Annotated in this window: 55 protein-coding genes and 1 pseudogene (2 of these 56 cut by a window edge); 37 read left to right on the plus strand and 19 right to left on the minus strand. The window is 34.4% G+C overall.

Annotation, left to right across the window (positions count from 1 at the left end; genetic code table 11):
* The 21 genes from OA85_RS17130 to OA85_RS17800 form a co-directional block, all read left to right on the plus strand.
* Positions 1–58: the end of an AraC family transcriptional regulator gene (locus OA85_RS17130; RefSeq protein WP_156129482.1), read on the plus strand. The gene continues 803 nt to the left of window position 1, outside the view; the window shows 58 of its 861 coding nt (coding positions 804–861); the start codon falls outside the window, past its left edge; its stop codon occupies positions 56–58.
* A gap of 110 nt (positions 59–168) precedes the next feature.
* Positions 169–1374, plus strand: a complete 1206-nt coding sequence (locus OA85_RS16345) for a hypothetical protein (RefSeq protein WP_039110910.1) — start codon at positions 169–171, stop codon at positions 1372–1374.
* Positions 1375–1510: 136 nt separating this feature from the next.
* The gene (locus OA85_RS17435) at positions 1511–1681 is read left to right on the plus strand and encodes a hypothetical protein (RefSeq protein ID WP_156129484.1); all 171 of its coding nucleotides are present in this window, start codon (positions 1511–1513) and stop codon (positions 1679–1681) included.
* Positions 1682–1744: 63 nt separating this feature from the next.
* Positions 1745–2185, plus strand: a complete 441-nt coding sequence (locus OA85_RS16350) for a hypothetical protein (protein ID WP_231557121.1) — start codon at positions 1745–1747, stop codon at positions 2183–2185.
* 176 nt (positions 2186–2361) lie between these two features.
* Positions 2362–2655, plus strand: a complete 294-nt coding sequence (locus OA85_RS16355; RefSeq protein WP_231557123.1) for a DUF4134 domain-containing protein — start codon at positions 2362–2364, stop codon at positions 2653–2655.
* A gap of 13 nt (positions 2656–2668) precedes the next feature.
* Positions 2669–2986 (plus strand): DUF4133 domain-containing protein, encoded by a 318-nt coding sequence (locus OA85_RS16360; protein WP_039110913.1) that lies wholly within the window; start codon positions 2669–2671, stop codon positions 2984–2986.
* 39 nt (positions 2987–3025) lie between these two features.
* Positions 3026–5494, plus strand: a complete 2469-nt coding sequence (locus tag OA85_RS16365) for a TraG family conjugative transposon ATPase (RefSeq protein WP_039110914.1) — start codon at positions 3026–3028, stop codon at positions 5492–5494.
* 59 nt (positions 5495–5553) lie between these two features.
* Complete coding sequence (locus OA85_RS16370; RefSeq protein WP_039110915.1) at positions 5554–6246, plus strand: conjugal transfer protein TraI; 693 nt, start codon at positions 5554–5556, stop codon at positions 6244–6246.
* A 12-nt stretch (positions 6247–6258) separates the two neighbouring features.
* Positions 6259–6888, plus strand: a complete 630-nt coding sequence (locus OA85_RS16375) for a hypothetical protein (protein ID WP_039110916.1) — start codon at positions 6259–6261, stop codon at positions 6886–6888.
* Positions 6885–7520, plus strand: coding sequence for a hypothetical protein (locus OA85_RS16380; protein WP_039110917.1), 636 nt, complete (start codon positions 6885–6887; stop codon positions 7518–7520). Before OA85_RS16375 ends, OA85_RS16380 begins: the two co-directional genes overlap by 4 nt.
* Positions 7521–7532: 12 nt before the next feature.
* Positions 7533–8729 (plus strand): conjugative transposon protein TraJ, encoded by a 1197-nt coding sequence (traJ, locus tag OA85_RS16385; RefSeq protein ID WP_039110918.1) that lies wholly within the window; start codon positions 7533–7535, stop codon positions 8727–8729.
* A 31-nt stretch (positions 8730–8760) separates the two neighbouring features.
* The gene (traK, locus tag OA85_RS16390; RefSeq protein WP_255350544.1) at positions 8761–9369 is read left to right on the plus strand and encodes a conjugative transposon protein TraK; all 609 of its coding nucleotides are present in this window, start codon (positions 8761–8763) and stop codon (positions 9367–9369) included.
* Positions 9370–9383: 14 nt separating this feature from the next.
* Positions 9384–9881: a hypothetical protein gene (locus tag OA85_RS16395; protein ID WP_039110920.1), complete on the plus strand. Its 498-nt coding sequence runs from the start codon at positions 9384–9386 to the stop codon at positions 9879–9881.
* A 31-nt stretch (positions 9882–9912) separates the two neighbouring features.
* Entirely contained in the window at positions 9913–11181 is a 1269-nt protein-coding gene (gene traM / locus OA85_RS16400) for a conjugative transposon protein TraM (protein WP_369699891.1), read from the plus strand.
* An 18-nt stretch (positions 11182–11199) separates the two neighbouring features.
* Positions 11200–12045, plus strand: coding sequence for a conjugative transposon protein TraN (gene traN / locus OA85_RS16405; protein WP_039110922.1), 846 nt, complete (start codon positions 11200–11202; stop codon positions 12043–12045).
* 27 nt (positions 12046–12072) lie between these two features.
* On the plus strand, positions 12073–12876 hold the full coding sequence (locus OA85_RS16410) for a hypothetical protein (RefSeq protein WP_039110923.1): 804 nt from the start codon (positions 12073–12075) through the stop codon (positions 12874–12876).
* 51 nt (positions 12877–12927) lie between these two features.
* Positions 12928–13212: a hypothetical protein gene (locus OA85_RS17670; protein WP_082014185.1), complete on the plus strand. Its 285-nt coding sequence runs from the start codon at positions 12928–12930 to the stop codon at positions 13210–13212.
* 147 nt (positions 13213–13359) lie between these two features.
* Positions 13360–13527, plus strand: coding sequence for a hypothetical protein (locus OA85_RS16415; protein WP_156129486.1), 168 nt, complete (start codon positions 13360–13362; stop codon positions 13525–13527).
* Positions 13528–13929: 402 nt separating this feature from the next.
* Positions 13930–14190 (plus strand): relaxase/mobilization nuclease domain-containing protein, encoded by a 261-nt coding sequence (locus tag OA85_RS17790; protein ID WP_369699892.1) that lies wholly within the window; start codon positions 13930–13932, stop codon positions 14188–14190.
* A gap of 121 nt (positions 14191–14311) precedes the next feature.
* Positions 14312–14491, plus strand: a complete 180-nt coding sequence (locus OA85_RS17795; RefSeq protein ID WP_369699893.1) for a hypothetical protein — start codon at positions 14312–14314, stop codon at positions 14489–14491.
* Positions 14491–14733, plus strand: a complete 243-nt coding sequence (locus OA85_RS17800) for a hypothetical protein (protein ID WP_369699894.1) — start codon at positions 14491–14493, stop codon at positions 14731–14733. Before OA85_RS17795 ends, OA85_RS17800 begins: the two co-directional genes overlap by 1 nt.
* A gap of 283 nt (positions 14734–15016) precedes the next feature.
* Here the strand turns inward: OA85_RS17800 and OA85_RS17255 are convergent, their stop codons facing one another.
* From OA85_RS17255 to OA85_RS16430, 3 genes are all read right to left on the minus strand, one after another.
* The gene (locus tag OA85_RS17255) at positions 15017–15238 is read right to left on the minus strand and encodes an RHS repeat domain-containing protein (RefSeq protein ID WP_231557122.1); all 222 of its coding nucleotides are present in this window, start codon (positions 15236–15238) and stop codon (positions 15017–15019) included.
* A gap of 300 nt (positions 15239–15538) precedes the next feature.
* On the minus strand, positions 15539–16222 hold the full coding sequence (locus OA85_RS16425) for a DUF4276 family protein (RefSeq protein ID WP_039110925.1): 684 nt from the start codon (positions 16220–16222) through the stop codon (positions 15539–15541).
* Between the two features lies 1 nt (position 16223).
* Complete coding sequence (locus tag OA85_RS16430) at positions 16224–17453, minus strand: AAA family ATPase (protein WP_369699895.1); 1230 nt, start codon at positions 17451–17453, stop codon at positions 16224–16226.
* A gap of 110 nt (positions 17454–17563) precedes the next feature.
* On the opposite strand from OA85_RS16430, the gene OA85_RS16435 reads away from it, so the two are divergent.
* Positions 17564–18004 carry a hypothetical protein gene (locus OA85_RS16435; RefSeq protein WP_039110926.1) on the plus strand — a complete coding sequence of 147 codons (441 nt, stop codon included), beginning with the start codon at positions 17564–17566 and terminating at the stop codon, positions 18002–18004.
* A 55-nt stretch (positions 18005–18059) separates the two neighbouring features.
* On the opposite strand, the gene OA85_RS16440 is transcribed toward OA85_RS16435, so the two are convergent.
* The 11 genes and pseudogenes from OA85_RS16440 to OA85_RS16485 all read right to left on the minus strand — a co-directional run bounded on the left by OA85_RS16440 (position 18060) and on the right by OA85_RS16485 (position 33436).
* A complete protein-coding gene (locus OA85_RS16440) occupies positions 18060–18920 on the minus strand; it encodes a hypothetical protein (protein ID WP_039110927.1) in 861 nt (286 codons plus the stop codon).
* Positions 18921–19190: 270 nt separating this feature from the next.
* Positions 19191–19838, minus strand: coding sequence for a hypothetical protein (locus OA85_RS16445; RefSeq protein ID WP_156129488.1), 648 nt, complete (start codon positions 19836–19838; stop codon positions 19191–19193).
* 10 nt (positions 19839–19848) lie between these two features.
* Positions 19849–20685 (minus strand): annotated as a pseudogene (locus tag OA85_RS16450) (RHS repeat-associated core domain-containing protein); the annotation flags it as partial.
* 208 nt (positions 20686–20893) lie between these two features.
* The gene (locus tag OA85_RS17725; RefSeq protein WP_255350543.1) at positions 20894–21025 is read right to left on the minus strand and encodes a hypothetical protein; all 132 of its coding nucleotides are present in this window, start codon (positions 21023–21025) and stop codon (positions 20894–20896) included.
* Between the two features lie 46 nt (positions 21026–21071).
* Positions 21072–21938 carry a tyrosine-type recombinase/integrase gene (locus tag OA85_RS16455; RefSeq protein WP_039110930.1) on the minus strand — a complete coding sequence of 289 codons (867 nt, stop codon included), beginning with the start codon at positions 21936–21938 and terminating at the stop codon, positions 21072–21074.
* Between the two features lie 8 nt (positions 21939–21946).
* Positions 21947–22735 (minus strand): tyrosine-type recombinase/integrase, encoded by a 789-nt coding sequence (locus OA85_RS16460; RefSeq protein ID WP_156129490.1) that lies wholly within the window; start codon positions 22733–22735, stop codon positions 21947–21949.
* 151 nt (positions 22736–22886) lie between these two features.
* Positions 22887–23531 carry a hypothetical protein gene (locus tag OA85_RS16465; protein ID WP_039110931.1) on the minus strand — a complete coding sequence of 215 codons (645 nt, stop codon included), beginning with the start codon at positions 23529–23531 and terminating at the stop codon, positions 22887–22889.
* A gap of 557 nt (positions 23532–24088) precedes the next feature.
* Positions 24089–24703, minus strand: coding sequence for a hypothetical protein (locus OA85_RS16470; protein ID WP_039110932.1), 615 nt, complete (start codon positions 24701–24703; stop codon positions 24089–24091).
* 2 nt (positions 24704–24705) lie between these two features.
* Positions 24706–28233 carry a DUF6443 domain-containing protein gene (locus tag OA85_RS16475; RefSeq protein WP_082014188.1) on the minus strand — a complete coding sequence of 1176 codons (3528 nt, stop codon included), beginning with the start codon at positions 28231–28233 and terminating at the stop codon, positions 24706–24708.
* A 12-nt stretch (positions 28234–28245) separates the two neighbouring features.
* Complete coding sequence (locus OA85_RS16480; protein ID WP_039110933.1) at positions 28246–31785, minus strand: RHS repeat protein; 3540 nt, start codon at positions 31783–31785, stop codon at positions 28246–28248.
* A 13-nt stretch (positions 31786–31798) separates the two neighbouring features.
* A complete protein-coding gene (locus tag OA85_RS16485; protein WP_039110934.1) occupies positions 31799–33436 on the minus strand; it encodes a T9SS type A sorting domain-containing protein in 1638 nt (545 codons plus the stop codon).
* A gap of 695 nt (positions 33437–34131) precedes the next feature.
* Between OA85_RS16485 and OA85_RS16490 the strand changes: the two genes are divergently transcribed.
* Complete coding sequence (locus OA85_RS16490; RefSeq protein WP_039110935.1) at positions 34132–35994, plus strand: ABC-F family ATP-binding cassette domain-containing protein; 1863 nt, start codon at positions 34132–34134, stop codon at positions 35992–35994.
* 212 nt (positions 35995–36206) lie between these two features.
* Here OA85_RS16490 and OA85_RS16495 read toward each other — a convergent pair whose 3' ends face one another.
* Positions 36207–36512, minus strand: a complete 306-nt coding sequence (locus OA85_RS16495; RefSeq protein ID WP_039110936.1) for a hypothetical protein — start codon at positions 36510–36512, stop codon at positions 36207–36209.
* A gap of 293 nt (positions 36513–36805) precedes the next feature.
* Positions 36806–38356 (minus strand): SDR family NAD(P)-dependent oxidoreductase, encoded by a 1551-nt coding sequence (locus OA85_RS16500; RefSeq protein ID WP_039110937.1) that lies wholly within the window; start codon positions 38354–38356, stop codon positions 36806–36808.
* A 447-nt stretch (positions 38357–38803) separates the two neighbouring features.
* Between OA85_RS16500 and OA85_RS16505 the strand changes: the two genes are divergently transcribed.
* Together OA85_RS16505 and OA85_RS16510 are read left to right on the plus strand one after the other, a co-directional pair.
* Entirely contained in the window at positions 38804–39610 is an 807-nt protein-coding gene (locus OA85_RS16505) for an O-methyltransferase (RefSeq protein ID WP_039110938.1), read from the plus strand.
* Positions 39611–39643: 33 nt separating this feature from the next.
* Positions 39644–40273 (plus strand): carbonic anhydrase, encoded by a 630-nt coding sequence (locus OA85_RS16510; protein ID WP_039110939.1) that lies wholly within the window; start codon positions 39644–39646, stop codon positions 40271–40273.
* Between the two features lie 141 nt (positions 40274–40414).
* Here the strand turns inward: OA85_RS16510 and OA85_RS16515 are convergent, their stop codons facing one another.
* A complete protein-coding gene (locus OA85_RS16515) occupies positions 40415–41089 on the minus strand; it encodes a hypothetical protein (RefSeq protein WP_039110940.1) in 675 nt (224 codons plus the stop codon).
* A gap of 372 nt (positions 41090–41461) precedes the next feature.
* On the opposite strand from OA85_RS16515, the gene OA85_RS16520 reads away from it, so the two are divergent.
* The 7 genes from OA85_RS16520 to OA85_RS16550 all read left to right on the plus strand — a co-directional run bounded on the left by OA85_RS16520 (position 41462) and on the right by OA85_RS16550 (position 49526).
* Positions 41462–42148, plus strand: a complete 687-nt coding sequence (locus tag OA85_RS16520) for an ABC transporter ATP-binding protein (RefSeq protein ID WP_039110941.1) — start codon at positions 41462–41464, stop codon at positions 42146–42148.
* Between the two features lie 152 nt (positions 42149–42300).
* A complete protein-coding gene (locus OA85_RS16525) occupies positions 42301–43158 on the plus strand; it encodes a RimK family alpha-L-glutamate ligase (protein WP_039110942.1) in 858 nt (285 codons plus the stop codon).
* A gap of 31 nt (positions 43159–43189) precedes the next feature.
* Positions 43190–43759, plus strand: a complete 570-nt coding sequence (locus OA85_RS16530; RefSeq protein WP_039110943.1) for a cob(I)yrinic acid a,c-diamide adenosyltransferase — start codon at positions 43190–43192, stop codon at positions 43757–43759.
* Positions 43760–44006: 247 nt separating this feature from the next.
* A complete protein-coding gene (locus tag OA85_RS16535) occupies positions 44007–44228 on the plus strand; it encodes a DUF2795 domain-containing protein (RefSeq protein ID WP_007138072.1) in 222 nt (73 codons plus the stop codon).
* An 84-nt stretch (positions 44229–44312) separates the two neighbouring features.
* Entirely contained in the window at positions 44313–47654 is a 3342-nt protein-coding gene (secA, locus tag OA85_RS16540) for a preprotein translocase subunit SecA (protein WP_039110944.1), read from the plus strand.
* Between the two features lie 488 nt (positions 47655–48142).
* Positions 48143–48910, plus strand: coding sequence for a DUF1444 family protein (locus tag OA85_RS16545; RefSeq protein WP_039110945.1), 768 nt, complete (start codon positions 48143–48145; stop codon positions 48908–48910).
* 187 nt (positions 48911–49097) lie between these two features.
* The gene (locus tag OA85_RS16550; RefSeq protein ID WP_039110946.1) at positions 49098–49526 is read left to right on the plus strand and encodes a hypothetical protein; all 429 of its coding nucleotides are present in this window, start codon (positions 49098–49100) and stop codon (positions 49524–49526) included.
* 207 nt (positions 49527–49733) lie between these two features.
* Here OA85_RS16550 and OA85_RS16555 read toward each other — a convergent pair whose 3' ends face one another.
* Positions 49734–50396 (minus strand): RNA methyltransferase, encoded by a 663-nt coding sequence (locus OA85_RS16555; protein WP_039110947.1) that lies wholly within the window; start codon positions 50394–50396, stop codon positions 49734–49736.
* Between the two features lie 65 nt (positions 50397–50461).
* Between OA85_RS16555 and OA85_RS16560 the strand changes: the two genes are divergently transcribed.
* The 4 genes from OA85_RS16560 to OA85_RS16575 all read left to right on the plus strand — a co-directional run bounded on the left by OA85_RS16560 (position 50462) and on the right by OA85_RS16575 (position 55835).
* The gene (locus OA85_RS16560; RefSeq protein WP_039110948.1) at positions 50462–51154 is read left to right on the plus strand and encodes an NAD-dependent deacylase; all 693 of its coding nucleotides are present in this window, start codon (positions 50462–50464) and stop codon (positions 51152–51154) included.
* A gap of 67 nt (positions 51155–51221) precedes the next feature.
* On the plus strand, positions 51222–52568 hold the full coding sequence (gene purB / locus OA85_RS16565) for an adenylosuccinate lyase (RefSeq protein ID WP_039110949.1): 1347 nt from the start codon (positions 51222–51224) through the stop codon (positions 52566–52568).
* Positions 52569–52585: 17 nt separating this feature from the next.
* Positions 52586–53371, plus strand: coding sequence for a polysaccharide deacetylase family protein (locus OA85_RS16570; RefSeq protein ID WP_052257293.1), 786 nt, complete (start codon positions 52586–52588; stop codon positions 53369–53371).
* Between the two features lie 223 nt (positions 53372–53594).
* Positions 53595–55835, plus strand: coding sequence for a cation:proton antiporter (locus OA85_RS16575; protein ID WP_039110950.1), 2241 nt, complete (start codon positions 53595–53597; stop codon positions 55833–55835).
* A gap of 62 nt (positions 55836–55897) precedes the next feature.
* Here OA85_RS16575 and guaB read toward each other — a convergent pair whose 3' ends face one another.
* The gene (gene guaB, locus OA85_RS16580) at positions 55898–57370 is read right to left on the minus strand and encodes an IMP dehydrogenase (RefSeq protein WP_039110951.1); all 1473 of its coding nucleotides are present in this window, start codon (positions 57368–57370) and stop codon (positions 55898–55900) included.
* A 162-nt stretch (positions 57371–57532) separates the two neighbouring features.
* Here guaB and OA85_RS16585 point away from each other — a divergent pair, with 162 nt between their 5' ends.
* Positions 57533–57671: the beginning of a cation-translocating P-type ATPase gene (locus OA85_RS16585; protein ID WP_039110952.1), read on the plus strand. The gene runs 2363 nt beyond the window's last position; 139 of the gene's 2502 nt are visible here — the first part of the coding sequence; the start codon lies at positions 57533–57535; the stop codon falls past the right edge of the window.

Genomic DNA, 57671 nt, shown 5'->3' on the forward strand with positions numbered 1-57671 from the left:
TAAAAGGCATACTTCCCTATCCCCTTCTGAATATCGTTTAAGATTAAATTTCCATTGAATACTATGTAATACATGTTTTGATCGGGTTAGAAATGTTCTATAAGCATTGATTTAGAGTACTGTCGATCTACGATCGAGAGAAAGATTTACTAAGTAAAAGTAAAAAACATGACTCAAACCTATCTTTTAGAGTGGCTGGATTCGGTGGTGACATCGACCCTTAATCCAAGAAAAAACGATGTTAATCAAATTACGTCAGTTCAGTCAAAAACGATTATTGAAAAAGCCACCCAAGAAACACAATTGATCCAGTCACAAATTACAATTCAGATTTTCTCTCTGACCAAAGAAAAGCAAATTAAGGTACTTGTTGGTAATTATCATTCGGCCTTAATAATCCTTTTGGATAATTTAATAGCAAATAATAATGCTATTAATCTTGAAACTGATGACCTCAAAGAGGTTACAGACACTTTACTTTCATGTCTGGACGAACTACTCACATTCGTTGAATCGAGATTCGACAACTTTTTAAGTCTGGATTCCAGAATGCCTGTTACCTACCTTGCCATTTCAAAAAAGAAAATAAAACAAAAGTTAGACAAACTAAAAAACAGTTTGATTTCTAATGCTCATGATGAAAAAGTTATTGATATTGTTTTTGATAACCTCTATTCTTTCGCCAACTCTAAAAAGAATAAAAAGGTCACTTTCCGGCAAGTGATGTACAGAAAGCAATTAATAAAAGAATTAGAATCTTTGAAAACACTAAAGAAAGAAGAAAATACCCCTTCTACATTAGAAGCCCTTTTGATTTATATGAACTTTAATAGCCGAACTTTTATCGGTTATTTTACACAGTCTATAACTGACAAAATCAGCACTTATGAAACTCCCATTGAAAAGATGGAGAACTTGTTGTTTTATATCAAAGAATTCAATCAGATCCACAGCAAAGATGGAGTGAACTTAAATCCACATCACCAAGATTTGAAAAAAGTTTTAAGCGATTGGTTCAAACAAGAAATTATTTTTCTTGAAAAACAACAGCATCTTTCCCTTACTCCATTGCAGAGTCTGAGCAAAAAACCATATAAAAGTACTTTGGTCAATAGAACCGAGGATAAAATTTTATGCAGATTATCAACCGATCAGACCGCACTTATCCTACGCGCTTCGAATGAGTTAAAAATTCTCATCTCGAAATCCATGAACCAGGTCTTCAAAACAATAGTCCCCTATTTGTCTACACCTAATAAAAGTATCCTTTCTTACGATTCCATGCGCAGCAAATCGTATGTGGCTGAAGAGCGGGATAAGGAATTGGCTATTGAAGCACTACAGCACATCATAAAAAAAATACAGTCGTATTAATGCCTTTCTAAATTAATGCACGATTCATTTATTTCCTATCAAATTCAAACTTGTTTGAAGAAACTAAATTGGCTATTCTCGTTGTTAAATAGAAGTTCTAAAATTTTATTTTGCTCTTTTTCAAAAAAAACACCCCTTGCTAGGTACCGATTTTTCTGAGAGTCCAAGGGGTCCAGCTTGGGGTTCAACAAAAAGTTGGACTTGTGACGATTTGTTGTCTATCGTTTCTTTGCCCTGTAATGATGAACATCCGGATTTGGAAAATTTTCCATTAAACGGATTTCAAAGAACTAATGTGGAACGATAAAATGAAGAAAGTATGTTTACAAACATTTCATGGGGCAATTATATAGTTGTAGTTGTCCTGCTGTTGGCAAGTTGGTATTTATTTGTTGGATTACGATTTTATTTTGATGACATCAAAGAAATCGTGACAGGAAAGCGGAAACTTCAATTCCGCACATTAGGAAACACAAATTACCAAGAACCTCAATCCGAATTAAATTATCTGGATTTTGAAATTACTACATCGGAATCGGAATCGGAACCTTCCGGATCGGATACTATTTTCCAGGAAGTAGATGCGCTGGTGAAACGATTAAAAAAGGTAATTACCGATGCGACTCAAAGAAAGCTGGTAAAACAGGAATTCGAGAATCATATGCGATTAGCTCTCACAGCATATCCTTTGTTAAGGGATTCTCCTTACCGCTCCTCGGTCGATGAATTGATTGTTTCTGAATGCCAAAAACAGGGATCTATCCTTTTGAGTCAGCAGGAGGTGGAAGCCTTATGGGATGAAAAAAGCTAATACAAGATTGCGGAGGAAATGCCCCTGTCCGTCTCATGCGGTATGGTTTTAGGTGACAGGAAAGAGGTATTGAGACAGTGGCGAAACCTCCGCTTTTTTATTTAATTATTTGAATTTTAAAATAATGTGTTATGAAAAAGTGTTCCTTGAATTTTAGAAAATTTACCCAACAAAAAATGGGTGCTGTCACTACCGTTTTGGTAGTGCTAAGCATTAGTTATCATGCCTATGCCCAAGACGGCGTTGCAGGAATTAATGAGGCCAATCAACTGGTGCGAAGCTACTTTGATGCAGGGACCGAACTAATGTATGCTGTTGGTGCCATATTGGGATTAATCGGTGCCGTCAAGGTATATCAAAAATGGAATGCGGGTGATCCTGATACCGGGAAAGTGGCTGCCGCCTGGTTTGGAAGTTGCGTTTTTCTGGTTGTTGTGGCCACGGTAATACAATCCTTCTTTGGTATTTAAACTCATAACAATCATGTCAAATAGTGTATATCAGATCAACAAAGGAATTAACCAAAGTATCGAATTTAAAGGGTTAAAAGCACAATACATATGGTATTTTGGTGGAGGTGTCATTGTTCTTATGATTCTGTTTGCTGCCATGTACATTGCAGGTTTGCCCTCAATAGTCTGCTTAGGAATTATTGGCGTTTCAGGGGCACTATGGGTTTTAAAAATATACAAGATGAGCCAGAAATACGGAGAACATGGTATGATGAAAGCTTTGGCAAAACGACAGGTTCCTAAAGCGATCAAGTTCCAAAGCAGGAAAATTTTCAAAATGCAAAAATAACATTTTGTTAAAATTACTAACAGGTAAATAAAAATGTAGATGGAAAAGATGATAGATGATATTTTACCGATTATGGATGTTGAGCATGATTGCATACTGTCCAAACAGGGTGACGTAACCGTAGTATTCAAGGCAGAGTTGCCTGAGATATTTACCTTGTCGGATCAGGAGTATGAAGCATTCCACCAAACTTGGCTGAAGGCAATAAAATTACTTCCTAAGTTCAGTGTATTCCATAAACAGGATTGGTTTATCGACAGCAAGTTTCAACCGGACTTTACCAATGAGGACAATAGTTTCCTGACCCGTAGTAGTGAGCGTTTTTTTAATGAACGTCCCTTTCTGGATCATTCGTGCTACATTTTCCTGACCAAAAAACCGGCAGGAAGAAAATCATCCAGTTCCTTATTTTCTAATTTACTCAGGAGTTCAATAGTTCCGGAAGAAACATTAAAAGCGCAACTACGTCAGGAATTTACTGACAGTACCGGACAATTTGCAAGAATCTTAGAAGACAGTGGTTTTGTAAAATTGAAACGCCTTGGAAATGATGAACTCCGAAGCCACAGCAGAAAGATTGGGATTATAGAACGGTACTGCTTTCTTTCTGAAAAAGAAAATTCGTTTGTTTTTAAGGATATCGCTTTCAATGATGGCCTACAGGTTGGCGACAAACATTGCCAAATTTATACACTGGGTGATGCAGCTGACTTGCCTGCACTTTGCGGTTCCAGAATTAACTATGACCGATATTCCACGGATAAGACCAAGTTTAGTATCGGTTTTGCCTCAACGCTGGGTCAATTGCTTTCCTGTAACCACATTTACAACCAGTATATTTTTATAGAGGATTTCCAAAAAACATTGCAGAAACTGGAAAGCAAAAGATTGCGATTACAGTCCTTGTCCGCTTATAGCAGAGAAAATCTGATTGCACGTGATGCCACTAATGATTTTCTTAATGAGGCTATTAGCCAGCAACGGTTACCTGTCAAGGCACATTTTAATGTATTGGTCTGGACTGACGATAAAGAAGAATTAAAAGACCTGAAGAATAAAGTTTCTTCCGCACTGGCGCAGATGGATGCGACCGCTAAACAGGAAACTGCAGGTGCTGCACAAATTTTTTGGGCGGGCATTCCAGGAAACTCGGCAGACTTTCCAATGAATGACACCTTTGATACGTTCGCAGAACAAGCCACCTGCTTTCTGAATTTAGAAACGGGTTACCGTTCTTCCCTTAGTCCAATTGGAATCCGACTAGGAGACCGTTTGACGGGAAAACCAGTTCATGTGGATATCAGTGATGAACCAGTTAAGATGGGGATTTGTACCAATCGAAACAAATTTATTCTGGGACCTTCGGGTAGCGGAAAATCCTTTTTCACCAATCATATGGTCAGAAGCTACTATGAGCAGGGAACACATATTGTTCTTGTTGATGTCGGCCACAGCTATAAAGGATTGTGCGATATGGTGGGTGGTTATTATTTCACTTATGATGAAAAAAATCCGATCCGGTTCAACCCATTCTATATCAGTGAGGGCGACACACTGGATACAGAGAAAAAAGAAAGTATCAAAACATTGCTACTGGCTTTATGGAAAAAGGACAATGAAACATTCAATAGAAGTGAATATGTGGCATTATCCAATGCGTTACAACTCTATTATGAAAAGCTCGACGCCAATCCCGATTTGTTTCCCTGCTTCAATACTTTTTACGATTTTCTGAAAGGCGATTTTGTGGAAATATTGGAAGGAGACAAGGTTAAGGAAAAGGATTTTGATGTGAACAATTTTCTTTATGTACTTCGCCCCTATTATCAGGGAGGTGAATTTGATTACCTGCTCAATGCTACCGAAAATCTGGAACTATTGAAAGAACGATTTATTGTATTTGAACTGGATAACATTAAAGATCATCCGATACTTTTTCCAGTCGTAACTATCATCATTATGGAGGTTTTCATCAGTAAGATGCGCAAGCTTAAAGGTGTCCGTAAAATGATTCTTATTGAAGAAGCCTGGAAAGCTATTGCTAAGGAAGGTATGGCAGAGTATATAAAATATTTATTTAAGACAGTACGAAAGTTCTTTGGCGAGGCAATAGTGGTTACACAAGAAGTGGAAGATATTATTTCTTCACCGGTAGTAAAACAGGCCATTATCAATAACAGCGACTGCAAGATACTGTTAGATCAAAGTAAGTATCAAAATAAATTCGAACAGATTCAGGAATTGTTAGGACTTACGGAAAAAGAAAAAGCATTGGTGCTTTCGGTAAACAAAGCCAATGATCCTGATAAAAAATACAAGGAAGTATTTATTTCCTTGGGTGGAATACAATCTAAAGTATATCGCACCGAAGTATCCCTTGAAGAATACCTCGCCTACACCACCGAAGAAACTGAAAAAGTAAAAGTGCAAGCTTACGCTAAAAAATTTGATGGCGACATCAAAAAAGGGATAGCGGCACTGGCTAATGATTTGCGGGCGCAAGCTTGAGTATGAAAGTTGAATAACATCGTAGAATAAATAAGAAACGCACACTAAAATACAGAATTATGAAAGCAAAGAAAAAAATGATGATTTGCCTGCTGTGCCTGTTACTCCTAAGCGCTCCTGCAAGACCGGCGGCAACCGTTGCGGCTTTTCCAATAATTGGATTGATTAAAGAGGCATTAACGAAAGTCATATTAGCAATTGATCTGCGAATCCAGAGGCTGCAAAACAAAACGATATGGTTGCAGAATGCCCAGAAGAAATTAGAGAATACGCTCTCCAAATTAAAACTGGATGAGATATCAAATTGGACCCAGAAGCAAAAAGACTTATACAAAAATTACTATGATGAACTGATGAAGGTCAAATCCATCATTACCTACTACCAGCGCATCAGGGACATCACCCAAAAGCAGGTACGTCTTGTGCATGAGTACGAAAGGACTTGGAGCCTATTTCAGCAAGACAATCATTTTAATATGGACGAATTGGTCTATATGAAAAAAGTATACTCAGGCATATTGAATGAAAGCATAAAAAACATTGATCAGATCTTTTTAATCCTTGATTCATTTAGCACACAGATGAGCGATGCCAAAAGACTTGAAATCATCAATGTCGCAGCGGATCATATTGATGCCAACTACGATGATCTTATGTTGTTCAATAGGCAAAATGTACTCTTAAGCCTGCAGAGAGCGAAAACGAAAAACGATGTGAATGCTGTAAAGAAGTTCTACGGAATTACCAATTAAAAATCTAAAGTCATGAAAAAAATAGTGCTGTTGCTGCTCTTTGCAGGATTCTTAAATGGAAATAGTTACGCACAGGCAAAACAAAGAGAAGCACTCCTGAAACAAATTGCCGCCCTGAAAATCTACATTGACTATGCTCAAAAAGGGTACTCCGTTGCTAAAAAAGGACTCAATACCATAGGAGATTTCAAACATGGCGAATTTAATCTTCACACCGATTATTTCAATTCGCTCAAAACAGTTAACCCGAAAATAAAAAAGTATGCAAGGGTAGCTGAAATTATTTTCCTTCAGGCAAAAATTATAAAAAGTTACGGTAGTATTTATCGGCAAGTTCAAGAGGATGATTTATTCCACGGGGATGAAGTGGATTATATCAAACGGGTATTCGATCGTCTAATTGAAAATTGTAACGACAATTTAGAGGAACTCATCACAATTGTAACAGACGGGCAGCTCGAAATGAAAGATGATGAGCGAATGAAACGAATCGATGCAATCTATGAGAACATGCTGGAAAACCACACTTTTTGTGAGAGTTTCAGTAATCAAACCAGATTGATGTCCCTCTCAAGGACTACCGATACTAAAGAGGTAAAAACTAGCCGTGCCTTGCGTGGCATTAACACTGATTTACCATGAAAAAAATACTAATTATAGGAATTGTGCTTGTTGGTTTGTTGTTACCGTTGAAAGTAACAGCCCAAGCACAGGAAATGCAGCAATTGATTTTAAACATAGAAAAGCTTGCCCAATTCAGGCAGATTCTCAAGGATATGAAAAAGGGCTATGAAATTCTTAATGGCGGTTATAATACAGTTAAAAAAATATCTCAGGGAAACTTTAGCCTTCATGAAACATTCCTTGATGCGCTCATTCAGGTAAGTCCAACGATTCGAAATTACAGACGTGTTGGTGATATCGCCAACTATCAGGTGCTTTTGGTAAAGGAATACAAGGCTGCATTTGATCGTTTCAGAAACAGTGGGAATTTCAATCCCGATGAGATTGCCTATCTCGAAAGGGTGTACAATAATCTTTTTAAGCAGAGCCTTAGAAATATTGACGAGCTCACCTCTGTCATTACCGCTAACAAAATGCGAATGTCCGATGATGAACGACTGGCATCCATTGACAAAATTTATGCTGATATGCAGGATAAGCTTTTGTTTCTGCGAAGCTTCAATAACAACACTTCAGTACTGGCGATACAGCGTGCAAAAGAGCGTAATGATGTGAATGCGATGCGTAGCATCTACAAGGTAAATAACTAAATACTCACTAACATGGTAAAGATAAATAAGGGGGCATTATTTGCTATCCTAGGAATCGCATTGCCTTTTACGAGCCAAGCACAAGGGATGGCAGATGATATGAATAGTCTGCATAGTGTATTGGAACAATTGTATGACGAGATGATGCCTTTATGTAACAACCTTTTGGGAGTTGGACAGGGAATCGCTGGCTTTGCGGCCATCTGGTATATTGCCTCCAGGGTTTGGAGGCATATCGCCAGTGCGGAACCGATAGACTTTTATCCCCTTTTCCGTCCTTTTGTTATCGGATTCTGCATTATGATTTTTCCTTCGGTTTTGTACATGATTAATGGCGTGATGAAACCTACCGTTATAGCAACTGCCGCAATGGTAGAGGGATCGAACAAAGCTATTGAAGTACTACTTCGACAAAAAGAAGATGCACTCAAGAGTACCGATCCCTGGAAGATGTATGTTGGTGCAGATGGAAGCGGTGACCGTGATAAATGGGATAAATACACGCATGACGATGCGAATCCTAGCACTGAAGGAGTATTTGCCAGCATTGGGAACGACATCAAATTTGCCATGTCCAAGGCTTCCTATAATTTTCGCAATTCAGTCAAGGAATGGATGAGTGAAGTATTACGGGTTCTTTTTGAAGCCGCCTCGCTTTGTATCGATACACTTCGGACTTTTCAATTGGTGGTGCTATCTATTTTAGGTCCACTCGTTTTTGGCATATCGGTTTTCGATGGTTTCCAACATACGCTGACCGTCTGGCTGGCACGCTATATTAATATTTACCTATGGCTGCCAGTGGCCAATATTTTTGGCAGTATCATCGGTAAGATTCAGGAGAAGATGCTAAAGATTGACATAGCACAGGCCAATGATTATGGGGATACCTTCTTTAGCAGGACGGATATCGCGTATCTGGTATTTATGATTATCGGTATCGTGGGCTATTTTACTGTTCCCTCAGTTGCTAATTACATTGTTCACGCAGGCGGCGGCGGAGCTTTAGGCCAAAAAGTGACCAGTATTTTCAGTAACTCCACAAATTCAGCGGTTAACACCGCATCTGCTGGTGCAGGAATGGTAGTGGATGCGATGGGCAATGCCGCTGGCCGCATGTCCCAAAGTATGTCTGGTTTAGGTACTTCGGCTCCTTACTTCAAGGATAAGGACAGCTACATGGGCGATAAGTTAAAAGGCAATTCATAATCCTTAAAAAGAGAATATCATGTTTAGCAAAATGAAAAATATTGACACCGCCTTTCGGTATGTTCGCGGCTTTACTATGTTAGTGATAGCTGGTTGTATCGTAATCTGCTGCTTCGCCCTTTACAAGAGTTTCAGTTTAGTATCACAAATGCAGAATAAGATCTATATACTGGCTAATGGAAAAGCGCTGGAAGCCTATGCTTCGGACAGGAAAGATAATATACCCGTTGAAGCACGAGATCATGTAAAGACCTTTCATAAGTTATTCTTTACCCTTGACCCGGACGATAAAGTAATCAAAAGTAACGTAACAAAGGCACTTTATCTTGCTGATGACAGTGCCAAACGGATATATGATGATTTAAAAGAAAATGGGTATTACGCTGGTATCATATCAGGTAATATCAGCCAGACCATACAGGTGGACAGCGTGACAATTGACATTAATACCTATCCCTATCAATTCCGGTGTTATGCTATCCAAAATATCACCAGAACGACCAGCATTGCATACCGAAACTTGATAACGGAAGGGAATCTTCGCAATGTATCTCGTAGTGATAACAATCCACATGGATTTTTGATCGAACGGTGGAACACAATCGAAAATCGTGATTTAAGTACCGAAAACAGAAAATAATAAAACTACAAATCATGAAATTCACCTTTAAAAAAAACAGTAAAAATTGTCCTGCTGAGGCAGATAGTTTCAGGAGTAGTTTATTACAAAGATTTGATGAAGCGAATCTTCGGTTACAATATAAGTGCGCCCACTGGTTAGAGCGTAAAACAGCATATTTATCACGTAAAAGTTGGATTACTATCCTATTCTGTTTTACAGTGTTTACCGGCGGTTATAGCATTTACCTGATTGTGAATAGCCTTTCAGGGAATACAACTAAAAACATAACTATAACTCCGATTACCAAACCAACCAATGCGGTACCATTTGAAGAAAAATCCATCCAGTTAAATACTGCCATTAGTAAAACCGAATTTGAAAAAATTGTGTGCTTTCGTAGGTACATAGATAGCCTCGGTCGCAGTCCTACAGGAAAAAAACTGTATGACAGTATTCTGCACTATCGCCCCAGACTTCTGGACAGTATCACCATAGTAGAACATTATTATTACTCACAATTTAAAAATTAATATCATGGAACAAAAAACAAAATCATTAAAAATGTTAAGACAACGCAAGCTGTTAGTTGTATTACCGCTACTAGTTCTCCCATTTATAACCGTTATGTTTTGGGCATTGGGTGGTGGAAAAATGGAGGCTGCAAATACACAAGCAGTAGAAAAAAAGGGTTTCAATATAAAGCTCCCCGACGCGAATCTGAAGGAAGGACTCCCATTGGATAAGATGAATTATTATGATCAGGCAACCCTTGACTCTATAAAGCTTGATGAACTCATCAAAAAAGACCCCAATTATTTGAGTCAATCTTTTCAGATAGATTCAACTGAAGATAGTAATGAGGTTACTTTTAGAAAAGGAAGTACGGGTTTAAATACATCGGTGTATCGTGATCCGAACGAAGAAAAAGTGCATCAAAAATTGGAAGCATTACAGAAGGTGATAAATACGCCAGTAGTATCTCCAGTACAAAATCGGGATTATACTAAATATACAAAATCAAATGAGACCTCAATGCATTCCAATGATGTTGACAAACTGGAACAAATGATGCAATCCATGAACGGTCAAAGTGGTGATCAGGATCCCGAATTACAACAGCTCAGCGGAATGCTCGAAAACATCCTTGATATTCAACATCCAGACAGGGTACAGGAAAAATTAAGAAAAGCCTCGGAACAGCAACGAGGACAGGTATTTGCCATCACTACTAAAACCAAGGAAGATAATATTTTTTCATTGCAAAGTACTTCGGTAAATACTACTGCCTTTGCTAGACAATCCGGACACAATGGATTTTATTCTTTGGATGAACTGGCAAGTCCTGACTACACACAAAATGCGGTGGAAGCTGTCATCCTTGAAACCCAGACTATTGTAAATGGTTCAACAGTTAAGTTGCGACTTTCTAATGATATTTTTATAAATGGAATAAAAATTCCAAAGGACAATTTTCTTTTTGGTACAGCTTCTCTAAAAGGAGAAAGACTGGCAATTAAGATAAACAGTCTAAGATACAACAACTCCCTATTTCCTGTTGACTTGTCCGTATATGATATAGATGGACTCAGTGGTATCTATATTCCAGGCGCAATCAACCGTGATGTGGCCAAAGTATCTGCTGACCGTTCTATGCAAACGCTCGGTGTTGCAAGCCTTGATGATTCTTGGGGAGCGCAGGCGGCGGGAGCTGGAATTGAGGCCGCTAAAAGTCTTCTGAGTAAAAAAGTAAAACTAGTCAAAGTGGTTGTAAAGGCCGGCTATATGGTACTGCTTCGTGATGAAAATCAGAAACAAAAAGATTCCAATTAAAAACTAAAAATTATAAATATGAAAAATTTTAATCTATTGGCGATGGGGTATCTATTACTTCTTACCATCAGTGCATTTGCACAACAAACAGACAAAAACCGTCTATCTAAAATTGACCCTGATTCTTTAACAATAGCCTATTCAAAAACGACCAATATCGTATTTCCTTATGCTATTAAAAGTGTTGACAGGGGAAGTCAGGATATACTAGTGCAGAAAGCGAAAGGTCTTGAAAATATGCTGATGATTAAGGCAGCCCAGAAAGGATTTTTTCAGACCAACCTTACTGTGGTCACCGCCGATGGTAAATTATATTCTTTCGTCCTAAACTATGATGAGAAATCGCCACAATTGAATCTCACCGTGAATAAGATCAAATCGGAAGGTCAGGAAATTCATTTTTCGTCTGAAACTGGAAACGAAGAGGATGTTCAAGAGTATTCCAAATTGGCTTTTTATGACAAGAAAAAGATACGAGGTGAAAAGGAAAATAACTATGATATTGATTTTCAACTTAACGGAATTTATATACGTGATGATGTTATGTATTACAGGATAAAAGTGACGAACAATTCTAAAATCAATTATGATGTTGACCAACTTCGCTTTTTTATTCGTGATACTAAAAAAGTGAAACGAACTGCTTCACAGGAAATCGAAATTACACCAATCTACATTCTAAATAATGTAGTTAAAATTGACGGGGAAGCGGAAAACACATTTGTATTTGCGCTTCCAAAATTTACGATTCCAGAGAAAAAATACCTTGCCATACAGCTAATGGAAAAAAATGGTGGCAGACATGTGGAATTGCATGTTAAAAATAAAAAGCTGATAAAGGTCACCGTATTGCCGAAACTATAAATTATTAATCATTTAAAGAATTTAGTCATGAACGAGAAAAATTTTGAATACTTAAAAGACCAGGTTAAGTACACCGGTTTCGGTGAAGGACTGGAAAGTGAATTAAAAGCAAAAATGCAAAAAGAGGAACCAAATTTCACTTTGAACCATAATGCACAATACGGTAATGATACCACTATGGCAACATTGAATTTTAAAAAATCAGATCAAAGCGATATGTATTTTTTTAATTCCTACAAGGTGGAATTGCAAAAGGAGAATTCCAAGGAAGCTCTGGAACAAACCTTTTATATCAATAAAGGCAGTAACATTACCATGAAAGAAGCTTTTAATCTTATGGAGGGAAGATCCGTAAACAAAGACCTTACCAATAAAGAAGGAGAAATATACAACGCTTGGGTGCAGATGGATTTTAAACAAGCCGATACTAACGGAAACTTTAAGTTAAACCAATACCATCAGAATTATGGTTATGATCTTGAGGCAACATTGGCTAAACATCCAATCAAGGAACTGGAAAATCCTAAGTATAAAGAGGATCTGATTGATTCCATGAAAAAAGGAAACCTGCAATCTGCTACTTTCTTAAAAGAAGGCAATGAGTTGAAACAATATATTGAAGCTAGTCCACAATTCAAAACTATCAATGTGTATGACGGTAATATGCAACGAATTGACAATCGTCATTCCAAAGAGGAAAAGCAGTCCGAAGTCGAAAAAGCTTCGGTTAAACAGGACAGCAAAAAGCAAAACCAGATTGCTGACGACGACGGCTCAGAAGTACCAAAGGAAGCTAAGAAAAGAAGGAAAAGCCAGTCTAATTCCATGTAGCAGAAAGGGTAATAAACAAAGTATGGGTATAAGTTGATAAACTAACATTTAATGGAAACACTAAAACCTTTATCCGATTTCTTTAAGGCGATAAAAAAAGATTATCGTATCAGCGTCACGCATATTGGTATCTATGCTTCGTTGCTTCAATTCAGGCTGGATAAGGGCTTTATTAATCCAATTCAAGTGTACAGTTATGAAATTATGGAGATAGCAATGATTTCTTCACCAAAAACATATCATAAATGTATGAATGAACTAAATGAGTATGGCTACATCAAGTATTTGCCAACCCGAAACAGAAACCAGAGGAGCACGATTTATTTCCATATATAAGCAATTGAATCAATCAAAGTAAAAATTAGTAAAGCCCGTTCGCGGGTATTTACTATACATAGCTTGAAAAAATCTAGACTAACCTCATCGATTTTGATATAACAAATGCAAAGACAATAAAGTTTAATGCATTTAAAAAATAAAAGTATGGAACAATATGTAAATACTAGAGAAGCAATGGTGATCTTAGGAATAAGAAGTCAAACCACAATCGGGAAATATGAAACAGATGGAAAGATTAAAGTATACAGACCCTTTAGTAATAGAAAAAGATATAAGGTCAGTGAATTATTAAAAATTCAATGTAAAAAATAGCGTAAACCCTATCGTCTGCACACAAATATTTTTGATAGTGGCGAAATGAGCATTACCCATGTAGAAAATAGAACAAGGGCAAAACAAGTTTTCGAAAATTTCTACTATTATTTTTTTTATTCTTCATGCAGGAAGAAAGTAGAACAATGTCAATCAGGTTGTAAAAAAGATGCACACACTGCAACAAATTCCTGAATTAAGGGAATGGATTATACGTTATGAAATAGAGAAACAAATCTTTAAAAATAAGATAGATTTGATTGAAAGACAACTTCTAGAATCACAGACAAATGGTTTCAATCATAAAAACAAGCCATTCAATCCGCAGTATTTTAAACTACAATGAGAACAAAGAGAAAGCTGGTATAGCGGAGTGTATACTACCCTGTTGATGTAGACAAGATGAGTGATGCCATAAAACTAAATCGCTTTGTCAAGCGACTGGAATTAAACGAAAATGCAAAGCGTAATAGCATCTATATTTCCCTCAATTTTGACCCATCAGAAAACCATTCGAAAGAAAAAATGATGGCTATTACCAATACCTATATGGAAAAAATCGGCTTCGGAAAACAACCCTATTTGGTGTATCAGCATTACGCCGCTGGACACCCACACCTGCACGTAGTCTCAATATATATATTGAGTCGGCAAACGAATTGACCTACACCATTTGGGCATAAGAAGATCAGAGCCCGCAAGAAAGGAAATTGAAGAATTATTTGGGCTAATGAAAGGATAAGGACGAAAAAATAAAGAGGAAATTAATTTACAGCCTATTTCAATGGGCAAAGTTTGCTATGGAAGGATTAAATCTAAGAAAGCGTTAACCAATGTTTCAAATAAAGTGCCGAATGAATACAAGTATTCGAGTCTTGCAGAACTTAATGTGGTGCTAAAACAGTGTAATGTTTTGGCTGACCGTGGCAGTGAAAATTCAAAAATATTTTTGGCAAAGGATTAATGTATCGAATATTAGACGAACAAGGTAAACCAATTGGTGTTCCAATCAAAGCGAGTGATTTTTACTTTAAGCCGACTTTGAAATTTTTAGAGAAAAAATTTATAGGCAATCAAATTAGAAGACCTCTTGACAAAACACGAGTAAAAAATGCCATTGATACGGCACTGTTAAGAGAGCAAGCCATGCCAATAACCGAACTAGCAAGACGATTGGAAAAGAGAAGGCATTCATACTGTGTTTAGAAGAAGCACTGAAGGGCAGCTTTATGGCAAAACATATATTGACCATCTAACAAGAAATGTTTATAATGGTAGCAGCTTGGGAAAAGCATACAGTGCAAAATCGATTGAAGAACGTTGCGGACTAAAGGTTGCTGGTGAAGAAAAAAGAAATCAGATACATGAAAAACTCCCTTCCAAAGAATCATTGATTGATGACCTTCAACTTCAAAAAGATACACTTACTATTCCTGATTTGGTGAAAGCATTGGATATACTTATGCAAGCTGAATATTCTCCCAACTATTTATCGAATCAATTGAAAACAAAAGAAATAAGAAAAAGAGAAGAAGGCTTTAACAAACCAATCTGGTGGTGCTGCCATCATTCCATCAGGGTCAATAAAATAAACTGGATTATTAAGAGCAAACGTATATGGATTAAATCTTCTTGATTTCTCCGCCAACGGGTCAATATTCATCCAACGCCACAAAGCAGGGTCATAATTACGTGCTCCATAGTTATACAACCCAAGCCCCAGATCGTCTTGCAGCTCTTTTCTGTTGTACTTATACTTATAGGGTTCTGTAAACCTTTTCTATAGTAGACAACCCCTTTATAAAAAATCTAAATTATAAGAAAGTCCGCTTACATTTTTCAATAATACGAAAGTAGATTTAGTTTAATTATTTTCCTAATAAAATAATCAGCTTATTTATCCCAAAAAAAAGCCCTCATTTCTGAGAGCTTATATTTATTTTGGATTAATGATCTATAATGAAAAAGGTTTTTACCCTTAAAATCTTCAGGTTTTCAATGTAGTTTATGTTTACGCAAGTATTTTTAATATGAGCGTTTCAACCCATACTCTGAATCTTGGACACTTTTCCATCATAGCTTCAATGCCAACCATAATTGAAATAGCATCTCCATCGATAACTTTTTCATACTTTTCACCTTGCTTGTCTAAAATTGCAATTATCCTTTTAGATGGTGCAGTAACAGGACTGTCATTAATATCTTCCGGAGTTTCATACCTAAGAGCAATTTCTTTTAACTCTCTAAGCACTCTTGAATTATCATATTGAAATTCAAAACCTTCATTAGAAGAGAAAAGTAATGCCTCAAATTCATGTAACTGAATATAAGGAATAAAATTTCTCGTATTAATTCCCTTAAGGGCTAAATCCTCTTTGAGTGCGTCCTCCAATATTACTACACCAACCTTTGAATTCGGCTGGTCTATTTTTGCCTCTTTATATTTTGGATAACTATGTCCCTCCACAATACCATAATAGTCAAAGAATGTAGTAACAATTTTTTCTTTATCAGCAAGATGGTTTCTAAGCTCCGGAAGTAATTTCGAATATTTGACAATACCGCCCCCAGAATGCTTGATAGGTGTAATCTCAATATATACATTCTCAACTTTAGATTGTATGTATGGCACTAAGATCGAATAAAAGACTCTAACTTCCGTTTGTCCTTCAACTATAATGTGTACTCTTTTCATCTTAATATGGCTGTCCTTTAATTATGTTTTTCAGCCAAAGATCTCCCAATGTAAAATCGGACAACCAGCCTTCTAAATTTTCTTTTTCCAGTCTGTTAAAAACAGATTGCCCGTCCACTCTGTCAACAGTAATTATATTGTCAGGTTCAAAATTCCCTACCAGATTCACTGACTGGGTTGATATAATAATTTGACTTTTTGCAGATGCTTTTTTTATTAATCCTGCAAGAGTATTTATTGCAACAGGATGTAAACCGAGTTCAGGTTCATCAATAATTATTACTTCTGGCATATTAGGTTGCATTAAAAGAGTAGCTAAGGCAATAAATCGCAAAGTTCCGTCAGAAAAATGTGATGCATTGAACAGAATATCAGGATGATTAATTTCAGTCCACTCTAAATTAATTCTACTCTCATTCAACCTATCAGGCTGTAATTGAAACCTTTCAAAGTATGGAGCAACAGATTTAACTATATATTCTATTCTTCTAAAATGTTTTTCATGTACTTCCTGTAAAAAATATAAAAATGATGCCAAATTTCCTCCATCTTCTCTTAAGGCAATATTATCATTTAGATCAGCAGGCGTCCTAAGAGATGAAGAATCACTCGTATCGTGAAAATGATATATTTTGAAACTAGATAAATATCTACTTATATAAGTAGACATACTGCCCTTAGTGGTTCTTAATTTACTTTCCTTAGAATTTCTGCTAATATTTTTAGGAAACCAAGTATTAATATATGAAAATTGAGAACCTTTCTCACTATTAAAAGATCCTGTCTCATCTGCCAATATTAAACTGTTACTTTCTGTCGGCTGTAAAGTGAAGCTGTAAGCATTTATGTTATCAAATTCAAGTCTTCCTTTTATTTCATTAGTATTTTTACTTCCAAAATGCAAAAGAGTTTCTGCCCCCTTTCTTATTGAATAATTTTCAAGTCTCTCCTCATAAATATTATTTACCATCTTAAAAAAAGATATGAAATTTGATTTCCCTACCCCATTCGAACCTATTAAAACATTAATAGGATCTAACGAAAAACTGGCTTCCTTTATGGATTTGTAACCGTCTATATGAATATAATTTATCATTTTTTTTCTGATTATTATTCTAGTACTACTTTCTTTATCCTTAAATTGAATATAACAAAAATTAGACTTATTGGATTTTCGTACTAAAACAAATGGAATTTTAAGCGAATGTAGCTTAAAAGTGTTAATTTTCAAAAAAACTTAATAATACTTTAGCACTACTATAATCACAAACTGGGAAAATAACGATTAATCATTTCCCGTTGCTGGGAACTATTCTGTATCCTGAATTTAATGAGATCAGTATGGCTTCAGAAAATTATAGTAGATTGGTACTTCTAGTTGACCATATTAACGATTTAAGATTACTTGATAAAATTAAATTGAAAGAATTAGATCAGAAAAGGGTACAGCAACACTTTGAAAAAGTCAATTTAGAATTACAACAATCTTTTCAAAATATATTGGATTCATTAGTAATGTGGATGAATATGTTCCCATTCGATGAAACAACTTACATTAATAATGAAGAAGAGCAAGAGTATTTTAAAGCTATGATGAATATAAAAGATAATATATTCCCAGAACCTAAAGGAGAGGAAGAGGATTATCAAGTTTTAATCAATTTAGAGATGATATCTAAATGGGTGGAAAGACTAAAAACATGTACCGAAAGCTGGGGGATTTTATTAATCTTATTGCATGGCAAGTATATTAATAAATATAAAAACATTTCCTTAAATTGATTATGAACTACATCAGAAATCATTACAATGCCTTGATATTTGACATATTATCCATTTAGTTAATAAAAGCTGGCTTTTTGGAATCAGCTATAGAATCTTTTACAAAAGCATCTCTAATCCTTTTATTACCATTACATGCAGTATCATCGAATAATTCTTCGAATTTAAAAATTCTAATTTCACTTTGTGTTGGTTTTCCTCTCCAATCTTTTGAGAATTTATGACATTCAGCAAAAATATATTTATCATTGGCATATAGTATTTCAAACTCGTTTGTATCGTAAACTTTTTCAACCTTACAGATTAAATTGTCTACATTCTTCAATTCACTTGGCATCATGAAAACATCATGAAATTTAACTAAAAGAAATATCAACATTGTAGCTTGTACAGTCATAAAGGCATACCAAGCATTTGAAATAATTGGCTTAAAATATTTTACGGATATAATTTGTATACAATGTGTTACAGATTCTTTTAAAAAGCCATATGCTAACAAGGAAATTATAATATTTATTGGAAGATAAATAAGTAAATTAAAAATATTCTCAATATTATTGGCAATGAATATATTAAAATAAATTACTGCTATGCTACACGCAAAAAATAGCATTAGAAATAAGATTGCGTGGTAAATATTACCTTCCTTTACATTTGATTCATCATCAACTTCATCACCCTTGTTATATTTTTCTAATACCCAGATTAAAAAAAGAAGGGAAAAAACAAATATTAGTAGAAATAACAATATCAATAAACCATCGGGTATAATTTGGGTTACAGAAAAAAATCTTATAAAAGAAAATGATATTCTTGACAGCTCAATTATTTGCCATAAACCGCCCAATATAGCTGGAAGAATAATAATTAAGCTTAAATATTTATTAACAATGTCTAATAATTTTTTTACATCCATTTTTTCATAAAACTATACCTGTTCAACTTTATAATCTTTGTCAACAAATCTAATAAAAATACCTAAACCAGATTATTCATCTGATATTAGGTTTTACTTTAACTCAACTAGATTTATACTTTATTGGTTCGTTGCTGAATTTTGAAACACTTTTATTATAATAAAACCATGTCTTTATGGTTTTCATATCCCATCTGATACATTACCAAATAAGTTTGATGTAATAAAAAAACCACTTCGATTTGAAATGGTTTTTTTGTTGTTTTCTATTTACAAACTAATCTTATTATTAGGTTTCCTATAATATTTTGGAAACAATTTAGCAACAGTATATCTAGCAAAAAATGTAGTGTCATTTATAAGCTGATTTGTAACTTCTTTTATTTTTAAAGATTTAATATTCGTAGAATCGCAAAGTATATATCTATCAGTATTAAAATTGTAATAACATATAAAACCCGTACCTTCTAAATAATAACTATCAAAAGAAGTTTCCGAATTACTCATTTCCGAATAATGAAAAACCTTATATTGTCTTTCTTTTCCTATGTATGTTTTTGTATTTATCAATATAACTTCTTTATTCGAAAAAGGCATATAATAAGAGCCTTCCTTGATTTTTATAGCTAATGTGTCTAAAGAATGCGTGAGCTTTTTTTTTCCTAAAAAGTATCTATAAATACCTTTGCTATCAAACTCTTTTTGATTAAAATTAAACACGGACTTATTATTAACAAAAACATTTATAGAGTCATATGCTTTTAATTTTGTAGATATTAAAACATAAGCATTATTCTTAATATTACTGTTTTTGCTGTTGTAAAGATTAAAATAAAATGTTTCTACATTTTTTGTTTTAAGATTATCACAACTAAACATAAAAAGAACAATTGTAAAAATTGATAAAATCCTTTTCATTTTTTTTCTTTTAATTTTTTCCTCCGTTATAATTCCACATCATTTGGTTAAGTTGCCCTGTAGTATAAAATCGACCAAAAGTTGAATTTGCTTCTTGAATACCTTTAGAAGCATCAGTCGGCCAACTTGTATTGTTACCATTATTGTATAAAACTTGACTATGTTGCCAATGAGATTTATATCCACTAGGCTTGTAAAGTATATTACTATTATCAAATTTTCTATTATCCATAAAGTCTTTAGCAGATAAATCAGCGTGCAGTAATGTTTCGTGAAATGCCGTTATTGTTCTACTAAATATCCATCTAGACATATTATTTGCAGAAGTTACTGCATTAGGACTTCGATAATCATAAACTTTATTGTCTTGAGCATCGACTCTTTCAAATGTATTCAGAGCAACAGTTATAGTGTTTTTACCATCATCAGATGTTTCTCCATTAGCTGGAGTACCATTTTCATCATCTTCGCGCATTGTGGTAAATTCTAGATTCAACCCAGCTTTATCGTATTTCCCATCTTTATCGAAAGTTTGTCCAAAAACAGTTTGTCCTTTACTTGCAAATTGAGATAAAAATTTTCTTCCAGCTTTTGTTCCTGCAAAAAGGGTCATTGTTTTATTAAGAGCCCAATTTTGTGTAATAGATCTATCAATACTGATTGAATCTCCTTTTATATCAATAAACCTGATAGGATTGTTAACACAATATTGATACGGATTAACATCATAGTACTTCTCACTAAATCTATCCATATTAAAAAATCTGCCCAAAGCTGAATCGTAATTTCTCATACCGTAATCATAGACATTAAGCCCCAGCTCGTCCTGCAGCTCCTTCCCGTTGTACTTATACTTATAGGCTTTTACAAAATTTTGCTAATCCTAATTTGCATGATTGCCAATGATTCTATAATTCAAAGAACTTTCTTCGTTACTAAAATAGAGGTAATCTTGTAATAATCCTAACGAATAGAAAACAAAAAAACCTATCAAATTAATGATAGGTTCATGATGCTAACGTTTTAAAAGTCCTTCGATTCAAATAGTCGAAATTTTACTTTTTAGTAGAACTTTTAGAAGGTTTCAAAGAGGGTGTATTCCCAGGTGTACTTTTGTTGTCACGCTGACGTTGGTCAGGTTTTCCTGTTGAATCTGCTATTCTTTTTGGTCCTGTTTTAAGTGCCATAATTCAAATTTTTTGGTTAATTACATATCTCAAATATAGTGAATTTTCAAATAGGAAAATAACGATTTATCAACTCCCGTTGTTGAAAACTATCCACTTTGAAATATTTCTCAGTAGTCCCAGGCCATTTGTGTCCTGCTAGTTTCTGAACCTGCTCCAAAGGGATTTTCTTTTCGTTGAGCCAATTGCAAATAACACTCATGCGGATGGTTCTTGGGTTGAGGTTTCTATCTGGAAACAATGATTTCAATGGCTCAATAATTGCGTGGATTCCATCAACTGACATGGGTGTTCCTAGTTTACTCAGTAGCAATTTATCCGTATCGCATCGTAGTAATTCAGGTCTTACATCGTTTATATACTTAGAGAAAACTATCATTTGTTTATTGAGTAACTCTAAGGTTCTGCGGTTCTGGTTAGTTGAAGCTTTGATGTAAATAGTTCCTGCATCCAAATCGATATCTTTGACTTTCAGTTCTGCAAGTTCCTCGCTGGTTAATCCTTGATAGATGAGTAATGATAGTAACACGCTGTTTCTAGAATCTAAGTACTGATAGCGGTTTTCACGGGTCAATATCAGTTTCAGTTCTTCACTGCTAAACAAATCCTGCACCTGCACACTTTGATTTTGTTTGTTTTTAATGGTTAGCTGTTTACAGGGGTGTTCGTTTCTAAGTCCTACCATCACTAAAAAATCATAATATTTCTTGATTGCTGATAGGATTCTGACTCTGCACTGGATGTTGCTGTTTTTTCGACTGACCTCTTCCATGTAGCTCACAATATTTTGAAACGTGTATCGCTTAGCTTTGGGATCGGTCACCAAAAAATGATTGATAGTGTAGAGATAACTTTCTGCTGTTTTGTTGGAGAGGTTTTCTTTGAGATATAATTCTAAGGATAATTTTGTCATAGATACTTTTAAAATGAGACTACTGGTTTTCTTTTCTTGTTTTTGATAGCGTATAAGTAGGTGGTGTTTATCTGTGAATGTCCTAGAAAACCTCTGATAAACTCAATCCCTGCGTTATTCTCTCCTAAGTGGAACGCAATGCTATGACGTAAACAATGGAGCGTTATTTCCTTTTGAATGAGTTCGTATTTGTGGGTTTGCGCTATCATTCTTTTGAGAATTTCATTTAGTTGTTCTCCACTGGTTCGCTTTCCTTTGGCATTCACAAACAAAGCATCTTCAAGAACTGTTTTTCCTACTAGCAATTGATACCGCTCTTCAATGATGTATTTTTTCAGATATTCAATGACTTTATCACTCATGGGAACTTCACGTCTTTTGTTTCCTTTTCCTTTACGGTCAATGAGCATTCCTGAGCTGAGTTGAATATCCTTTACATCCAAAGCTTCTATTTCGGAGCGTCTGAGACCACAACCGTACGCCACCGATAACAAAGCTCGTTCCTGTTCGCTCTGACAATGCTCATACACCGTTTTGATTTCTTCAACACTTAAAATATTTCTTGATTTTTGATTTGCATTGCTATAACTTGGAATAAAAAAGCCTTTGTCAATGGATTTGTTTTCTAGTAAATTCAGAACAAACAATCCCAAAGCAAACAGATGAAATTTGATAGTTTTTTCAGCTAGTGTCCCAGTTCCTCGGTGTTTGGGTCTAGCAATTAAATACTCAAAATAGCTTACGGATTCTTTACTGGTAACGGTTCTTATTTTGGTAATTTGGAGAATTTTGGACACAAAAAAACGAGGGGTTTAGCCTCGTTCTTTGGATTGCAATAATTTTTGAAACTCTGAAAATTCAACATCGGTCAAATCTTCCATTTTAAAACTGATAGGGTATTTTAGCGGTTCGGATAGTAGTATCCGTTTCAACTGAGAAAGTTTAAGTCTAATTCTCATTACTTGCGGTACTAGAACTATTATTGATAAAATCCCAATCTTCTCCACTTAGTCCATCTTTGGACATGTAGAACAATCCTGCTTTGTATTTGTCATAACTACTTACATCGGTTCTATCGTAGTTGAAGTATTCTTGAATATAGGTTACAATTTGCTCATGTAACCTTTTATCTTCAATATGGATAACAAAATGATTGTGATAACCTTTTCTATTGGTGAACGGTTCAGTAGTGAAAAATAGTCTTAACTCTGTTGAAGTACCATGTTTTTCATTCAGATAATCATAAAGTCCGTGCATCTGTTTAAAACAGCTGGTCTTGTTGCGTTCCAATTTGTAGGCTACCGTAAAGAAAAAACTCCAGTCCATCTGCCAGAAAGTATGCTGTAAACTCTCTTTATCTGCCAGACAATCGATAAGGTTTCTCATGGACTGGTTTTCTTGTCTTAGGATTTTGTTCTCATCGAACATAATTTCGCTGTCAAAATATCTGGCGTGGTCAGTAGGAAAAAATCGTTTTCCATTTGTAAACTTTGTTTCAGCAAATAAATCTTCATTCTTCTTATAGAATCGGTAAATAGTGCTTTTGCTTGATTTTGTACTTTTTATAAATTCTTTTATTTTTTCATATTTCATTTTCTAGATTCGTTAATATCATGTTATTGGTTAGATACAAGAACTCCATACAAGGGAGTTAATCAAGCATCTTTACAATAAATACTATCAAACTTTCAAAAGTGTAGCCTTTTGGCACTTTTTTTTGAAAATATTTTTTTTACTGGGAAAATAAGTGTTCCAAAATGAGACAGTGAAATTATGAATCCTGAGAATTGGGATATTTTCACTTATCACACCGTAGGCGTGGACGGAATATGTGTACAATCTGTATGGTCGGGGAAGTAACTTGAATGACTAAATCGAGGAATTTAGCATTGAAATAGCCTATACGGGGAGGAGGTAGGGTCTTGAAGCCTAGTCTGTAATTCTTTCCAGGTTTACCAGCGATTGCAGGCTAATCTGGGTACGCATTTTAGTCTTTTGGTACGTTTTAGATAGCTATAATTGGTATTATAGAAAGCCAAAAGCCACTCCGTTATCGAAGTGGCTCTTTGTTTTAATCACGTTACAAACACTACCTTTTGTATTCTAAAATTAAAAAATACTCTTTAAAACGAGACCTATATGAATTATTTCTAAATAGACAAAAATAAACCACACCGTAAAGAATAAATTACTTTGTAAATCGAATGTTCTCCTCTTACATTAAAAACACATTTCATCCCTTCTTTTGAAATAATTAAATCATCAAAATTCCATATAGATATTTCTTTTTTCTTAATATTAATTATCACAATAGCTCTTCTTTGGGCAGAATTATCAGCATGTGGAAAATAAAATTCACCTATATAACACTCTCCATAATTTTTAATTACTCTCTTTTTTAATAAAAATTGAAAATTCCCTTTATAAAAATCACTTTCTTCAAATTCTAAAAAATGTGTATTATTTAAAAAATTTCGGTAATACTTTTCTTTTGAAAGTTGCTTTTTATCAATACTATCAATATATAAATACTGTACATTGGTATTTAAAAAATCGTTATCATCTATATTAACGCTTTTTAAAGTGCATCTTTTAATTGTTTTTAGCTTTACTATACTATTATTTATAACAAAAACTGAATCCTGTTGCTCTAAAACATTATCTTTTTCTAAATCAATCTTTTGAGAATAAACACAATGATTATTCTCAATAAAAAGACTCAATAACATAAAAGACAATATAACTATTTTATTTCTTTTCCCCATGTTTAATAATTTGAAGGTGTTGGTTTTATAGAAGCATCTCTCATTTTTAATACGTTTCCATAATTAGCAGCTCCGCCACCATTATATCTCTTACTTGCATTATCCCAAGTACTCCCTCCATTCCATATTGTATTCCCTTTTGTTGTTAAAAGGCCTTTTTGGTACATTAACCCAATGCCTGCTTTTATACTTTGTTCAGGAGTTGCACCTCCTCCTTTCGTTAATCCAAATTGCAGTTTATGATTTCCCCAATCATTTGATTTTTCACTATAATATACATTTGCTTGCATAATATCAGATTTAGAATCATTTCTATCTTTAGGATTCCTATCAGATGTCCCCATAGTACTTTCTTGCATAATTGTCGATTTTACTAATGTCGGATTTAAATCTGGAACCGAACAAGCATCATCAATAGACTTACCATTTGAATGGAGAGGAGTTATACCATTATCTTTATTGATATTAAAAATAGCAGTTTCAGCAGCTATATTATAATCATATTCTTGATACTTAGCACCAGTTGTGTTCGTACCACTTTTACTAACAATAACATTTGGCATTTGAGCTTCTACTTTCGAACCATCATCTTTTTGAATATAAGTTTTAAAAACGGTCTTAGATTCAACTCTTGCTATTTCTTTCCCTTCCATATTAAACGTTACTATATCATCTGGTGTCATCCCATCTGGGTCAGTAAAACGCATTGGATTATTAAAAGCATAGTTGTAAGGACTATGTCTTCTCATTTTTTCTGCCATTGGGTCAATATTAATCCAACGTCCCAAAGCAGGGTCATAATTCCTAGCTCCGTAGTCGTACATGTTAAGCCCCAACTCGTCCTGCAGTTCTTTCCCGTTGTACTTATACTTATATGTGCTTGGTAAACCATCATTATACCCTTTATGCTTGAACCCAAAAGGATAATAATTGTTTTCTTCCACTATTCGAAGCTTGGCTGGAGTGACCGGATTCTGCTCGTAGCTCAATCGTATGTTCCCCAAATGGTCGGTGTAATTGTAAACATAACTATAAACTCCCGCTGTATTTTTTACATACCCCTCGGCTGTTGGGATAAACAATAATAACCCCGTATAACCTCTACTGGGTCTGCCGCAAAAATCTTGTTTAGTTTCATATTGAAATCCTCCTATATATTCTGTAATTAAAGCGCCACAACTACCAGCAGTAAACGATTTACTAATTTTCACTCCATTTGCATTATAAATATATACAATTTTTTGTCCTGTACCAAATGTTATTTTTAAAGGTAAATTCAAATGATTATAAGTTATTCCTGTGATGTTCTTGTTTTTATCGATGAACAAGTTACCGTTAGTATCATAGCCATAATCGTCCCCTACTTTGTTAACGTCATTAAGACCGCTAGTGTTGTTAGAATTGTCCAAAACATTCAATAACTTATTAGTATTTGTTTCGTAAGTATAAGCCAAATTATCAATGCCATTTGCTGGCAATGCTCCGTCAATATCTCCATTTCTTAACAATGTTTTTATGTTCCCATTTTTATCATAGGTCAAATTCTCATCATATGATTTAGGTAAAGGGTCTATATTACCAGGCTTTTGATAAGTAGCATCTTTTAGTCGGTTTAGATTATCGTATTTATAACCGTAAGCACGAACAAAACCACCGTCTGAACCTGAACTCCAAAAGGTTTCAGTAATATTACCATTGTAAAGTGAATTGGCAACTGTTGCATCTCCTTCCACTTTATTGTAATTTATCTTAAAAGCAAATAAATCTCTAGGATCAGTATCTTGCTGTAGAGCTGCTGTTTTGTTAATTTCGGTAAGCCAGCCACGGATGTTATAGGCATAATCTATTTTTTGCAAAAAAGATGCTTCTGTATTTCCTACTTTTTTAGCAACAAGCTGTCCTAAATCATCATACGTATTTGAAGCTAAAAGCTGAGGAATTCCAGTTGTACCAATCTGGTGTGTATGACTAAGTAATCTGTCTTGTGCAGAATACGTAAAAGAGTCTTTTATATATAATTCTGTATTACCTATGAGTCGTTTGTGTTTAGTTTCTGTAAATTGAAGCTGCCCTGAAAAAGCATCTAGGTTACTATCAATTTGCGTGTAACCACCTAAAAAGTTGGTAGTGAAATTTCGAATAGGTCTGGCCTTGGTATCATACAAAATATAACTACTTTCTCCTGTTGTTGTTGCTAAAATAGTTAAAGTACGGACCCAAGAGCCTGTTGGTAATCCTTTTGGTTTTATCGTGTTGTTATAATAAACTGGAGCCGCATAGGATATTGCTGGCGTAAAAGCCTGAAAATTATAATCGTCGTAATAGTTTATGGTTAATAATTTGAAAGTTATTGGCACAACTGCATTGGTATAATACGCTGTAATGGCATCTATTGTGTTTGCTGTTGTTTGCTTGGTTTCACTTATGGTTGTTAAACCATTCATTATATTTTGTTTCGAAAATCTATCCGCACTTGTAACAGTTAAAGATTGCTCCCAACCTGTGTAAACAGGTCTATTAAAAACATCATACTTGGTAATCAACCATCCTACAGTCTCAATTGGAGAATCACTAAAGGGAGAAAATACAGGTCCAATAGCGACAGGCCTGTCTAATTTATCATAAACTATAAACTCCCATTGTTTACCCGGTAGTTTTTTTGCTGCAAGACGATTGCGATAATCGTATTTGTACTGGTAGCATAAATTGTCTAAAACAGCTGCTGTAATTGCAGCATCTGCTTTGGGAGGAATTACATAAGTCAAATTTCCATAAATATCATATACATAATAGGTGTCATGGTTTACACCCGATTCATAGGCTCTCTTTAAAACTACTTGCCCTTCTTTATTTTTGAATTCAACCGTTGAGCCTTTAGATTCAATAGGAGTCGCTTCTGTGTTTTCATCATAAGTAATTGTTTTATACAATTGGTTGATATCATAAAAAACGGTGCCTGTATCGTTTAGCAATATTACATCATACAACCCTGTCATAGCATTCCATGTAGTGCTTGCTCCAAAACGTTTCACTTCAGTTGCCGAAGTATTAGTTTGATAATCCAGTTTTATTTCATGTCCTGTACCTAAAGCCCAGTCTGTTCCTGGAGCTGCCTGCTTCATCACTCTGCTAAACGGCGAAGCTTCAAGAAGTTTTTGACTAAAGGGGTTTTGACCAACATATGAAGGATAATTCATAACATCTATCAAAGCATTGGTTTCATAGTCCAACCCAATAGTGCTTTGGGTTGTATAAGGCAAATAATCTTTAGATTGACGGCCAAACCCATCATATTCTATAGGAGTAACGATATTCCTCCCACTTCCTGATTGCTTACTGGCAATTTGTTGTTTTGGTCTACCGAGTCCATCGAAATAAGTGATATTCTGAATCGCCTCACTAATAGTTGGTGCAGCAATACTAGTAGCTGTTGCAATTTTATAAGTGGTAGTCTTTATGTAATTTTCAGTTTGTGTTTGACCAATAACCATCATTGGGAACAAAACTAAAAGGAATAGAATCTTTTTCATAGAGTTTTAGTTTTACGGTTTATAATGGTATTCGTTTTCAGTTAATACATTACCGTTTTTATCTTTTACATTTTGCAACCTACCATATCCATCATAGCTATATATTATTTTATCTCCTTTAGCATCGGTTATGGTACTAACACCAACAAGAGGTTTGTAAGTATAGGTCGTTACAATGGCACTTGTCATTTCTGAAGCATTTCTTAAATTATCTAAAGCAAGGAGTAAATTAGCCTCTGTATCTGTGTTCGAAAGCATTTGTAGATTGGCAACATACGCAGTTACTTGGCTATAAGTAGTATTCTCAATCTTTGCAATAGGCAGGGTTTTATTATAGCCCCAAATAATAACAGTTGACATGCCTCCCTCGGAAGTGTATTGCAATAGTGTACCATTGGTATCATATTGATCATAAGTGATTTTTTTCTCTAATTGGTCTGGAACTACACTCCCTTTCTTCCCATAGATAAATTGGGGCAATAATAACGTTTGACCCGAGACCGTCGATGGAAAAACGTTATATTTTGTTGTTTGTTCAGATAGTTTTTCTGCACCCTTAAATGTTTCAGTCTTCAAAGGTAAACCAATCATATTTCTAACAATAAACTCATTTCTAAATGGTTCATTTACCATCTCTGTATCTTGAGGGTAGAAATATTTCGTTTCGATTAAATCACTATTCAATGATGTAGAATTTTTAATGGAGGTTAATTCAATGTTACTTGGTGTATTATTATATAGATATTCTTCTTTCTGTTCTACAACATTACCTTGAAAATAATTCTTTGTGATCTTTGATTTTAATTTATCAAATCCAGTATAAATTTTAAAATAAGGTATTTTTAACTCAATAGGTTGATTCAGATTAATAGGATTAGTTGAATAAAAACTAGAATTTTCGTATGTATATTTATTTAAATTATATGAAATAGCAGAAACATTGTCATAAGCATTTGGATATATAACTCCATTTGGATACATATGTTTTGAAAGACCTGCCTCAGGTGCACATAATTCATTTTTATCCATGAGTTCATAATTTATTTCGTCTACAAATCCCATATTCTGCTCTACGTAATCGCCATAATATTTATAAATCTCCTCTTTTACTACAGTATTTGCACTAAAAGATGCTTTTTTAATTAATTTACCTCTTTGCCATTCTTTTGGTTCAAATTCTCGTAAATAGTCAAATTCAGGCATATCAGAAAGTAGAGGCTCAAAAAAACTAAAATAATTATCTTCTTTAATTTGATCTCCATTTGAATTATCATAATCTATTTGACTAACTTTTGAATAACCTACATTTGAGCCACTTGTTTTATACAAGGGAAGAATTGAGGATGAGGAAAACTTAACCACAAGTTTAGAATTATAAACAGTATAAGATCCCTGACCAGAATTAATAACAACAGCACTTTTTTCGCTAGCATTTTCACCATATGAAGGTGCATTTACTGCTCTACCCGAAGTCAAATTATTATCATCTAAATAAAAAAATTTTGTGATATATTTTACGTCATTTAAGTTACTACTATTATAGGTTTTGATATCTTTAATTCTTAAGCCTCCAACAAAAATTTCATCTCTTACTTTACGTCTGTATTTAATTTTAAAACTGGTACTGTGTGGATAATTATAACTACTTGGATCTGAAAGTAAATAATTTTGGACAATAACTGTCTTCAATCTATATATTCCAATTGGAAATTTAACTTTACTATTAATTATACCTGTTGCATTCTGACTTTTAGATATTGTTCCCAAATAACTAAAAATTGTATAGGTTCCGTTATCTTGTTTCTTTTCTATATAAAATGATATATTATTATACTCTACATTAATATTTGAATAATTGGGGACCTGAAAAGGTAAATTTGATTTTATCAGTAAATTTAATTCACCGGGTCTCATATCAGTATCATTAGCATTAACTTCAAAAAGCGAACTGTAAAAAACTTTATTAAAAGTATTTACTTCATTGGGTAAAGGATAGAAGTAATTTAAATTATAACCAGAAATATTTAAAGAATATTCTTTTATATCGAATTGATCATTTAATATGTTTTTATAAAAGTAATTTGTCATTGTACCCGGTAGAACCTTATGATTTTCATAATTATAATATTTAACTCCTCCCTCAGGAAACCTAACACTTTTTAATGAAAATGTTTTTGTATAAAGGGTATCTATATCTCTATTAAATCCTACTCCACTTTCTACATTAAAACTAGGTATCAAATTTTTTGGTAATAAAGTTACATTTGCGTCCTTCCCATTAAAATATCCCCAATGATCTTGAGCTTTAGAATATTTAGATGGAATTTTATCGAATTGATAGTAATCAAAATTATAATTCTCAACAATAGTATTGTTTGTGTCATAAAATTTTACAGCGTCAAGCTTTAATCTTTTATTAACGGCATCATTAGTCCCAAAGAGATTAATGTTGGCATTAAAATAACTTTGAACTAACTCAATTTTTTTTATTAAATTATTTGAATTGTCGAGAATTCTAATTTCCTGTAATCTTTTAGAGCCTGTCTGCAAATCAACTCTGTCGCCATATATAAACGATATCTTTCCATTTGAAAAACTAATTTCAGAAACTAATTTTTCTTTATTATTGGTTTTGTTACTCTCAGTACTGGATACTAATTCATTATATACCGACGAACCTGGTATATGGGTGACAGTAGAAGATAAATTTGTAAATAAATTGTAATTAGCAGAAATATAATTGTAAACAATTTCTTTGCCTTTAGGAGAAGTTATTTTCTTCAATTGCCATGATTGATCAAACGGAAAACCCAAAAATTCACTAATTGCGGATCTACCATCTTTTCCTAAAATTAAAGAAAATCCATTAGGAAGTTTAATATTAAAATTATCAAAGAAATTTATTCCTTGTGATACACCAAGCTCATAATTAATACTTATATCATCTAATGGAAATGTAATGAATTTAGTAAATTGTTGGCTGTACATAAATTTACCACTATGTCCAAATAAACTATAATAAAACTCATCTGGACGACTATCAGCAGGAGTGTAATTTGTAGTTATATTATTTCCACATCTAAATGCCTTATCATAGAAAGCTACTCTGTTTGTATAAGGAGCTGCACATGCAACATAATTGCCTTGATTATTTGGAACCAATGTTTCTTTTAATGAACCGATCCCCAATTCAGCATTGTAAGGTTTACTAATAAAATAACGCTCATCTGGCAATCCATGATTGTTTCTAGATATTTGTCCACCAATATTTAAACTCCATCCCAATCCAACAGAAGTTGCTTCTTCTTCAACTTTAATTCCTCCTGTACTATATGAAATAGAAATGGGTACCTCCATCCCATCCAAATTAATTACATATAAAGGAACATCTATAGATGGTTGTCCTGTGTATAGAGAGACATTATTCTGTAACCTTTTTTTAAACTGGTAAGCTTCGGGCGGTAAAGGTATATTGTTATCATATTCAGTCGATTTTTGTGCATGTAAGCAAAAATTTATTAATATAACTATTATTACAAATTTAATTTTCATCTTTTACAAATTGTTATTTTTTCTTAATTACCTTAATCCCATCGCTCTGTACATTCGTTTTAATGTTTACTACATAAACCCCATCAGGATAACGGCTTAAATCAATGGGTATGGTTCTACTTGTAATACTAAACTGTTGTAGAATACGACCTGCCATATCAACTAAGGTTGCCGTACCACTCTCAAATTCATAACCTACAATAATATTAGTAAAAGTGACCGCAGGGTTGGGGATGGCTTCAACTGTTGCTCTCTCTTCTATTGTTTTTTTCTTGTCTTTGAGTTTTACTACCCAAAAATCATTACTCCCAATTGCCGAATTTTTATCTCCTGAAGATTTAGCGTTAGAAGTACCTGTTAACAAATAGCCTCCATCACGAGTTTCTATTAATTTCCTCAAAATATCTTCCCCTGAACTTCCGACAGTTTTACTCCACAAAATTTCCCCTTTCTCATTAATTTTTAGTGCGATATAATCGTTGATGCCTTCTTTATCTGTTTTGACAAATTTTGTTTGAAAATTAGTATTTTCGCTTTGCGCATAACCTCCTATCAAGAATGTATGGTCTTTGTTTTCTACCAAAGATGTCAATATATCCACTTTCCCAAAATCATAGGTCTCACTCCAAACAATAGCTCCTTTATCATCCATTTTCAAGACCCAATAATCTGTACCACTACTTACCATTCCTCCCATTGCCGTTAGTGGGCTTGTACTATTAGAATTTCCACCCGCTAGATAACCTCCGTCTTCCGTTTGATGGATTACATACAATTCGTTATCTCCGTCCCCCCCATAAGTTCTTTGCCATTCTATGGCACCTTTATCGTCAATTTTTACAATCCAATAGTCTCCAATTCCGATATTAGCATCTGTTTTATCTCCTGATTGCGGGGAATTAGAATAACCACCTAAAATATACCCTCCGTCTTTAGTTTGCTCCATGCTACGAAGGAGGTCCGTATATTCTCCTCCATAGGTTTTTTGCCATTGAACAACTCCTTCTTTATCTAATTTCACAATCCAATAATCCATATTACCACAGCTTTTTTCAGACTTGCCATACAAATCGGGTTTAGCATCTAATGAACTTTTATCATTAGGATTATTCTTTTTAATTGAAGGATTAGAACTAGACGATCCGCCTAATATATAGCCCCCATCACTAGTTTGAAAAGCAGTCATTAGCTCATCTTGTCCACTGCCCCCAATTGTCTTTTGCCATTGCTCTTCTCCTTTAGCATCTAGTTTGACGATCCAAAAATCAGTAACGCCTTTACAACTATCTTTTTTTTGAAAATCATTGGGTGAATTGGAAGTTCCAGCTAAAATAAAACCACCGTCTTTTGTGTTTTTAATACTTTGGAGTAAGTCAAACCCACTTCCTCCTAAACTTTTTTGCCAATCGAGATCCCCTTTTTCATTCATTTTCCACACCCAATAATCTAAATCTCCATGATTTTCCTCCGTTTTATTTCCGGTTTTATTAGACAAGGAACTTCCTGCTAATATGAATCCATAGTCAGCTGTAGGTTGGGCATCAAAAAGATAATCGGCATGTTTGCCGCCATATGATTTTTCCCAAAGAATATCTTGGGATTGGGCGAGCAATGAATAAAGGAATAATAGTAGAAGTAATTTTATTCTCATATACAAGTAATTTTATTTTAATCTCTTATTTATAATCAACCCTATATCATCGTTTATTTTTAATATTAACATCACAACGAAAACTTCGCAATATTAAAGATGTTTTCTTCTTTCCACAATACCCACTTTTAATGATTTTTAAGAAAAATATGATAAATTTAAATTGCTCAAAATTTGATTTATTAATATGGGCTATTCCCGCTATTCTGCTAAATATGGAAAACATAGGCACAAGTTAGATAGTAGAAGAAAAGTTGTATTAATATGTTTTAAGAACAATAGTCTATAATATAATGCTTGATAAACATTTTACATTAAAATTATGCTTGGAGGCTACCCTGTGGACACGGATTTTTATACAATTAGAATTGAATACAGATTTGACGGATTATCACAGGTTCTTTTCATTATAACATGAAAAAGCAAAATTATTATGGTACTTCGGGACACGATTTTTTTAATTAGAATAAAAAAAAGAACAAATTTAAATCTGTGTTAATTTGTTCAATCCATGTTATCCATGTTCTATTTTCAGATGAGTTCAAAAGGTAGGTTTAAGGCTATCTTTTTTTGTTTGTTGCAAATAAACTATCTTTGCAAAAGTATAATTGACCTCTATTTTAAATTAGAGACCAAATTAGAGACCAATCCTTTTTACAATACATTAAAAGCTTGATTTTAAGCACTATTACATCATGAATTACCTATCCGTAGAAAATATATCCAAATCATTTGGCGAAAGAACCTTATTTGACAACATCTCATTTGGAATCAATAAAGACCAAAAAATTGCCTTCATAGCCAAAAACGGCTCTGGAAAAACGACTATTATGAGTATTATTAATGGTCTTGACGAACCAGATACCGGACAAGTGGTTTTGAGAAAAGGCATAAAAATGGCTTTCCTTTCGCAAAACAACAACTTGCAAGACGAATTGACGATTGAAGAAAGTATTTTCGCTTCGGATAATGAGACTTTGAAAGTCATTGAAGCCTATGAAAAAGCATTAGAAAATCCTGAGGATGAAGAAGCATACCAAAAAGCTTTTGACGGAATGGATCAGCACAATGCGTGGGATTTTGAAACGCAGTACAAGCAAATTTTGTTCAAACTGAAGTTAGAAGATTTTAAACTAAAAGTGAAGAATCTTTCTGGTGGACAGAAAAAAAGACTTTCACTGGCTATCATTTTGATTAATCGTCCAGATTTATTGATTTTGGATGAACCTACGAATCACTTGGATTTAGAGATGATTGAATGGCTGGAAAGTTATTTTGCCAAAGAAAACATTACGTTGTTTATGGTGACGCACGACCGTTTCTTTTTGGAACGCGTTTGTAACGAAATCATCGAATTAGACAACGGTAAATTATACCAATACAAAGGAAATTACTCTTATTATTTAGAGAAAAAAGAGGAACGCATCGCATCCGAAAATTCGAGCGTGGATAAAGCGCAAAACCTTTTTGTAAAAGAATTGGAATGGATGCGTCGTCAGCCAAAAGCGAGAACGACAAAATCGAAATCGCGTCAGGATGATTTTTATGACATTAAGGAAAAAGCGCAAAGCCGTCGTCGTGAAAATAAAGTAGAGCTGGAAATCAACATGGAACGTATGGGAAGCAAGATTATTGAGCTTCACAAAATTTCCAAAAAATTCAAGGATCATGTGATCATGGATAATTTCAGTTTTGATTTTCAACGTGGGGAACGCATTGGAATCATTGGAAAAAATGGAACCGGAAAATCAACTTTCTTGAATTTATTAACTGGAACTTTACCGCTTGATGGTGGAAAAGTAGTAATTGGTGAAACGATAAAAGTAGGTTACTATACGCAAAGCGGAATTAACCCAAAACCGGGTCAACGTGTGATTGACGTGATTAAGGAATACGGAGAATTTATTCCGTTGATGAAAGGGAAATTGATTTCGGCTTCCCAATTACTGGAGCGTTTCTTGTTTGATTCTAAAAAACAATATGATTTTGTCGATAGATTGAGTGGAGGAGAGTTGAAACGTTTGTACTTGTGTACGGTTTTGATTCAGAATCCAAACTTCTTGATTCTGGATGAACCAACAAATGATTTGGATATCGTAACGCTGAATGTTCTGGAAAGCTTCCTTTTGGATTATCCGGGTTGTCTTTTAGTGGTTTCTCACGACAGGTATTTCATGGATAAAATTGTAGATCACTTATTCATTTTTAGAGGTGATGGTGTGGTGGAAGATTTCCCTGGAAATTATTCTGATTTCAGAGCCTATGAAGACAGTGCTGATGTCGCTCAAAAAGAGGAAAACAAAGCCGATAAGAAAGACTGGAAACAAAACAATCCAACCGGAAACCTGACGTTCAACGAGCAAAAAGAATTTCAAAAAACAGAACGAGAAATAAAAGATTTAGAAATTCAGAAAACAACTATCGAGCAATTATTCTCCGATGGAAAAATTGCCGAAGGCGATATTGAAAAGAAAGCCAACGAATTGAAAAACATCATTAATAAAATTGAAGAGAGAGAAGAACGATGGTTTGAGCTAAGTGCTAAGATAGAGGGATAAACCTCTAACCCTTAAGGGGAATAAAGAACTACGCATTTTATATTTTTACAACCCAGCTCTGCTAAGTATACAATAGTTCTTGATTACGCTGCGCAAACGTCTCTGACTTTGCGCCCATAACAATGAGCAAAAAAATAACAATAAAAAAACCACAACAAAATCAAATTCTGTTGTGGTTTTTTATTTATAAACTTATACCCTTTATAAATGGTTTATGCCATAAACAAGGTCTTCTTGTGGTAGTTGTATAAAATCGAATTGTAAAGGGTTCCTTTAGGCGCTACTGTTTCTGAAGAAGCATCAAACTTGATACCGTTGTGTTTACGGAACAAGTAAATTTCTTTTAGACAATTAGACAAACTCTTATGAATGAATGTCCTAAAAGTTGGCAATTGCTTGTCCCCTACCAATAAATCAATTTGGTAATTCGAACTTGTTTTCGATATATTGTTTCCGATGATTTTTATAGTAAATTTTGTCGGAATTCCGTTTTGTTCCCCTTTATACTCTATTACCATAGTATTTAAAATTAAAATGTGGTTAAATTAGATAATGTTTTAAACTTTTATATTTATTGAATTCTATATTAAAGATACTAATATAAAGAAAACTGCATAATAACAGCCCCTAAATTATTAATTTACAACAAAACTAATTAATAAAACGGTTTTGAACCTAATTTAAAACTCTAAAAATTTCATAAATTATTGAGTAGTCCTGATTTACAATCCGTGTCGGTAAAGCAAGCAAACAAAAAACCACAACAGAATTAGATTTTGTTGTGGTTTTTAATTTTATAAATGAATAATTTCTACCAAGGAATAGGATTGTAATCTTTCAAAAATTTCCCACACCAATGTTTTCCTGTATTAATACCGTCAAACAAAGGATCCATAACCCTTGCAGCACCATCCACAATGTCTAATGGCGGTTGAAAATCTTCTTCTTCCTGTTTTCTTTTGGCTAATTCTGCTGGATCTTCGTCGGTTACCCAACCCGTATCTACGGCATTCATAAAAATTCCGTCTTTTGCCAAAGTTCCTGATGAGGTATGCGTCAGCATATTCAAAGCTGCTTTGGCCATATTGGTATGCGGATGGCGGTCTTCTTTAAAAAAGCGATGAAACTTTCCTTCCATAGCCGATACATTAATAATGTGCTTTTGTCCCGTGTTGTTTTTCTTCATTACTTCCGAAAGGCGGTTACACAGTACAAATGGAGCCACCGAATTCACCAACTGCACTTCAATCATTTCCGTCGTTTCTATTTGTCCCAATCGCAAACGCCAGCTGTTGGTTTTTCTTAAATCTACTTGCTGCAAATCGGCATCGAGTTCTCCTTCCGGGAAAACTTCATTCGCCACCAGCGCATTATCAAACGAATACGGAATCTGGGATAATTTGGCGGAAGCCCGCAACCCAATTCCCGGTTCTGGTCCATGCCAAGTCACCGGCATATTTTGATTTGAAGAAACTCCTGAGGTCAACACTTTTAATTCATCCAAACAATTGGTATGATCCAGTAATAATTCTTGTGCTTGTTGGGGTAAAGAAGCTATAGGAAGTTCCTCGTTTTCCATTAAATGGGTATAGAATCCGGCGGGACGTCTCACAGTTTGTGCCGCATTATTGATTAAGATATCCAATCGTTCGTATTTTTGCTCAATGAAATTGCAAAAAATTTCCACACTGGGAATGTGTCGTAAATCCAAACCGTGAATTTTTAAGCGATGTCCCCAATCCATGAAATCATCCTCCTTAGAAAAACGCAATGCTGAATCCACCGGAAAACGAGTAGTAGCAATAACTGTTGCTCCGCCACGCAACAGCATCAACGTAATGTGATAGCCTATTTTTAGACGAGAACCTGTAATAACCGCTACTTGTCCATTTACGTCTGCAGTTTGAAAACGTTTCGCGTAATTAAAATCGCCACAATCGGTACACATTGTGTCATAAAAATGGTGCATTTTAGTAAACTCCGTTTTACATACGTAACAATTTCTTGGCGTTTCCAATTCTAATTGTTCTTTGAGAGCGAGATGGTTCATTGCCAATAATTTTGGCGCCACAAAAATACTCGCTTCACGAGCATGACGAATTCCGGTTTCCTTACGGGCAGTTCGGTCGCGCTTTTCCATTTTCCTTTTGACAGCTAACTTTCCGTCTTTTTTTCTACGGGAAAGTTCGTCACGATCCGGTCTGGAAAACATTCCAGCCGCTTTGATTAAGGCCGTTCGTTGTTCTTTTGGGATATCAAATATTTGGTCTGTATCGGTATTCAATTGTGCCAAAATAGCGATGCATCGGTCAATTTCTTCCGAGCTTATGGCAATCTTATTTTCTATTGCTGATGTTATCATTATATAAAACAGGCATTTTTATTAGCAAAAATACCAAGGGTGCAAATATACTATTTAAAGTGAATAGTATTTAGGAAGAAGCAATTCGTGTAATACCTGAATTATTACTAACCTGAGTTCGACTATTATAGTATTGATTTTCAAAACCGTTTATAATCCTACAAGGTCAAAAAAAGACCTTGTAGAAAAACCAGCTAACCGAAAATTAATGATAAACAGCTTATTATTAGTAAAACAACAATCGTATTCAAGTTCCTAATTACAAAGGCATACACTTTCAGAATTAACCGTGTTTAGTCAGTAAGGGAATTAAACTTTTAAAATATTTTCCCTTTTGAATCTGCGTGAATCTGCCAAATCTGCGTGTCTATATTTTTCACGCAGATTATTCACTCCGCACTAATTGCTCCTTTTTCGTACCTTCGCCCCTACTTTGCAAATGTTTCTATGTTATTCCAAATAAAATCGTACTTACAATTCCTTTGGCACTCAAAAAATGAGCATGCGGTACATTCGCCATTTGTGTTTACTTTATTGACCAAATGTTTTTATGATAAAAAGTCAAAACCCGAATATGCTGTTTTAAAGAATTACAGAAAATCGCTTTTAGAAAACAGCAATACCATTGAAGTCACTGATTTTGGTGCAGGTTCGAAAGTTTTCAAATCGAATACAAGAGTAATTTCCAAGATTGCAAAAACTGCTGGAATTTCTCCAAAACGTGCCGAATTATTATTTAGAATCACGAATTATTTACTGCCTGACCCGAGCGATAGTGAACAGGCGAAGCAATCTATTTTAGAGATTGGTAGTTCATTAGGATTAGCGACTTCCGCGCTTTCTTTAGGTAATTTAAAAGCAAAAATAATCACTTTAGAAGGTTGTCCGGAAACAGCCAATCAATGTCAATTGCAATTGCAAAAGTTCAATATCAATAATGTGGAATTAGTAATAACGGAATTCGGCGAATATTTACAATCCCAAAATCTAATATCTAATATCTTCAATCTAATATATATAGACGGTAATCACTCCAAAAAAGCCACACTGGAATATTTCGAATTATTACTTCCAACGATTACCAACGAAACCGTTTGGATTTTCGATGACATTCATTGGTCCCCAGAAATGGAAGAAGCTTGGAAAATCATCCAAAAACATCCAAAAGTGACTGTTACGATTGATACGTTTCAATGGGGATTGGTATTTTTTAGAAGAGAACAGCCCAAAGAACATTTTGTGATTCGGATTTAGATTTTGTATATTTAATCTTCAAAACAACACCACATGGACGTCAAACAAATTTTTGAGAATAATCGCAATTGGATTGTCAAACAACTTCAATCTGACGAAAATTATTTTGATAAACTATCCGAAGGACAATCTCCTGAATTTCTTTATGTTGGTTGTTCTGACAGCCGTGTTTCTGCCGAAGAACTCATGGGCTTACAACCAGGACAGGTTTTTGTACATCGAAACATTGCCAATATGGTTCCTAATACGGACCTTAACTCCATGTCAGTTATTAATTATGCTGTAGTACATCTAAAAGTAAATCATATTGTCGTTTGTGGACATTATGGTTGTGGCGGTGTACTTGCAGCCATGCAACAATCTGATTTGGGTATCTTAAATCCTTGGCTAAGAAACATTCGTGATGTGTACCGAATACACAGGAAAGAACTGAACTCCATAACAAATGAAGGAGAAAGATATAAAAGGCTGGTGGAATTGAATGTGCAGGAACAATGCATCAATATCATCAAAACTGCCGAAGTTCAAAAAGCGAACAGCGAACGCAATTTAAAAGTTTATGGATGGATTTTTGACATCCATACCGGTACACTAATTGACCTGAAAATAGACTTTGATGAAATATTGAAGGATATTAAAGCAATTTACAAAATAGTAACCTAATGACTGTTTGTTAAAAAAAAATTAACGATAAACTAATCTAATTCAAGATATCGTTTTTAGAATCAATATTAGAAAAATCAAACATAAAAAAAATGACAGCCATTGCTGACTGTCATTTCTAAATTTGAATTAGTAACTTCCTTATTCTTTAGCTCTTTTCATTTCTCCTGATTTTGCTCCCATTCTATTCAATGTATACATTGGCGCAAATTTCAATTTTAAACCAGCAATTTTTCTGTTGTCTGCAGACGAAAGTCCTTCTTTTTCAACAGTATTTTTTCTACTGTCCAATGCTTCGTACATTAATTTAACTTCATCCCAGTCTTCACGAGAATATTTGTCTTTATTGTCTTCAACAGCATGCACAAATTGTTGGTAAACTCTATGAATATTAGCCGCATTTACCCAGTCAAAATTCATGTCATCTCCTATTTTTCCTTCTCCAAACAAAGCATTTCTTAGTTGTTGTTTTGGATTTGCAACCGCAGTAACTTTTTGTTCAGCTGCTTTTTCAGCTTCAACTTTAGCTTTCAAAGCTTCATATTTTGCATTAGCGGCATCAAGACGTTCTTGCATTTTTACATTATCTTTCATATTAGTCAAAGCCGCCTGTGCTTCTCCATTTCTTATTTGATATGTCGCTTCAATTCCTTGCCAATTTTCTTTAGCATCTTTAGCCGCAACATTACCTAATGAATCTACATACATTACATAAGTGTCAACTGTTTTCTCTGCTTGTTCCGCTTTTTCATCTTTACAAGAGGTAAATCCTAAAGCGATTACCGCTAATCCTAACAACAATTTTGTATTTTCCATAATTACTTGATTTGATTAAATATTACATCCACAAATATAATTAGCATTATAGCATATTCAATAAAAAACCAAAAATTATGAAATAAATCAAATTAATTGTGATATAAAAAATAAAAAAATGTGAATTATATAAATTATTACCAAAATAGTATAAACTATAAAAAAGCAATTATGCGTATCAAAAATAGCATTTGAAGTAAAAAAACAATTATTACAATTATATAAACCATTTTGCTGTTTTAAATTGAGCCCAAAAATGTAACAATTTTAAAAAAACTGCTACTTATTAATAATTCAAAAGTCTTTTGTACTTTTAAAATCTAATTTAATAGTTCCCTAAGCAATGCTCAAGGGTAAAAATCAAAAATACCAATGGCGAACCCGTTAATAAAAATAACCAATATCAAACGAGATTTTGTACTCGGAAACGAAATCGTTTATGTACTTAAAGGCATTGATTTACAAATAAATAAAGGGGAATATGTTGCATTAATGGGACCATCAGGATCTGGAAAATCAACTTTAATGAATTTATTAGGTTGTTTGGACACACCAACTTCAGGGAGTTATATTCTGAACGGAAAAGATGTCAGCCAGATGAAAGATGATGAATTAGCCGAAATTCGCAATAAAGAAATTGGTTTCGTTTTCCAAACTTTTAACCTTTTACCAAGAACAACTGCACTAGATAATGTGGCTTTACCCATGATTTACGCAGGATTTTCTAAATCCGAGAGAAATGCCCGAGCTACTGAAGTATTGGAGCAGGTAAATCTTGCCGATAGAATGGATCATCAACCCAACCAACTTTCGGGTGGACAACGCCAGCGTGTGGCAATTGCCCGTGCTTTGGTCAACAAACCGTCCATCATCCTTGCTGATGAGCCAACAGGAAATTTAGACAGTAAAACATCTGTGGAGATTATGAAGCTTTTTGGCGACATTCACGCTAATGGTAATACCGTGATTTTAGTAACTCACGAAGAGGAAATTGCAGCTTACGCCCATAGAATTATCCGTTTAAGAGATGGACTTATAGAAAGTGATACTACTAAATAGTTTTTTTAGGAGCTATTCCGGCTATTCGCTTGTATCTCTTTCATGTGATTCTTCCTTCGTCTGAATCACATAAAGAGGATACCGCTGCTATCCGGGCTAGGGAATCCCACTAAAAATGCTATATAAAATTCCAAATAACATCTGCAACCAAAATGAAAATTGCTTTACTGACCTGCGAAAAACTTCCTGATTTAACTCCCGAAGATCAAAAATTAATTCCTGCATTAGCAAAACATAACATAGAAGCCAAAGCGGCAATTTGGAGTGACAAAACCATCAATTGGAATGATTTCGACTATTTAATTTTTCGCAATACCTGGGATTATTTCGAAAAAGAAACCGAGTTTACTATTTGGCTCGACCAAATAGAAAAATTAGGAATTAAAACGCTTAACCCCATTGGAGTAATCAAGCAAAATATACATAAGTTTTATTTGCGTGAAATGGAAAAGCAAGGAATCACAATTCTTCCCACAGTTTTCATAGATAAAACAGACAATCTTAATCTTACAGAACGCATTCCCTCCCATTGGGAAAAAGCAGTTATAAAACCGGCATTTTCTGCGGGTTCCTATCTCACCGAAGTTTTTGAAATAACGGATATTCCAAAAATAAACGAACAATACAAAACGATCGCTTCAGAGAAAGAATTGCTTTTACAGGAATTCATGCCCCAAATTCAAACATTAGGCGAAACCTCTTTTATCTTTTTTAATAAAAAATTCTCCCATTGTGTCAATAAAAAACCTGTAGACGGGGATTTTAGAGTACAATCCCAATTTGGAGGAAAATACAATTTGGTTCAACCAAGTCAGGAGCTTATTGAAAAAGCACAAAAAATTACGGAAACATTCCCAGAGAATTTACTGTATGCCAGAGTGGACGGAATAGTAATCGAAAATGATTTGTACGTAATGGAAATTGAATGCATCGAACCCGATTTGTATTTCAATCTCAGCGAAGGTTCACTGGAACGATTTGTAACAGCAATAGTGGAATTAATACCCTAAATTTGTTCTTTTAAAATCAAATAAACGGTAGATGAAAGTATATACAAAAACTGGAGATAAAGGAACAACAGCACTTTTTGGTGGAACCAGAGTCCCAAAAGACCATGCCCGAATAGAAAGTTATGGCACCGTTGACGAATTGAATTCCTATATCGGTTTAATTCGGGACCAGGAAATGAATAGCCATTACAAAGAAATCCTTATAGAAATTCAAGACCGATTATTTACCGTTGGCGCCATATTGGCTACGCCTCCCGAAAAAGAGGTGATGAAAAACGGCGAATTGCGTTTAAAAAAACTAGGGATAATCGAGTCCGATATTGAATTATTGGAAAATGAAATTGACGCTATGGAAGAAGCATTGCCACCAATGACTCATTTTGTACTTCCTGGCGGGCATACAACTGTGTCATATTGTCATATAGCACGTTGCGTTTGTCGCAGAGCAGAGCGTTTAGCAGTACATTTAAGCCACAATGAACCCGTTGCTGAAATCGCAATTAAATACCTGAACCGACTTTCTGACTATCTTTTTGTGTTGGCACGAAAGTTGTCTCATGATTTGAACGCTGCGGAAGTTCAATGGATTCCAAGGAAATAAGATTTTTGATATCAGATTAACGATTTTTGATATCAGATTTTTTTAAACTTAAAGATTCATATTTATAGATTGAATAATATTGATTAAAAAGATTTAAATACCAACTTTTTTAAATCAAAAATCGTTAATCTTAAATCAAAAATCAGCAATAAATAAAACGTTCTTAACTTTAACTAAAAATAAATGATTTTTTACTTGTCTTTTTCAGTAAAAAATTTATTTTTGCACAAAACTAAATCGACAACAGATGTATTGGACATTAGAATTAGCATCCTATTTAAGTGATGCCCCGTGGCCTGCTAACAAAGACGAACTTATTGACTACGCTATTAGAGCAGGAGCTCCATTAGAAGTAGTAGAAAACCTTCAATCTATAGAGGATGAAGGCGAGATATATGAATCAATGGAAGAAATTTGGCCAGATTATCCTACAGACGAAGATTATCTTTGGAATGAGGATGAATATTAAAAAGTAAACCAAGAAAAAGTCTCAAAAGAGGCTTTTTTTTTGTTTAAATTTACACAATTACACAAATAGAAATAAAAACATATTATGAGTTTTATAAACAGTATCATTAAAGTCTTTGTTGGAGATAAATCTCAAAAAGATGTAAAAGCTTTACAGCCTTATCTTAACAAAATCAAAACTTTTGAAAATCCTCTAATGGCATTATCCAATGATGAACTTAGAGCGCGTACCGCATTTTTCAAAGACAAAATAAAACAAGCCCGTTCTGAAAAAGATGCGAAAATTAACGCATTAAAACAGGAAGTGGAAAGCATTGAAGACATTGATAAAAGAGAGGATATTTATATCGCTATTGATGCGCTGGAAAAAGAAGCTTACGAAATTTCGGAGAAAACGTTAATGGAAATTCTTCCAGAAGCATTTGCCGTAGTAAAAGAAACCGCTAGACGATTTAAAGACAACACTCAAATCGTTGTAACTGCAACTGCAAAAGACCGTGAGTTTTCAGCAACAAAAAGCTACATCACTTTAGATGGTGACAATGCAATTTGGGCTAATTCATGGAGTGCAGCCGGTAAAGAAATTACTTGGGACATGATTCACTATGACGTACAGTTAATAGGCGGAATGGTTTTACATGAAGGAAAAGTAGCTGAAATGCAAACGGGTGAAGGAAAAACATTAGTAGCAACCTTGCCTCTTTATTTAAATGCTTTGACTGGAAACGGGGTACATTTAGTAACGGTGAATGATTACTTGGCAAAACGTGATAGTACATGGAAAGCTCCTTTATTCGAATTTCATGGCTTAACTGTTGAATGTATTGACAATTACCAACCAAGTTCTGAAGGAAGAAAAAAAGCATACAATGCTGACATCACTTACGGAACGAATAATGAATTTGGTTTTGACTACCTAAGAGATAACATGGCACATACGCCAGATGAATTAGTTCAAAGAAAACACAATTACGCCATTGTCGATGAGGTCGATTCTGTTTTGATTGATGATGCAAGAACACCATTGATTATTTCAGGACCAGTTCCACAAGGAGATCGTCATGAGTTCATGGAAATGAAACCAAAAATTGAAAACTTAGTTAGTTTACAACGTCAGTTGGCTAACGGTTTCTTATCTGAAGCTAAAAAATTAATCAAAGAAGGAAATACTAAAGAAGGTGGATTCTTATTGTTAAGAGCATACAGAAGTTTACCTAAAAACAAAGCTTTAATTAAATTTTTGAGTGAAGAAGGAATCAAACAATTGCTTCAAAAAACCGAAAATCAATACATGCAGGACAACAATCGCGAAATGCACAAGATTGATGAAGCGTTGTATTTTGTAATTGAAGAAAAAAACAACCAAGTTGAATTGACTGATAACGGAATTAAATTCCTTTCAGGAGATACAGATGCTGATTTTTTCGTACTTCCGGATATTGGAACCGAGATTGCAGCTATCGAAAAGAAAAAACTGGATAAAGACGCAGAAGCGGAAGAAAAAGAAAGATTATTCCAAGATTTCGGAATTAAAAGTGAGCGTATTCACACTTTGACTCAACTTTTGAAAGCCTACTCTTTATTCGAAAAAGATGTAGAATATGTAATCATGGACAATAAAATCATGATTGTTGATGAACAGACAGGTCGTATCATGGATGGTCGTCGTTATTCTGATGGATTGCACCAAGCAATTGAAGCCAAAGAAAATGTAAAAATTGAAGCTGCAACACAAACATTTGCAACAGTAACTTTACAAAACTATTTCAGAATGTACAGCAAATTAGGCGGTATGACTGGAACAGCAGTAACTGAAGCGGGTGAGTTATGGCAAATATACAAACTGGATGTGGTAGAAATTCCTACTAACAGAGGAATGGCACGAAAAGACAAAGAGGATTTTATTTATAAAACTACTCGTGAGAAATTCAATGCCGTAATTGAGGATGTAACCCAATTATCAAATGCGGGAAGACCAGTATTAATTGGAACAACTTCTGTAGAGATTTCGGAATTATTAAGCCGAATGCTAAAAATGAGAGGTGTTGCGCACAATGTATTGAATGCAAAAATGCACAAACAAGAAGCTCAAATCGTTGAGGAAGCAGGAAAATCTGGTGTTGTGACGATTGCTACTAACATGGCTGGTCGTGGTACCGATATCAAATTATCTGCCGAAGTAAAAGCGGCCGGTGGATTAGCGATTGTAGGAACAGAACGTCACGATTCACGTCGTGTTGACCGTCAGTTACGTGGTCGTGCAGGTCGTCAAGGTGACCCGGGAAGTTCTCAGTTCTATGTTTCTCTTGAAGACAACCTAATGCGTTTGTTTGGTTCTGAAAGAGTAGCAAAAGTGATGGACAGAATGGGATTGCAGGAAGGCGAAGTGATTCAGCATTCTATGATGACAAAATCTATCGAACGTGCTCAGAAAAAAGTAGAAGAAAACAACTTTGGTGTTCGTAAACGTTTATTGGAATATGATGATGTTATGAATGCACAACGTGAAGTGGTTTACAAACGTCGTCGTCATGCATTGTTTGGAGAGCGTTTGAAATTGGATATTGCTAACATGCTTTACGATACTTGCGAATTAATTGTTGACGAAAATAAAGCCACAAATAATTTCAAGAACTTTGAATTCGAATTAATTCGTTATTTCTCTATCACTTCTCCGGTTACCGAAAGTGAGTTTGTGAAATTAACTGAAATGGAATTAACAGGTAAAGTATATAAAGCAACATTAGAATTTTATACCGAGAAAACAGAAAGAAGTGCAAGAGAAGCTTTCCCTATCATAAAAGATGTTTACGAAGATAAAAACAATCAATTTGAGCGTATCGTAGTTCCATTCACTGATGGAATCAAAACCTTAAATGTGGTTACCGATTTGAAAAAAGCGTACGAAACTCAAGGGGCGCAACTTGTTGCTGATTTTGAGAAAAACATCACTTTGTCTATTGTTGATGAGGCTTGGAAAAAACACTTACGCAAAATGGACGAGTTGAAACAATCCGTTCAATTAGCCGTTCACGAACAAAAAGATCCATTGCTTATTTACAAACTGGAAGCATTCAATTTGTTTAGAGGAATGCTTGACAATGTAAATAAAGAAGTTATTTCATTCTTGTTCAAAGGTGATTTACCGGCTCAAGAGAATCAAAAAATTCAGGAAGCAAAAGAAGTTCGTCAGAAAGAAGATTATAAATTGAGTAAAGACGAAATTCCAAATAGCGAAAATATAAATCGTGAAGCGGGAGAAACGCAACAACGACAGGTAACGGAAACTATCGTGAGAGATATGCCAAAAATCAATCGTAATGACAACGTTACAATTCAAAACGTGGCTAACGGACAAACGCAAGAAATGAAATTCAAAAAAGCCGAAAGCTTAATCGCATCAGGTCAATGGGTTATTGTTAACTAATAACCGTTCCATTTCTCTATAAAATTAAATTCCCCAATTACGAAAGTAGTTGGGGAATTTTTTTTATCCTGAATTCATTTCAGGAGCCGTTCCCGCCCTACGCTGCAAGCTATTTGGTTTCAAACCCTTTTTCTAGCCGCTGTCAGGAGCTTCCTTTGGTCGCTCTGCCACCACCAGGAAAAAGTGGTTTTCAACTGGCATAGGCTTTCCACTACTGTCAGGGCTAGGGATTTTGTGATAAATAACTCCGTTTACGGTTTCCCGTAATAATCCTGCAATCAAAGAATATATATTTGAAAACAATTAATTACTAATTCCTATTTATAAGATTTTTCAGCGATTAATTTATATATTTGAAAATAAATAAAGTCTGACGTTTATCAGACCTATCTTTCCTATTTTGGGGTGATAGGTCTGATATCGTTAGTAGTATATACTAGTTGGCGGTAATATTGCCAAACGAAAAGGAGAATATATAATTTAAAAATATGCTTAACGAAACTGAATTTTCTCAAGAATTTGCTAAATGCTTAATTCAAAAAGTCGCAGGCTTAAAAATATTTTCTGTAAATGGTCTTGAAATTCAAACAGAATTCGAAAACTCGAATAAATACAAACATTTTCTCAACAATTGTTACTCGGAATATTTACGAAAACCAGAAGATATTGAGGAAATCTTTGAAAAGTATTTAAATACGACTGATAGTTTATACAAACCAAAAGAAACTTTAAAAATCAGTGATGTTTTACCTGTAATTAAAGATGAGAGATTTATTCAAAGTATAATTGAAATAAATCCAGATTTTGAAAAAAACCATACTTACGAAAAGTATAATGAAGATCTATATATTTTTTATGTTGAAGACACAGAAACAAATATAAATTATTTGAAACAAGAAGATTTTGAGAAACTAAATGTCAAACTAGAAGAACTGCGAAAAATTGCCATTCAAAATTTATCAAACTCAGTCGAAATTGAGAAACACGGAGAAAATGGTTTTTACATATTACTAGCAGACGGCAATTATGAATCAAGTTTGATTTTACTTGACATTTGGTATAAAGAAAACTTTGATGTAAACGGAGAAATTGTGATTGGAATCCCTTCTCGTGATTTATTAATTATTACAGGCAAAAATGACAGTCAAAATTTAGATAGGATCAGTAAAAAAATAATTGAAATTAATGAAAATGGTGACCATTTAGTTTCTAATAAATTGTTTGAATATCGAAACGGAAAATTTGAAACTATATAAAAATACTACCGCCAACAGCTACTACAACGGATTTGGGCATTGGGCTTAATGGAAAAATGGTTTTGTATTTGGGATGAATTGGCAAATCCGAAGATAAGGCTTAATTTAGTCCCAAACCCGCTGTAGTACCAGAACGTTACCTGCAATTGCAAAAAAGCTGAAACGACAAATAACAATTAAAAAATATATGAGTTGTATTTTAAGAATCGAAGGAGATAATTTTAAAGTTCACGAGTTTTTAAAACAAACAAATCTTCAACCTTATATTGCTTATTTAAAAGGCGATGAACTTGGTTTTACAAGAAGTGGAATAAATACATATCAGATTAACGGTTGCTCATTCGATTTAAGCAAGGCTGATTTTGATAGGTTTGATATACAAAAAAAAGATGCATTGAATTTTTTAGAAATGCATTTTGAAAAATTAAAATTGCTTCCTGAATATGGTTTACTAATAGATGAAGTTCCAATTATTGACTTTGGCATTTTCACAAGAATGTTTGATGTTACAGTACAATCCGACTATTTAGAACCCAAATTATTGAAACTTGCAGGAGAATTAAATTTCGGAATTGAAATTAGTCAATATATTCAATCTGAAAATGAGGAAATATAGTAAAGCACCTGCAGGTAACACACGCTACAAACAATTTGGGCAATTGGCTTAATGGAAAGTTGGTTTTGTATTTGGGATAATTTGGCAAATCCAAAACCGTGCCGACTACGATAAGCTCTTAATCAAAAGATAATATTAGATGTGATTGCTTCGTTCCTCGCAACAACTCAGTTAACCGTTAAAATCTAGTTTTAGCGTTCGTTTACGCTACTTCGGGTTCTCCTCAAAATACCGTTCTTCTATTCTTTTAATATCTTTTATGGAATTCTTGGCCCAAGCTAATCTTTTTACTAAAATTTCCTCTTCGGATAAATGCCAATCGATGTTTGAATTGCGCAATCGATTCGTCAAGTTTTGAATAATTATCGCAGCTGAAACCGAGATATTCAAGCTCTCTGTAAAACCAACCATGGGAATTTTTAGAAAACCATCAGCACGTTGTAAAATTTCTTCTGACAACCCGTCTCTTTCAGTTCCAAAAAACAAAGCGCTTGGTTTCGAAATATCAAAATCGTCCATCAAACAATCATTCTCGTGAGGGGTTGTGGCTATGATTTGATATCCTTTAGCTTTCAAAGTATCAACACAGTTCGTAATGCTGTCGAAGGTATTGATATCAACCCATTTTTGAGCGCCCATCGCAATTTCCTTATCGATACTTTTTCCGTACCGTTGCTCAATCACATTCAATTCCTGAATTCCAAAAATCTCGCAACTGCGCATTACCGCACTCGTATTGTGCATCTGGAAAATATCTTCTACGGCAATGGTAAAATGATTGGTTCTGTTTTCCAATACTTTTAGAAATTTTTCTTTGCGGTTATCAGTCAGAATATTTTCAAGAAAATTAAGATAATCGATATCAATCATTGTGGGTTATTTTTTTGGCAAAAATACTAAAAAAGAGTAGTTTTATCTCTTAATGCATTTTACAAATGAAAAAGAAATTAGTGGTATTGACTGGCGCTGGTATTAGTGCTGAAAGTGGCATAAAAACTTTTAGAGATAGCGACGGACTTTGGGAAGGGCATAACGTTATGGATGTTGCAACTCCGGAAGGCTGGCATAAAAATCCCGCTTTAGTGCTGGATTTTTATAATCAAAGACGAAAACAACTCAAAGAAGTAGAACCAAACTTAGGTCATCAAATTTTAGCAGAATTAGAAAATGAATTTGAGGTGTACATTATTACCCAAAACGTTGATGATTTACATGAACGTGCCGGAAGTTCCAATGTGTTGCATCTTCATGGTGAATTATTGAAAGTCAGAAGTACGAAAAACCCAAATTATATTCTGGATTGGCAAGATGATTTAAATTTTGGTGATTTAGATGATAACAAAAATCAATTGCGTCCCCATATTGTTTGGTTTGGCGAAGAAGTTCCTGCACTTGATGAAGCTATAACAATTACTCAAAGTGCGGATTATTTTGCGGTGATCGGTACGTCTTTACAAGTATATCCTGCGGCAGGATTAATCGATTTCACCGCCCGTGAAACACCCATTTTTTATATTGATCCAAAACCTATAAAAATCCCAAATCTCAGAAATCCACTGGATGTAATTCCTGAAGTGGCCTCTGAAGGCATGAAAACACTAAAAAAGAAGCTAATCGGACTTATTTAAAAACCATTCGTTTTCTATTTTGTCACGAAAGGTTTATATTTGTGCTTTTCCAATAAATAACACGACAATGACTACTTTAAACGAATTGAATGCTATTTCTCCTATTGATGGAAGATATAGAAGTAAAACCCTTTCTCTAGCTCCATTTTTCTCTGAAGAAGCTTTAATCAAATACCGCGTATTAGTTGAAATTGAATATTTTATTGCTTTGTGCGAAGTTCCTTTACCACAACTAAAAAACGTAAACCCGAATTTATTCGAAAGTTTACGCGACATTTATAAAAATTTCTCTACCGAAGATGCTCTTTGGATAAAAGAAACCGAAAAAGTGACCAATCACGATGTAAAAGCGGTAGAATATTTCATTAAAGACGCTTTTGAGAAATTAGGTTTATCTGAATATAAAGAGTTTATCCACTTTGGATTGACTTCTCAAGATATTAATAACACTGCTATTCCGCTTTCTACAAAAGAAGCTTTCGAGAAAGTGTACATGCCTTCTTTGATTACTTTAACTTCAAAATTGAAAGATTTAAGTATTGAATGGAAGGACATTCCTATGCTTGCCCGTACACATGGCCAACCGGCTTCCCCAACTCGTTTGGGTAAAGAAATTGGTGTTTTTGTAGAACGTTTAGAAGAACAAATGCGTTTGTTGTTTAATGTTCCTTTTGCGGCTAAATTTGGTGGAGCAACAGGAAATTACAACGCACATCATGTGGCTTATCCACAAATTGACTGGAGAAAATTCGGAGGAAAATTCGTTGAAGAAAATCTTGGTTTACACCACTCCTTCCCGACTACACAAATTGAACATTACGATCATTTCGCTGCATTTTTTGATGCTTTGAAAAGAATAAATACCATCATCATTGATTTAGACAGAGATATCTGGACGTATGTTTCGATGGAATATTTCAAACAAAAAATCAAAGCGGGAGAAATTGGTTCTTCAGCGATGCCACACAAAGTTAACCCAATTGATTTTGAAAATTCAGAAGGGAATTTAGGAATTGCAAATGCAATTTTCGAACATTTATCTGCTAAATTACCTTTGTCAAGATTACAACGCGATTTAACTGACAGTACGGTTTTGAGAAATATTGGTGTACCAATGGGACATACGATAATCGCTTTTGAAGCTACTTTGAAAGGATTAAATAAATTGTTATTGAACGAACCAAAATTCCACGAAGATTTAGAGAAAAACTGGGCAGTTGTTGCTGAAGCGATTCAAACTATTTTACGTCGCGAAGCGTATCCTAATCCTTATGAAGCATTAAAAGGTTTAACCAGAACCAATGAAGCAATTGACAAAAATGCAATTCATGGTTTTATAGCTACCTTAGATGTTTCGGATGCAATTAAAGCCGAATTAATGCAAATCACTCCAAGTAATTTCTTAGGGATTTAAACAAAAAAACATATAAAGTGCAAAGTAATAAGAACAAAAAACTTTTTAAATTCATATTACTTTGTACTTTTTTTTTATTTTCTTGTGAGAATAAAAACACTTCTCAAAAAAACAATCTTAAAGAGATAAATCCTGGAGTTGTAATCTCATTCGACGATACAAGTGTCAATGAATGGTATCAAGCAGACAAAATATTACGCCAATATTCTTGGAAAGCTACTTTTTGTGTTTCTAAAATAAATACACTACGTCATTCTGAAATAAAGGAACTCTTGGAATTGCAAAAAGAGGGACATGAAATTGCTGGACATGGTTTCCATCATTTTGATGCTCCTAAATTTGTTGCCAAAAATGGAATTGAAGCCTACATCAATCAGGAAATAAATCCGATGCTTGCTATCATGCATTTTTATTCCATAAAAGTAACTTCATTTGCCTATCCATTTGGATTTAGAAATGCAACTATAGATGCTGCTCTTTTAAAAAAATTTAAAATTATTAGAGGAACAACCTACGGTGCAGAAGATCCTTTTTTCCAAAAATGCTATTTCAATAACTCAAAATTAGTCCTCGGAATAGGTATTGATACGGATCATCCCAATTTCAGTATTCCTTATCTTATAAAATTATTAGATTATGCTAAACGAAAGCACAAAATTCTAATATTGTTTGGTCATATCCCTGTAATGAATGTTACGGCCAATTATCAGACCAAAATGGAAACATTACAACTGATTTGCAATTATGTCAAACAACATAATATGACCTTTTATACTTTATCTGAATTGAATGATTTAAAATAAAATATCATTACATTACAACAGCAAAAAGTATTAATTTTATAAAAACTCAAATATTTCTGGCTAAATAGCCCAGACTGGAGTGAAAAGCCTTGAGAAAATAAAGTTATTTTTTCTTGTACTTACAGAGCGACCAAAGGAAGCTCCTGTAAGTGCAATAGAAAAAAAAAATTATGAACGAAAGCTTGAAACGTAAGGCTGGAATAGCTCCTAAAAATAAAAATCTATGAGTACAGTAGCAGCAGTAGCGGAAGCATCACATCACTTGAAGCCATTAATAAGCGATTTAGGACTGATCCTCATGACAGCAGGGGTTGCCGTTTTATTGTTTAAAAAAATTAAGCAACCACTGGTTTTGGGATATTTGATTGCTGGATTTTTAGCAGGAAATCATTTTGATTTTTTTCCATCGGTGAATGATATTAAAAGTGTGGAGGTCTGGGCAGAAATTGGGGTGATCTTTTTATTATTCAGTTTGGGACTGGAATTCAGTTTTAAGAAATTGATGAAAGTAGGCGGAACAGCTTCTATTACCGCGATTACTCAAATTTTCACGATGGTATTAGTTGGTTTTATCGTAGGCCAATGGATGGATTGGTCGAAAATGGATAGTATCTTTTTAGGCGTTATTCTTTCGATTTCATCAACGACAATCATTCTCAAAACATTTGACGAATTAGGCGTAAAAGCACAAAAGTTTGCCGGAATAGTAATAGGCTCGCTCATTGTTCAGGATATAATTGCCATTTTGATGATGGTGTTACTTTCGACTGTTGCAGTGAGTCAGCAATTTTCGGGCAGTGAATTATTTCAATCTGTTTTAAAATTAGTGTTTTTCTTAACGATCTGGTTTGTTGGTGGTATCTTTTTTATTCCAACTTTACTCAAAAGAGCAAAACATTTATTATCCGATGAAATGTTGCTTATTATTTCGCTTGCCTTATGTTTAATGATGGTAATTTTGGCAGCTGATGTTGGTTTTTCACCTGCTCTTGGTGCCTTTATTATGGGTTCCATCATTGCCGAAACAACTCAAGCGGAACATATTGAACATTTAGTGAAGCCCGTTAAGGATTTATTTGGAGCTATATTTTTTGTATCTGTAGGGATGTTAATCAATCCGCAAACTTTATATGCCCATGCGATTCCTGTACTGATTTTGACAGTCGTTACTATTTTTGGTCAATCAATAAGCTCTACAATTGGGGCATTACTTTCCGGGCAACCTTTAAAACAATCCGTGCAGACGGGAATGAGTTTGTCACAAATTGGTGAGTTTTCTTTTATCATAGCCACATTAGGAATGACACTGAATGTAACTAGTTCTTTCTTGTATCCTATAGTGGTGGCAGTTTCGGCGGTGACAACATTTACCACGCCATTTATGATAAAATTATCTACTCCTTTTTCAGAATTTCTAGCAAAAAAGTTACCTAGAAGATGGATCAAAAGAATTGAGCGTTATAGTGCGAATGCCCAAGCCATTAAATCAGTTAGCAATTGGCAAATTGTAATCAACGCTTATATTGTTCAAGTCGTCGTTTACTCCGTAATTATATTTGCCGCCATTTTACTTTCGTCAAAATATCTTTTACCAATGGTTACTGATTTTAAATTTGGTAATGCTATAGGCGCACTAATTACTTTGGTGGTACTTTCTCCTTTTTTATGGGCACTGTCATTACGCCGTGTCGCAGTAAATGAAGTGGCAATCTTGCTTGAAGAACGAAAGTATCGTGGTCCAATCTTGATGATGTTTTTATTACGACTGCTCCTTACTATCTTTTTTATTGGATTTTTATTAAATATTTTCTTCTCTCCTGTTATTGCTTTCATCACGTTGATTGTAGCTTTGGCCGTTTATTTTGTTTTCCAAAAAAGATTAAATGCACAATATCATAAAATTGAAAATCATTTCTTAAAAAATCTGAATGCCCGAGAAATCACTAAAGCCAAGAGAAGCAGAAGCGACTTATCACCTTGGGATGGACACATGACTTTTTTCGATATTGCGACAGAGTCAAATATTGCTGGAAAGACATTGGAAGAACTGAAAATCAGAGAGCAAATTGGGATAAATATTGCGTTTATCAAAAGAGGGGATATTATGATCAATATTCCAAATAAAAATGAGCGTATATTTCCTGGCGATGAAATTTGTGTGATAGGAACTGATACACAGGTAGCAGCATTTAAATCCTATTTAGACCAACATGAAATTGATGTTCCTAATGAAGTTAAGGAAGCTGAAATTGTGTTACGACAAATAGAATTAAAAAATGAAGCGTTCATAGGAAAAAGCATCCGTCAATCACAATTACGAGAAAAAACCAGTGGACTGATTGTAGGAATAGAAAAAAAAGGAAACCGAATTCTCAATCCGGAATCCAATATTATTCTTGAAAAAAATGATATCCTTTGGATTGTAGGCGATAAAAAATTATTAGCCGATTTGGTACATGAATAGGAATAAAAAAAGTGCAAGAAATGAATCTTGCACTTTTTTTTTATTTTTATCTACAGACTATTTTATCTAGAATAGTTCGGAGCTTCTTTAGTAATCGTTACATTATGAGGATGACTTTCGTTGATTCCACTTGCAGTAATACGAACAAAACGACCCGTATCTTGTAAAGTAGGAATATCTTTTGACCCACAATATCCCATTCCGGCACGAAGACCACCAATGAATTGTTGCATACTTTCGTTCAATTCTCCTTTGTAAGGTACACGACCTACAATTCCTTCTGGTACCAGTTTCTTAACATCATCTTCCACATCTTGAAAATAACGATCTTTAGATCCTTCTTGCATCGCTTCAACAGAACCCATTCCACGATATGATTTGAATTTTCTTCCTTCGAAAATAATGGTTTCTCCTGGAGATTCCATTGTTCCTGCTAGTAACGAACCTAACATCACACAATCAGCACCTGCAGCAATCGCTTTAGGAATATCACCTGTGTAACGAATTCCACCATCAGCAATTACGGGAACTCCAGTACCTTTAATCGCTGCAGCCACTTCAAGTACTGCAGAAAATTGTGGAAAACCAACACCCGCAACAATACGAGTAGTACAAATAGAACCTGGTCCTATTCCTACTTTCACACCATCGGCACCATTCTCAACAAGATATTTGGCTGCTTCGGGAGTGGCAATATTACCAACAATAACGTCTAAGTTAGGGAATTTAGCTTTCACTAATTTTAGTACATCTACAACTCCTTTTGTATGTCCGTGAGCGGTATCGATTATAACTGCATCTACTCCGGCATTAACTAAAGCAGTAGCTCTTTCAACTGCATCTGCAGTAACACCTAATGCAGCAGCAACACGTAAACGTCCGTATTTGTCTTTGTTTGCATTTGGTTTTTGAGTTAATTTGGTAATATCTCTAAACGTAATTAGACCAACTAATTTATAATCCGTATTTACTACTGGAAGTTTTTCGATTTTATACCCTTGTAAAACTACTTCAGCTTGTTCAAGAGAAGTACCTTCGGCAACTGTGACCAAGTTTTCACTTGTCATTACCTCAACGATAGGTCTGGCATTGTTTTTTTCGAAACGTAAATCTCTATTGGTAACAATACCTTTTAATATTTTATTTTCATCGACAATTGGAATACCTCCAATTCCGAATTCTTTCATTGCATTTTTAGCATCGGCTACTGTCGAAGTCAATGGCAAAGTCACTGGATCAATAATCATCCCTGACTCAGCTCTTTTTACTTTACGAACTTTTGCAGCTTGTTGCTCAATAGTCATGTTTTTATGTAAAACACCAATGCCTCCTTCTTGCGCCATAGCAATTGCCATTGCACTTTCAGTAACAGTATCCATAGCAGCAGATACAATAGGAACGTTAAGTGTTATGTTTCTTGAAAATTTTGATTGGATACTCACTTCGCGTGGAAGAACATTTGAGTAATTAGGAACTAATAGTACATCATCGTAAGTTAATCCTTCACCGATAATCTTAGAATTGTGTGCGATCATTGCAATTTGTAGTTGTAGTTAAATTGCGTGCAAATATAGACAATCTTAAGCAAAAAAACGATAGTTTTTTATATTAAATGATTAAATTGCATAATAGCGCATTATTTCTGTGACTAGCTACTGCATTTGTTTACAATCTATAAATTTGATTCATTTCTTTTCATGACAGATATTAAACAACAATTAAAAGGATTTTCCAATGATGAAGTCATCCAATCAAGAGCGAAGTATGGTTCTAATTCCATAGCGCATCAGGATAAAAATAATTTCTTCACTTCTTTAATCGAAATGGTTAAAGAGC

This window comes from Flavobacterium sp. AED (genome assembly GCF_000812945.1).
Classification (GTDB): Bacteria; Bacteroidota; Bacteroidia; order Flavobacteriales; family Flavobacteriaceae; genus Flavobacterium.

Excerpts from the sequence above, each read along its gene's own strand:
- OA85_RS16345 (WP_039110910.1), top strand. The coding sequence starts at position 169 with ATGACTCAAACCTATCTTTTAGAGTGGCTGGATTCGGTGGTGACATCG.
- OA85_RS16355 (WP_231557123.1), top strand. The coding sequence starts at position 2,362 with ATGGGTGCTGTCACTACCGTTTTGGTAGTGCTAAGCATTAGTTATCAT.
- OA85_RS16360 (WP_039110913.1), top strand. The coding sequence starts at position 2,669 with ATGTCAAATAGTGTATATCAGATCAACAAAGGAATTAACCAAAGTATC.
- OA85_RS16365 (WP_039110914.1), top strand. The coding sequence starts at position 3,026 with ATGGAAAAGATGATAGATGATATTTTACCGATTATGGATGTTGAGCAT.
- OA85_RS16370 (WP_039110915.1), top strand. The coding sequence starts at position 5,554 with ATGAAAGCAAAGAAAAAAATGATGATTTGCCTGCTGTGCCTGTTACTC.
- OA85_RS16375 (WP_039110916.1), top strand. The coding sequence starts at position 6,259 with ATGAAAAAAATAGTGCTGTTGCTGCTCTTTGCAGGATTCTTAAATGGA.
- OA85_RS16380 (WP_039110917.1), top strand. The coding sequence starts at position 6,885 with ATGAAAAAAATACTAATTATAGGAATTGTGCTTGTTGGTTTGTTGTTA.
- traJ (WP_039110918.1), top strand. The coding sequence starts at position 7,533 with ATGGTAAAGATAAATAAGGGGGCATTATTTGCTATCCTAGGAATCGCA.
- traK (WP_255350544.1), top strand. The coding sequence starts at position 8,761 with ATGAAAAATATTGACACCGCCTTTCGGTATGTTCGCGGCTTTACTATG.
- OA85_RS16395 (WP_039110920.1), top strand. The coding sequence starts at position 9,384 with ATGAAATTCACCTTTAAAAAAAACAGTAAAAATTGTCCTGCTGAGGCA.
- traM (WP_369699891.1), top strand. The coding sequence starts at position 9,913 with ATGTTAAGACAACGCAAGCTGTTAGTTGTATTACCGCTACTAGTTCTC.
- traN (WP_039110922.1), top strand. The coding sequence starts at position 11,200 with ATGAAAAATTTTAATCTATTGGCGATGGGGTATCTATTACTTCTTACC.
- OA85_RS16410 (WP_039110923.1), top strand. The coding sequence starts at position 12,073 with ATGAACGAGAAAAATTTTGAATACTTAAAAGACCAGGTTAAGTACACC.
- OA85_RS17670 (WP_082014185.1), top strand. The coding sequence starts at position 12,928 with ATGGAAACACTAAAACCTTTATCCGATTTCTTTAAGGCGATAAAAAAA.
- OA85_RS16415 (WP_156129486.1), top strand. The coding sequence starts at position 13,360 with ATGGAACAATATGTAAATACTAGAGAAGCAATGGTGATCTTAGGAATA.
- OA85_RS17790 (WP_369699892.1), top strand. The coding sequence starts at position 13,930 with ATGAGTGATGCCATAAAACTAAATCGCTTTGTCAAGCGACTGGAATTA.
- OA85_RS17795 (WP_369699893.1), top strand. The coding sequence starts at position 14,312 with ATGGGCAAAGTTTGCTATGGAAGGATTAAATCTAAGAAAGCGTTAACC.
- OA85_RS17800 (WP_369699894.1), top strand. The coding sequence starts at position 14,491 with ATGTATCGAATATTAGACGAACAAGGTAAACCAATTGGTGTTCCAATC.
- OA85_RS16425 (WP_039110925.1), bottom strand. The coding sequence starts at position 16,222 with ATGAAAAGAGTACACATTATAGTTGAAGGACAAACGGAAGTTAGAGTC.
- OA85_RS16435 (WP_039110926.1), top strand. The coding sequence starts at position 17,564 with ATGGCTTCAGAAAATTATAGTAGATTGGTACTTCTAGTTGACCATATT.
- OA85_RS16440 (WP_039110927.1), bottom strand. The coding sequence starts at position 18,920 with ATGGATGTAAAAAAATTATTAGACATTGTTAATAAATATTTAAGCTTA.
- OA85_RS16445 (WP_156129488.1), bottom strand. The coding sequence starts at position 19,838 with ATGAAAAGGATTTTATCAATTTTTACAATTGTTCTTTTTATGTTTAGT.
- OA85_RS17725 (WP_255350543.1), bottom strand. The coding sequence starts at position 21,025 with ATGGCACTTAAAACAGGACCAAAAAGAATAGCAGATTCAACAGGAAAA.
- OA85_RS16455 (WP_039110930.1), bottom strand. The coding sequence starts at position 21,938 with ATGACAAAATTATCCTTAGAATTATATCTCAAAGAAAACCTCTCCAAC.
- OA85_RS16465 (WP_039110931.1), bottom strand. The coding sequence starts at position 23,531 with ATGAAATATGAAAAAATAAAAGAATTTATAAAAAGTACAAAATCAAGC.
- OA85_RS16470 (WP_039110932.1), bottom strand. The coding sequence starts at position 24,703 with ATGGGGAAAAGAAATAAAATAGTTATATTGTCTTTTATGTTATTGAGT.
- OA85_RS16475 (WP_082014188.1), bottom strand. The coding sequence starts at position 28,233 with ATGAAAAAGATTCTATTCCTTTTAGTTTTGTTCCCAATGATGGTTATT.
- OA85_RS16480 (WP_039110933.1), bottom strand. The coding sequence starts at position 31,785 with ATGAAAATTAAATTTGTAATAATAGTTATATTAATAAATTTTTGCTTA.
- OA85_RS16485 (WP_039110934.1), bottom strand. The coding sequence starts at position 33,436 with ATGAGAATAAAATTACTTCTACTATTATTCCTTTATTCATTGCTCGCC.
- OA85_RS16490 (WP_039110935.1), top strand. The coding sequence starts at position 34,132 with ATGAATTACCTATCCGTAGAAAATATATCCAAATCATTTGGCGAAAGA.
- OA85_RS16495 (WP_039110936.1), bottom strand. The coding sequence starts at position 36,512 with ATGGTAATAGAGTATAAAGGGGAACAAAACGGAATTCCGACAAAATTT.
- OA85_RS16500 (WP_039110937.1), bottom strand. The coding sequence starts at position 38,356 with ATGATAACATCAGCAATAGAAAATAAGATTGCCATAAGCTCGGAAGAA.
- OA85_RS16505 (WP_039110938.1), top strand. The coding sequence starts at position 38,804 with ATGTTATTCCAAATAAAATCGTACTTACAATTCCTTTGGCACTCAAAA.
- OA85_RS16510 (WP_039110939.1), top strand. The coding sequence starts at position 39,644 with ATGGACGTCAAACAAATTTTTGAGAATAATCGCAATTGGATTGTCAAA.
- OA85_RS16515 (WP_039110940.1), bottom strand. The coding sequence starts at position 41,089 with ATGGAAAATACAAAATTGTTGTTAGGATTAGCGGTAATCGCTTTAGGA.
- OA85_RS16520 (WP_039110941.1), top strand. The coding sequence starts at position 41,462 with ATGGCGAACCCGTTAATAAAAATAACCAATATCAAACGAGATTTTGTA.
- OA85_RS16525 (WP_039110942.1), top strand. The coding sequence starts at position 42,301 with ATGAAAATTGCTTTACTGACCTGCGAAAAACTTCCTGATTTAACTCCC.
- OA85_RS16530 (WP_039110943.1), top strand. The coding sequence starts at position 43,190 with ATGAAAGTATATACAAAAACTGGAGATAAAGGAACAACAGCACTTTTT.
- OA85_RS16535 (WP_007138072.1), top strand. The coding sequence starts at position 44,007 with ATGTATTGGACATTAGAATTAGCATCCTATTTAAGTGATGCCCCGTGG.
- secA (WP_039110944.1), top strand. The coding sequence starts at position 44,313 with ATGAGTTTTATAAACAGTATCATTAAAGTCTTTGTTGGAGATAAATCT.
- OA85_RS16545 (WP_039110945.1), top strand. The coding sequence starts at position 48,143 with ATGCTTAACGAAACTGAATTTTCTCAAGAATTTGCTAAATGCTTAATT.
- OA85_RS16550 (WP_039110946.1), top strand. The coding sequence starts at position 49,098 with ATGAGTTGTATTTTAAGAATCGAAGGAGATAATTTTAAAGTTCACGAG.
- OA85_RS16555 (WP_039110947.1), bottom strand. The coding sequence starts at position 50,396 with ATGATTGATATCGATTATCTTAATTTTCTTGAAAATATTCTGACTGAT.
- OA85_RS16560 (WP_039110948.1), top strand. The coding sequence starts at position 50,462 with ATGAAAAAGAAATTAGTGGTATTGACTGGCGCTGGTATTAGTGCTGAA.
- purB (WP_039110949.1), top strand. The coding sequence starts at position 51,222 with ATGACTACTTTAAACGAATTGAATGCTATTTCTCCTATTGATGGAAGA.
- OA85_RS16575 (WP_039110950.1), top strand. The coding sequence starts at position 53,595 with ATGAGTACAGTAGCAGCAGTAGCGGAAGCATCACATCACTTGAAGCCA.
- guaB (WP_039110951.1), bottom strand. The coding sequence starts at position 57,370 with ATGATCGCACACAATTCTAAGATTATCGGTGAAGGATTAACTTACGAT.